The 45,646-nt window shown below is 60.6% G+C and carries 38 protein-coding genes and 1 pseudogene; 22 read left to right on the top strand and 17 right to left on the bottom strand.

Translation table 11 applies throughout. The features are described 5' to 3' along the window. The first annotated feature begins 470 nt into the window (after positions 1–470). A complete protein-coding gene (locus tag FGU65_RS14730; protein ID WP_301665263.1) occupies positions 471–1,937 on the top strand; it encodes an RNB domain-containing ribonuclease in 1,467 nt (488 codons plus the stop codon). Between the two features lie 43 nt (positions 1,938–1,980). Here FGU65_RS14730 and FGU65_RS14735 read toward each other — a convergent pair whose 3' ends face one another. After that, the gene (locus FGU65_RS14735) at positions 1,981–2,790 is read right to left on the bottom strand and encodes a mechanosensitive ion channel family protein (protein ID WP_301665264.1); all 810 of its coding nucleotides are present in this window, start codon (positions 2,788–2,790) and stop codon (positions 1,981–1,983) included. Positions 2,791–2,927: 137 nt separating this feature from the next. Here FGU65_RS14735 and FGU65_RS14740 point away from each other — a divergent pair, with 137 nt between their 5' ends. Together FGU65_RS14740 and FGU65_RS14745 are read left to right on the top strand one after the other, a co-directional pair. Further along, on the top strand, positions 2,928–3,881 hold the full coding sequence (locus FGU65_RS14740) for a cache domain-containing protein (protein WP_301665265.1): 954 nt from the start codon (positions 2,928–2,930) through the stop codon (positions 3,879–3,881). A gap of 84 nt (positions 3,882–3,965) precedes the next feature. Continuing rightward, the gene (locus tag FGU65_RS14745) at positions 3,966–5,123 is read left to right on the top strand and encodes a TIGR04083 family peptide-modifying radical SAM enzyme (RefSeq protein ID WP_301665266.1); all 1,158 of its coding nucleotides are present in this window, start codon (positions 3,966–3,968) and stop codon (positions 5,121–5,123) included. Here the strand turns inward: FGU65_RS14745 and FGU65_RS14750 are convergent. From FGU65_RS14750 to FGU65_RS14775, 6 genes are all read right to left on the bottom strand, one after another. After that, the gene (locus FGU65_RS14750; RefSeq protein ID WP_301665267.1) at positions 5,089–5,580 is read right to left on the bottom strand and encodes a GNAT family N-acetyltransferase; all 492 of its coding nucleotides are present in this window, start codon (positions 5,578–5,580) and stop codon (positions 5,089–5,091) included. The two genes, FGU65_RS14745 and FGU65_RS14750, sit on opposite strands and share 35 nt — an antisense overlap. A 422-nt stretch (positions 5,581–6,002) precedes the next feature. After that, positions 6,003–6,836: an SDR family NAD(P)-dependent oxidoreductase gene (locus FGU65_RS14755; protein ID WP_301665268.1), complete on the bottom strand. Its 834-nt coding sequence runs from the start codon at positions 6,834–6,836 to the stop codon at positions 6,003–6,005. Beyond that, complete coding sequence (locus FGU65_RS14760; RefSeq protein ID WP_301665269.1) at positions 6,833–7,903, bottom strand: M28 family metallopeptidase; 1,071 nt, start codon at positions 7,901–7,903, stop codon at positions 6,833–6,835. The genes FGU65_RS14755 and FGU65_RS14760 overlap by 4 nt, the downstream gene beginning before the upstream one ends. 77 nt (positions 7,904–7,980) lie before the next feature. Continuing rightward, positions 7,981–8,814 carry a hypothetical protein gene (locus FGU65_RS14765; RefSeq protein WP_301665270.1) on the bottom strand — a complete coding sequence of 278 codons (834 nt, stop codon included), beginning with the start codon at positions 8,812–8,814 and terminating at the stop codon, positions 7,981–7,983. A gap of 78 nt (positions 8,815–8,892) precedes the next feature. Then, a complete protein-coding gene (locus tag FGU65_RS14770) occupies positions 8,893–9,900 on the bottom strand; it encodes a M28 family metallopeptidase (RefSeq protein WP_301665271.1) in 1,008 nt (335 codons plus the stop codon). A gap of 117 nt (positions 9,901–10,017) precedes the next feature. After that, the gene (locus tag FGU65_RS14775; RefSeq protein WP_301665272.1) at positions 10,018–10,254 is read right to left on the bottom strand and encodes a hypothetical protein; all 237 of its coding nucleotides are present in this window, start codon (positions 10,252–10,254) and stop codon (positions 10,018–10,020) included. A 166-nt stretch (positions 10,255–10,420) separates the two neighbouring features. On the opposite strand from FGU65_RS14775, the gene FGU65_RS14780 reads away from it, so the two are divergent. Together FGU65_RS14780 and FGU65_RS14785 are read left to right on the top strand one after the other, a co-directional pair. Beyond that, entirely contained in the window at positions 10,421–11,716 is a 1,296-nt protein-coding gene (locus tag FGU65_RS14780) for a hypothetical protein (protein WP_301665273.1), read from the top strand. A 121-nt stretch (positions 11,717–11,837) separates the two neighbouring features. After that, positions 11,838–12,026: a hypothetical protein gene (locus FGU65_RS14785; protein WP_301665274.1), complete on the top strand. Its 189-nt coding sequence runs from the start codon at positions 11,838–11,840 to the stop codon at positions 12,024–12,026. Positions 12,027–12,192: 166 nt separating this feature from the next. Here the strand turns inward: FGU65_RS14785 and FGU65_RS14790 are convergent, their stop codons facing one another. Beyond that, positions 12,193–12,777, bottom strand: coding sequence for a hypothetical protein (locus FGU65_RS14790; protein WP_301665275.1), 585 nt, complete (start codon positions 12,775–12,777; stop codon positions 12,193–12,195). 191 nt (positions 12,778–12,968) lie between these two features. On the opposite strand from FGU65_RS14790, the gene FGU65_RS14795 reads away from it, so the two are divergent. Next, positions 12,969–13,649, top strand: a complete 681-nt coding sequence (locus FGU65_RS14795) for a M48 family metallopeptidase (protein WP_301665276.1) — start codon at positions 12,969–12,971, stop codon at positions 13,647–13,649. 2 nt (positions 13,650–13,651) lie between these two features. Here the strand turns inward: FGU65_RS14795 and FGU65_RS14800 are convergent, their stop codons facing one another. From FGU65_RS14800 to FGU65_RS14825, 6 genes are all read right to left on the bottom strand, one after another. Next, positions 13,652–14,113: a ribonuclease III domain-containing protein gene (locus FGU65_RS14800; RefSeq protein WP_301665277.1), complete on the bottom strand. Its 462-nt coding sequence runs from the start codon at positions 14,111–14,113 to the stop codon at positions 13,652–13,654. A 49-nt stretch (positions 14,114–14,162) separates the two neighbouring features. Next, positions 14,163–14,852, bottom strand: a complete 690-nt coding sequence (locus tag FGU65_RS14805; RefSeq protein WP_301665278.1) for a small multi-drug export protein — start codon at positions 14,850–14,852, stop codon at positions 14,163–14,165. A gap of 33 nt (positions 14,853–14,885) precedes the next feature. Further along, complete coding sequence (locus FGU65_RS14810; RefSeq protein WP_437344455.1) at positions 14,886–15,371, bottom strand: FAD synthase family protein; 486 nt, start codon at positions 15,369–15,371, stop codon at positions 14,886–14,888. Next, the gene (locus FGU65_RS14815) at positions 15,323–15,694 is read right to left on the bottom strand and encodes a Mov34/MPN/PAD-1 family protein (RefSeq protein WP_301665280.1); all 372 of its coding nucleotides are present in this window, start codon (positions 15,692–15,694) and stop codon (positions 15,323–15,325) included. The genes FGU65_RS14810 and FGU65_RS14815 overlap by 49 nt, the downstream gene beginning before the upstream one ends. A 108-nt stretch (positions 15,695–15,802) precedes the next feature. After that, positions 15,803–16,687, bottom strand: a complete 885-nt coding sequence (locus FGU65_RS14820; protein ID WP_301665281.1) for a fasciclin domain-containing protein — start codon at positions 16,685–16,687, stop codon at positions 15,803–15,805. Positions 16,688–16,836: 149 nt separating this feature from the next. Beyond that, the gene (locus FGU65_RS14825; RefSeq protein ID WP_301665282.1) at positions 16,837–18,261 is read right to left on the bottom strand and encodes a dihydropteroate synthase-like protein; all 1,425 of its coding nucleotides are present in this window, start codon (positions 18,259–18,261) and stop codon (positions 16,837–16,839) included. Between the two features lie 44 nt (positions 18,262–18,305). Between FGU65_RS14825 and FGU65_RS14830 the strand changes: the two genes are divergently transcribed. From FGU65_RS14830 to FGU65_RS14865, 8 genes are all read left to right on the top strand, one after another. Further along, the gene (locus FGU65_RS14830; protein ID WP_301665283.1) at positions 18,306–18,968 is read left to right on the top strand and encodes a CehA/McbA family metallohydrolase; all 663 of its coding nucleotides are present in this window, start codon (positions 18,306–18,308) and stop codon (positions 18,966–18,968) included. After that, the gene (gene truA / locus FGU65_RS14835; protein WP_301665284.1) at positions 18,965–19,768 is read left to right on the top strand and encodes a tRNA pseudouridine(38-40) synthase TruA; all 804 of its coding nucleotides are present in this window, start codon (positions 18,965–18,967) and stop codon (positions 19,766–19,768) included. Before FGU65_RS14830 ends, truA begins: the two co-directional genes overlap by 4 nt. Before the next feature lie 740 nt (positions 19,769–20,508). Continuing rightward, positions 20,509–21,477 (top strand): glycosyltransferase family 2 protein, encoded by a 969-nt coding sequence (locus FGU65_RS14840; protein WP_301665285.1) that lies wholly within the window; start codon positions 20,509–20,511, stop codon positions 21,475–21,477. A gap of 43 nt (positions 21,478–21,520) precedes the next feature. Then, on the top strand, positions 21,521–22,600 hold the full coding sequence (gene wecB / locus FGU65_RS14845) for a non-hydrolyzing UDP-N-acetylglucosamine 2-epimerase (RefSeq protein WP_301665286.1): 1,080 nt from the start codon (positions 21,521–21,523) through the stop codon (positions 22,598–22,600). Positions 22,601–22,622: 22 nt separating this feature from the next. Continuing rightward, positions 22,623–23,999: a nucleotide sugar dehydrogenase gene (locus tag FGU65_RS14850; RefSeq protein ID WP_301665287.1), complete on the top strand. Its 1,377-nt coding sequence runs from the start codon at positions 22,623–22,625 to the stop codon at positions 23,997–23,999. Next, positions 23,996–25,228, top strand: coding sequence for a glycosyltransferase family 4 protein (locus tag FGU65_RS14855; RefSeq protein WP_301665288.1), 1,233 nt, complete (start codon positions 23,996–23,998; stop codon positions 25,226–25,228). The genes FGU65_RS14850 and FGU65_RS14855 overlap by 4 nt, the downstream gene beginning before the upstream one ends. After that, positions 25,213–26,418 (top strand): prenyltransferase/squalene oxidase repeat-containing protein, encoded by a 1,206-nt coding sequence (locus FGU65_RS14860; protein ID WP_301665289.1) that lies wholly within the window; start codon positions 25,213–25,215, stop codon positions 26,416–26,418. Before FGU65_RS14855 ends, FGU65_RS14860 begins: the two co-directional genes overlap by 16 nt. Next, positions 26,399–28,552 carry a bi-domain-containing oxidoreductase gene (locus FGU65_RS14865; RefSeq protein WP_301665290.1) on the top strand — a complete coding sequence of 718 codons (2,154 nt, stop codon included), beginning with the start codon at positions 26,399–26,401 and terminating at the stop codon, positions 28,550–28,552. Before FGU65_RS14860 ends, FGU65_RS14865 begins: the two co-directional genes overlap by 20 nt. 664 nt (positions 28,553–29,216) lie before the next feature. Here FGU65_RS14865 and FGU65_RS14870 read toward each other — a convergent pair. Next, positions 29,217–30,305: an archaeosine biosynthesis radical SAM protein RaSEA gene (locus tag FGU65_RS14870; protein WP_301665291.1), complete on the bottom strand. Its 1,089-nt coding sequence runs from the start codon at positions 30,303–30,305 to the stop codon at positions 29,217–29,219. A gap of 838 nt (positions 30,306–31,143) precedes the next feature. On the opposite strand from FGU65_RS14870, the gene FGU65_RS14875 reads away from it, so the two are divergent. Then, positions 31,144–32,541 carry a phenylacetate--CoA ligase family protein gene (locus tag FGU65_RS14875; protein ID WP_301665292.1) on the top strand — a complete coding sequence of 466 codons (1,398 nt, stop codon included), beginning with the start codon at positions 31,144–31,146 and terminating at the stop codon, positions 32,539–32,541. A gap of 460 nt (positions 32,542–33,001) precedes the next feature. Here the strand turns inward: FGU65_RS14875 and FGU65_RS14880 are convergent, their stop codons facing one another. Together FGU65_RS14880 and FGU65_RS14885 are read right to left on the bottom strand one after the other, a co-directional pair. After that, positions 33,002–34,033 carry a GNAT family N-acetyltransferase gene (locus tag FGU65_RS14880; RefSeq protein ID WP_301665293.1) on the bottom strand — a complete coding sequence of 344 codons (1,032 nt, stop codon included), beginning with the start codon at positions 34,031–34,033 and terminating at the stop codon, positions 33,002–33,004. Between the two features lie 393 nt (positions 34,034–34,426). Beyond that, a complete protein-coding gene (locus FGU65_RS14885) occupies positions 34,427–35,443 on the bottom strand; it encodes a GNAT family N-acetyltransferase (protein ID WP_301665294.1) in 1,017 nt (338 codons plus the stop codon). 733 nt (positions 35,444–36,176) lie between these two features. On the opposite strand from FGU65_RS14885, the gene FGU65_RS14890 reads away from it, so the two are divergent. The 7 genes and pseudogenes from FGU65_RS14890 to FGU65_RS14920 all read left to right on the top strand — a co-directional run. After that, complete coding sequence (locus tag FGU65_RS14890; RefSeq protein WP_301665295.1) at positions 36,177–37,562, top strand: phenylacetate--CoA ligase family protein; 1,386 nt, start codon at positions 36,177–36,179, stop codon at positions 37,560–37,562. A gap of 9 nt (positions 37,563–37,571) precedes the next feature. Next, positions 37,572–38,648 (top strand): CapA family protein, encoded by a 1,077-nt coding sequence (locus FGU65_RS14895; RefSeq protein ID WP_301665296.1) that lies wholly within the window; start codon positions 37,572–37,574, stop codon positions 38,646–38,648. A 451-nt stretch (positions 38,649–39,099) separates the two neighbouring features. Continuing rightward, complete coding sequence (locus FGU65_RS14900) at positions 39,100–41,061, top strand: asparagine synthetase B family protein (protein WP_301665297.1); 1,962 nt, start codon at positions 39,100–39,102, stop codon at positions 41,059–41,061. Then, positions 41,058–42,242 carry a glycosyltransferase gene (locus tag FGU65_RS14905; RefSeq protein ID WP_301665298.1) on the top strand — a complete coding sequence of 395 codons (1,185 nt, stop codon included), beginning with the start codon at positions 41,058–41,060 and terminating at the stop codon, positions 42,240–42,242. The genes FGU65_RS14900 and FGU65_RS14905 overlap by 4 nt, the downstream gene beginning before the upstream one ends. Next, complete coding sequence (locus FGU65_RS14910; protein WP_301665299.1) at positions 42,239–43,372, top strand: glycosyltransferase family 4 protein; 1,134 nt, start codon at positions 42,239–42,241, stop codon at positions 43,370–43,372. Before FGU65_RS14905 ends, FGU65_RS14910 begins: the two co-directional genes overlap by 4 nt. Next, positions 43,372–45,213: a hypothetical protein gene (locus FGU65_RS14915; RefSeq protein WP_301665300.1), complete on the top strand. Its 1,842-nt coding sequence runs from the start codon at positions 43,372–43,374 to the stop codon at positions 45,211–45,213. Before FGU65_RS14910 ends, FGU65_RS14915 begins: the two co-directional genes overlap by 1 nt. Positions 45,214–45,282: 69 nt before the next feature. Then, positions 45,283–45,528: pseudogene (locus tag FGU65_RS14920) on the top strand (cation:proton antiporter domain-containing protein); the annotation flags it as partial. Positions 45,529–45,646 lie beyond the last annotated feature (118 nt).

A 45,646-nucleotide genomic window follows, 5' to 3' on the forward strand; every position in this document is an offset into this window, starting at 1 on the left:
AGGATCAAAACCGGAGTGTCATGGTTTGAAGCGAAAGCACAGATCCATCGAGAGGCGATAAAAACCTACATCAGAAATCCGAGGTATGCGCTGGGATAAAACGGGGAAAGGAAAGAGAATGGGGAGGGTTCTCCAACTGCGTAACTCCTAATGGTATTACCATCATCCCGGAGGTATCTCCTTGGGATTACTCAAATTACTGGTCGATCTTCTCTTCAATTCTCTTTCTCATCAGAGAATCTAAAACGCAGGATGTGACACTGCTCACCACGGCCATCATCAACCGAGCCGATTACTTTGTCACCCTTGACAAGCCCCTGATACGATCGGCAAAGAAGAGGACGGAAGTCGAATATGACCTGCACCTGATAAATCCCACGGAAGGGCTACAGATACTGCAAAAATAGCCCTGTCGGTTGCAACCCTTTTCCAGAGATATTTATACTCTGAAACAGAGCTCTCAACCAGAGATGAAAGACTCGCAGGATATCGACCTGAAGGCCATCGCGTGGGCGGCGATGGAGAATTACGGGTTCACCCCGGCGTTTCCGCCGTCGGTTCTCCGGGAAGTGAACGCTCTCGGGACAGCAGCCTTCACGGACGGCGGGGAGGGGGCATGCAATCTCCGGCATCTCCTCTGGTCGTCGATCGACAACCACGACTCACAGGACCTCGACCAGATGGAGGTCTGCGAGGAAGGGGGCGATGGGGAGATCCTGGTCAGGGTCGCCATCGCCGATGTCGACGCCTGTGTCCCGAAGGACTCGAAGACCGATCAGCACGCCGCGTATAACGGAACCTCGGTCTATACAGGTGTTACGACCTTCCCGATGCTGCCGCCCCGCCTCTCGGAGGGTATCTCCTCCCTGCTGCCGGGCAGCGACCACCGTGCCGTCGTCATCGAATACGCGGTCGCCCCAGACGGCAGCGTCCGGCACGGCGGGATATACCGCGCCGTCGTCGCCAACAAAGCGAAACTGGTCTACGAGGAGGTTGGCGATTGGCTGGAGGGCACAGGGCCGGCTCCCGAGGCCGTCCGGGACATCCCCGGCCTCGCCGAACAGATCCTCCTGCAGCACACGGCCGCGCTGCGCCTGAAGGTGCGCCGGACCGGACAGGGCGCCCTCGCCCTCGAGACGATCGAGGCCGAACCGCTCGTGGAGGACGGCCGGGTGACTGGCCTCGTCGTCCACCGGCAGAACCCGGCGCACTGCCTCATCGAGGAATTCATGGTTGCGGCCAACGGTGCCCTGGTGGCCTGCCTTCGTGAGTGCGATCGCCCCATGATCCAGCGGGTCGTCCGGACGCCGAAGAACTGGGAGGGGATCGTAACGGAGGCGGCAGAGCACGGTGAAGCACTGCCCGCAAAGCCTGATGCAGCGGCGCTGACCCGGTTCCTCATCCGGCAGAAACAGATCGACCCGGAGCGGTTTCCGGATCTCTCTCTGACGGTGGTGAAATTGATGGGGGCGGGCGAGTACGTCGCGTTCACGCCCGGCACCACCCCGATAGGCCACTTCGCCCTCGCCGTCAGCGACTACACCCACGGCACCGCCCCAAACCGGCGCTACGTCGACGTCGTCATCCAGCGTCTGGTGAAGTCGGTTCTCGACGGGGAGGCGTCCCCCTACACTCCCGAAGACCTCGAGGACCTCGCCGCCTGGCTGACCGGCCGGGAGAAGGCGTCCCAGAAGGTTGAACGGTTCGTCCGGAAGGCTGCGGCCGCGGTCCTGCTCCGGGACAGGATCGGTGAGACGTTCGAGGCGTTCGTCACCGGAGCCTCCGAGAAGGGAACGTATGTCCGGCTCATCGCCCCTGCTGCAGAAGGCAGGGTTATGCGGGGCGAGGCGGGTCTCCGGGTCGGGCAGAAGGTGCGGGTCCGTCTGCTGGACACGGATCCCTACAAGGGTTTCATCGACTTCGAACGTCTCCGGTAAAGCAGGCGCGAACGTCTGCTCTGCGTGGTAAAAAGAGAGGGGTTTAGTGCGTCCCGTCCAGGTGGACGTCCATCTGCGGGAAGGGGATTGCAATACCGGCATCCGCGAACGCGTTGACGATCTCGCGGTTCAGATCCCACTGCGCGCCCCAGAGATCCGCCGTTTTTGTCCACGCCCGTAGGGAGAGGTTCACCGAGGAGTCGGCCAGTTCGGTGACGACCACCACGGGTTCCGGTGAGGGAAGCACCCGCTCGTCGTTCTTCATCAGGTCGGTAGCGACCCTGATCGCCAGGGTAAGATCGCTGTCATAGGCGACCCCGACCTTGACCTCGAGACGGCGTGTGTCCATCCTGGTGGAGTTGATCACCGCACTCCCCCAGACCTGGGAGTTCGGGATGGTGATGTAGGTGTTGTCGGGCTTCAGCAGCTCGGTCGCCAGAATCCCGACCGAGGTGACGGTTCCGGAGATCCCGTTGACCTCGACATATTCCCCTTTGTCGAGGGGGCGGAAGGCCGCTACCCAGACCCCGGAGGCAAGGTTGGTGACGGTATCCTGGAGGCCAAAGCCGAGGATGAGCCCGATCACCGCCGAGAGCCCGAGCACGACTGACGAGACGTCGAACCCGAGCGTCGCAAGGACGATGAGGACAAGGATCACATACAGCAGGATCGAGAAGAAACGAACCAGCAATTCGATGATCAGAGCGGAGAGGCGTGACGTCCGGCCGAGCATCTCTGTGAAGGCGGATGCGATCACCTTCACCGCAATCAACCCGATAACTGCGATGATCACGGCAAGAACAACCTGCTCAAGCGTGATCCCGGAGAACGGAATGGTAGTAGTGCTGAACATGTCTGCTATCTCCATATGATACGATGAGGTGCGAGGTGAGTTAAATGAAACCCCTGATCGGGAAAATGAGGAGTGTACACGCCCTGCTCCGGAAAAACTTCGGCGTGTTTTTCTGTTTGTCCTTCCTACGAAATGGCATGAAGGGATGGTCTCTCATCGGTATGGTCTGCCTCCTGGTTTTCGCGGCCGGGTGCAACAGCCCTGGCGGGCAGGAGGTTGTGGAAGAGAGTTTGAACCTGGCGGACGTAGAGGGTCTGGTCAGGCAAGCCGCCGCATATGCAGATTCGGCCGGGCAGGAGGCGGCTCTTGCTGAGTTTATGAAGAAAGACGGCCGGTTTTCGCAGGGCGCTCTCTACGTCTACGCCTACGACTACAATGGCACGCTCCTTGCACACCCGTGCAGTCCCGGTTTCGTCGGGACGGATCAGGCGAACGGAACCGACGTCCGCGGCCTGCCGGTGAACCGGATCGGTGCCTATACCGCAGAGTCCGGCGGCGGGTTCATGACCTACCTCTACCCGGCACCGGAGGGTGGGGCGTTCGATGCGAAGGCGCCCGATGCCGCTGTGCCCAGGATCGGCTACGTCGCCCCCGCCGGCGAGACCTGGTGGATCGGCTCCGGGATCTACCTCTCCGACCTGGTAGGCGACAGATCTTCCTGTCCGGTGGCCGCGATGATCAACCTCGTCGAGCGCGGTGCCGCCTACGGGCGTGAACACGGGACAGAGGCGGCGTTCGCCGAGATCGGGGACCAGTCCGGGAAGTTTGTCGATGCGGACGGGCACTACATCTACGCCTACGACTACAACGGCACGCTTCTTGCCCATCCGTACCTGCCGGAGAAGGTCGGGACAAACCTGATCGCAAAGCAGGGGCCGTTCGGGATGGAGATGATCCGGGCGCTTGCCGAGACCGCAGAGTCAGGCGGCGGTTTCGTCGTCTTCGTCTGGCCGAACCCGGACCAGGAGGACCGGGAAGAGCTGAAGATCGGCTACGTCCTCCCTGTGGACGATACCTGGTGGGTCGGTTCGGGCGTTTACTTAAGCGAGATAACCGGGACGGACGCATCCCTCCCCTCTCCCACATCCTGATTTTTCGCGGAAACCCGCCGCTGCCGGAAATCACGGCTTTTTGAGAAAGTATTAATGGTTCCGGCATTGAAACCTCAATAATTCATGAAGAATCCCTTCCACATAATGCTCATCCCGACGTTGGGCTGCCCCTCAAACTGCAGCTACTGCTGGAGTTCCGAGGAGGGCTCGCCGATCATGAGTATCGATACCGTCCGTGACGTCGTCCGGTGGCTCAAGGACTTCCGGAATGACCGGGTGACGTTCACGTTCCACGGTGGGGAGCCGCTCCTTGCCGGGGCGGACTTTTACCGCCAGGCACTGCCGCTCATTGCCGGGGAACTTTCCCACCTGACGCCCGACTTCGCCCTCCAGACAAATCTCTGGCGGATGACGCCCGAGATTGCCGAAGTTCTGGCCGAGTATCACGTCCCCATTGGCTCCAGCATCGACGGCCCCCGCGAGATCAACGACCGGCAGCGGGGGGACGGCTATTTCGAAAAGACCATGCGGGGCTACGAGATCGCCCGGGCGCACGGGCTCTCGGTGCGGTTCATCTGCACCTTCACGAAAGAGTCGGTGGAGCACCGGGAAGCAATCGTCGAATTCTTCCGCAAAAACGGGTTCGTGCTCAAACTCCACCCCGCCCTGCCGTCGCTGCGGGACAGCAACCCCGAACGGTGGGCGCTTGCGCCCGAGAAGTACGGCGACCTGCTCGTCTATCTCCTGGACCAGGCCCTCGACCATATCGACGAGGTGGAGATCATGAACATCAACGACCTCGTCCGGTGCGTCTTCACCCGGCACGGTAACGTCTGCACCTTCGCCGACTGCATGGGAAGCACTTTCGCGGTCGGGCCTGACGGCAGTATCTACCCCTGCTACCGCTTCGTCGGGATGCCGGAGTACGTGATGGGCAACGTCGCCGACTGCCCGGGTCCCGAAGACCTCGCGGCCTCCGACGCAGGAAAGCTCATGCAAGGGTTCAAGGACTACGTCGATCAGGCCTGCGCCGACTGCCGCCACATCAGATACTGCCGGGGCGGCTGCCCCTACAACGCCATAGCCCCGACCGGCGGGAAGGTGGCGGGCGTCGATCCCCATTGCATTGCCTACAAACGGATCTTCGACGAGATCGGCGACCGGCTGGACGCGGAGATGTTCGCATCGCCGCCGATGGGGATGGGCGGATTTCCGGGACAACCAAAACGAGGCGCCCGTCCCGGGATCATGTCCCTGATGCAGCGGATCGTCGCCCGGTAAGGTTCTCGCCGTCCAGCCGGTAGATATGCCAATCGAGGCGCTCGCCGCCGCAGCGTTCGTAGAAGCGGATCGCCGGTTCGTTCCAGGTGAGGACCATCCACTCCATCCGGCCGCATCCCCGGTCGCCCGCAACCCGTCGGCAGTACTCGAAGAGTGCCTTCCCGACGCCCCTGCCGCGCTCTTCCTCCAGGACGAAGATGTCCTCCAGATACAGGGTCGGTCGGGCGAGAAATGTCGAGTAGGTGAAGAAGAACGTGATGTAGCCGACAGCTCTGCCGTCCACCCGCCCGAGATACGCTTCGTACTTCGGCGGCTCCGCGAGCGCGTCGACCCGCAGCCGCTCCCGTGCGGCGGCATCCGGCGGCAGAAGGTGTTCGTAGTCTGTAAGCCGCTCCACAAGATCGGCGAACTCGTGAAAATTCCCGGTATTGACCCTCTCGATGGTGATCTCCGTCACGGTCGAACCTCCATGCCCGGTAGTATCGCCGCCGCAAGGGAAAAATTGAGTGGATAGGGGCCTGTTCAGGGTTTCGGCGCTGTCTCCTGCGGCTTTTTCTCTCCTCCGGACCGGTATCCCAGATCTGGAGGCCGGCCATCTGCGTCATGATCACCCGCGTCCCTTCCGGCACCCGGATTGCGTCCGCGACATCTTCCGGGCGCCTCGCCCAGACGATCTGGTGTGCGAACTCACCGCCCGGAAGCAGCACCATAACGCTGTAGGTGTTCATGTCCTCTTCCTGGCCCCCGCCTCCTCCGGGTTGACCCGGTAGCAGGAGAGCGTGGCGGGTCCTGTCTCCTCTCGTTTCATCTGCTCCTGTACATTCGCCATATAGATTCCTCCATACGGTTTCCCGGCTCAGGCTCTCCCTCGTATAAATACTATCCCACCTGCCACTCCTCGATCCCGGTCAGCTCCATCCCGAGGTGCCAGAAGCGCTTCTGCACGCCGGCATCGCGGGCGAGTGCCGAGGGCATCGTCTCCTGCTTCTTCTCAAAGTACCGACCACTCACCTCCCCGGCCTCGGGAGCCGTCGCGACGTAGACCTCGACGGCCGCCCCCTGCTCGGGCGGGGCTCCACCGCTGTTCTCACCAGCATACGCCCGCAAGAGTTTGGTGTCGATCACCCCCGGGTGCAGGGAGTTTACGGTGACGCCCGTCCCCTCCAGCATCCCGGCAAGCCGCCGGGTGAAGGCGATGACTCCTACCTTCGAGACGGCGTAGGCGGTGTACGGGTCGTAGTTCTCCCCGGCGGGAAGGTTCTCCCAGTCGATCGCGTGCACGCTCCGGTGCGCGATGGACGCGACGTTCACAATCCGTGTGGATCTGCTCGCCTCCAGGAGCGGCAGGAGTTCGTGCGTCAGGAGAAACGGTGCCAGGAAGTTGACGGCGAGCGTCATCTCGATACCGCCGGGCGCGACCTCACGCTCGGGCTGAAACACCCCGGCGTTGTTGATCAGCACGTCGAGGCGGCCGTAGGTTTCGGTGACATCGGCCGCAAGGTCGCGGATATTCTGCCGGTCTGTGAGGTCGGCGATGAAGAGGTCGAGTTGGTCGGAACCGGTCGCCTCCCGTATCGAGTCTCGGACGGATCTGCCTTTCTCCCGGTTCCGACCGTGGATCAGCACGCGGTGGCCCTGCTCCGCCAGGATGCGGGCGGTCACCCTGCCGATGCCGTCCGTCGAGCCGGTGACCAGGATCGTCTCTGCAGTCATAGTCCCTGCATGTCCGGGCAGCCCGATGAACCTGTGGGTATGCCGCGGAGGGGAGGCCGGGTCAGCCTCTCGAGGTCTGCGATGAGGTGCGGAAAAACCGCGACAGCGGTGCGGCTTGCGGATACCTGCGCTTCATCGCCGGTCACCGTCCCGTTCAGGCAGGCGACCTCTGCCAGCACCGCCAGCCCGAGCTGTGCGCTCTTCCGCGCGTATGGGAACGAGACGTAATCGATGGTATCGTCCGGCGTGTGCATCGGCCATCCCGGTCGCGGTGCGTGCATCATCACCACCGGATAGCCCTGCTCCCGGAACGAGACGTGATCCGAGATGGGGACGCCGGACTCACTGACCAGGGTGACGTCAATGCCGTAGCGGGCAGGGTACTGCGCCATCGCCCGGGCGACCCCTGCCGCCCGTGCATCGGCAAGGACGGTTACGACCGACCGGTTCTCCGGGTCGTACGCCGTGGAGTCGTAGTTGAGGTAGAGCAGGATCTCGCGGTCATCTGCCGCCGCCCGGCGGGCGTAGTCGCGGCTGCCGTGCCTCCCGGCCTCCTCTGCGTTCCAGAGGGCGAACGCTATTGTCCGGTCGAATGTCTGGCTGCTCATGATCCGGGCGAGTTCGAGGACGATGGCGACCCCGGCAGCGTTGTCGGTCGCCCCCGGCGCGTTCTTCGGATCGGTGGCAGTGCTGTCGTAGTGGGCTCCGACGACCACGAAGGTATCGGCGTTCTGCCCGGAGCCCGGCAGTGTCGCGACGACGTTGCGACGGTCTCCGCCCTGGTACTCGACCTCAAGTTCCGGGATGGCACGGAGCCGGTCGTGGAGATATGCCGCCGCCTCGGTGTTGCCGTCCGTCCCGATCGCCCGCGTCCCGAACGCCTGGAGATCGGCGGTCGTGGCGTAGAGTTCGGACTCGCTGACCTCCGCGATCATCGCGGCAACCTCCGGGTCCCAGCCCGGTTGCCCGGTGTCGCTCGCGGATGCGGCGGCAGAGATCAGCAGGATGAGAACGATGGCTGCGCCGATCAGGCAGATCCTGGTCTGCAAGTGGTCGTGGGACGGCATCTGCGGTCACCCCCGAAGGTGCGGCGGTGGTATTTATGGATAGTCCTGGATGGGAGCACCGCAAAAAAAGAAGTTGGCTACCGGCGCAGCAGGACGCAGGCTGCGGCAAGCAGTGCGAGGAACGCGGTGACCGGCAGCAGCCCGGCGGCCGGGGTTGTCCCGGCCGGGGCAGGGCTCTCGGCCACCGTCGGTGCCGTGATGCCGGGGTCGGCGAGCGCAACCCCGATCGGCGGCGTCACCGTCACGATGAAGACGGAGACCGGCTGCGGCCCCGCCATTCCCGACGAGGACGGATTCGGTGCTTCACCGGAGACGAACGTCACCTCAACTGCAGAGCCGTCGTTTCTGCCGTTCCAGGTGAACGCATCGCCGGGCTCGAGCCGCTCGGACCAGACCCCCCGCCCTTCGGTCGTGAGGGTTACGTTCACCGCCGCCGCCGGGCAGACCGTCCCGGTTTCGCTCGTACAGGCGGGTTCAGCCGTGTAGGTGAGGGTGTAATCGCCGGCGAACGGCACCGGAGCCGCTGCCGGGTCGCCGGCGAGGTTCGTCAGGACGTACTCGCCCTGCGGTGTCTGCTTCAGGGTGCCGACGGCGATCCAGGTGCCGTCTTCGGCGCCGAGCGTGGTCACGGCGGCAGAAGTGCCGGTCTCAAAGAGAGCGATGCCTGCAGCTCCGCCCGGCACCGTCCCTTCGATCATGGTCGGTTCGATGGGATCGACGACCAGTTCCGGTGGGTCGGTCGTGAAGTTCAGGCCGAACTGTCCGGCGGCGCTGACAACCATCGTTCCTTCATTCTGTTTAACATCCTCGACCGGGCCGAGGAGCGATATCTCTGCAATGACTGCCGACGCCGGAACACCGGCGATGCAGCAGAGGAGCAGTCCGAGGAGGAGCAGTCTCTGGAATTTCACGGGAAATCACCCTGATGCAGGAGTGATCTCGCGGGAAGGCAATAATAGGTTGTGAAACGCCCCCGCAGGGCGTCTCCACTACTGCCGGACGCTCTCCGGTGTGCCCGTGCCGTTCTCCTGCACCCCGGCGACCTCGGCGATGACCGACATGCCGAGCTGTGCGTTCTTCCGGGTGAACGGAAGGGACATGTGGTCGACGGTGTCGTCGGGGGTATGACCGGAACCGTGTCCCTCCTGGTGCGTCATCACGGCCGGATACCCTGCTTCGCGGAACGGCACGTGATCCGAGATGCAGGTGTAGTTGTTCTCCGTCAGGGTGAGGTTGATCCCGTAGAGGGTGTTGTGGCGGTGCATGAGGTCGGCGACCGGTGCGGAGCGCTCGTCGTACATAATGTCCAGCATGGAGCGGCCTTCCGGGTCGAGACAGGCCGAGTCGTAGTTGAAATAGAACAGAATCTCGCGGTCATCTGCCGCCGCCTGGCGGGCGTAGTCGCGGCTGCCGCTCCTGTCGGTCTCCTCTGCGTTCCAGAGGGCGAACTGTACCGTCCGGTCGAATGTCTGGTTGCTCATGATCCGGGCGAGTTCGAGGACGATGGCGACCCCGGCAGCGTTGTCGGTCGCCCCCGGTGCGTTCTCCGGATCTGAAGAGGTGCTGTCGTAGTGGGCGCCGACGACCACGAAGGTATCGGCGCCCGGCCCGGAGCCCGGCAGGGTCGCGACGACGTTTCGAAGGTCGCCGCCCTGGTACTCGACCGCAAGTCCTGGGACGGCACGGAGCCGGTCGTGGAGATATGCCGCCGCCTCGGCGTTACCGTCCGTTCTGACCACCCGCGTTCCGAACGCCTGAAGATCGGCGGTCGTGGCGGAGAGTTCGGACTCGCTGACTTCCGTGATCATCCCGGCGATCCGGGGGTTAACCTCCTGTCCTGCGGATGACAGATTCGCCGCGCTGCCTTCCTCCTGCATGGAAGGACCGGCGGATGCCGTAAGGGTGAGTGAGACGAAGACGACAATGCATATCGCGATGCAGAGTCCTCCGCCCCCGAGCACTCCTGCTCGAATGTGGCGGGAATTGCTGGTATCCATGGAGGATCTCATTGCATTGGAGCGGGTATGATCGTATTTATGTGTTAGCCCGGGACGGGCGGCAGAAAAAGAGTGGGGTACGGAGATGAAATCCGACCCGCAAAGGAAACGATACAGCTATCCGGACAGGCTGAACCTGCCGAAATCGACGGCAGCCAGCTGGTTTTCACGTACGATAGGGTAGAACGAGGCTTCGGCGCCGGGTGATTCTTCCGGATGCCCGATTGTCGACCACGGTGTATCCGCTTCTCCGGATACATCGTGCGCTTCTGCTGCCACGCCGATCAGCAGGCCGGCCATGGCCACCCCCTGGATCAGGATAGCAATGGTTGTGGCAAGTGTCTGCAACTGCATTCGGTTGACCACCAGGCGGGACGAAGGCCTGCTTTGTACTTATATCTTGCCTCCCATGCCTCCCGAAGCATATGGTGTCGCTCTGCTATTCGGCTCGGTAATCCGGCGGAACCTTCAAATTCTCGGGGCCGGTATACCGCCCAGATCCCTGACGGTGGTGGTCGGCATGGAAAACAGGAATCTCCCACCCGGTTTTGCGGAAGCAGTTTCGTTTCCGCTGGTACAGGCACTCTTCGGCAGGCGTGCACGCCGCTTCTTCCGCGGTGCGTCTATCCCGGACGGCTATTTTCAGTATACGTCACGGCATGAACCGATGCCGCTCTCGCCCCTGGAACAGATGCTGGTGCTGACGGCAGCGGCCGGAAACACCGGATGGCACTACCTGATCATGCGCAGCGCCCGGTACGCCCCGGCGCTCTCGAACTATGCCTGCACTGCAGGGGGACGGACGAACCCCTCCGCAGCAGGCTTTCATACGAGTGAACTCTTCTATACCGACGACGACGGCGTCTATTTCCTGGAAACCCGCGATGCACCCGCGCTCGTCCGGCGGCCGGAAGACGGGTGTCCCGATCTTGAGGAACTCCTGGAGGCGCACCGCTCACGCATCCACAGGATTGTGGATGGCCGCCTGAACCTGCCGCCGGAGGTGCCGTATGTGGAGGGGCACAACACCTGGGTCGCCAACCGGCCGGGGAGCACCCTGATAATCCCGGTCGGCGACCTTGCCCAGCACGTCCTCGCGGTGCTCTGCTACTACCTCCAGAACGGGCAGTGCGTGTACGACGACGTTCACAACGAGCGTATCGCCGGGATGGAGCGGTATCGGCACCTCTGCGATGTGGACAGTCCGCTGCCGCTGACGTTCCTCGAGCAGGTCTCGCTCGCCGAGCTGACCGCCGAGCTCTCGACCGCCTGCTACGCGGGGATGCTGATGCTCCAGGCGATGGGGCTCGGGGGCTGGATGTTCGACGGCATCGATCCTGTCAGCGTTCTCGGTGCGAGCGGCAACCCCGATGTGGCGGGGCTCGGTTTTCGCTACGACACGGACGCGCGGTGGCCGCTCCCGAACCCGACCGGGCTTCCCGGAGTCTTCGAAGGCTTCACGCCGCCCCACTACCCCGATATGCGCTCCGCCCTGGACGCCCTCGTCAAGCGGAAGTTCGGTGCCGGAGGGCCGTTTCACCCCGCGACGCCGGGGCCGTACCGGGAGACCACGGCGGTGCGGGGGCGTGCGCAGGAGTACAGCGAGGAGTTTTGCGAATGCGTGGCACTGCAGGCTCAGCACATCTACGACCGGTTCGGCAAATTCCCGGGAACCGTGCCGAGCATTTTTGTCCTGACTTACCTGCAGGCCCAGCATATCGACCTGGAATTTTACGACCGGTTCTACCAGCCGGGAGCGTACCTGCAGACGCATGCACGTCATATGGAGAACTGGCACCCGGAGGGCGGCGGATAGGTCTTGGAAGGCATTTTTCCGGAACCCCCGCTCTTCTTTCCAGGAACAAATCCGATAGATATTTACGATGCGGCAGTGACCTCCTCTCACTGGCGAAAAGTGGAGGCGTATTTCTCCTGTGATGCTCTTTGATCGTTTAAAAGGCAGATTTACCGGGAAGTGCCCGGCGTGCGGGAATTTCCTTGAGACGACCGAAAAACTTGAAAAGGTGAGCCGGAGCGGGTATCGGCGCATCAGAACGCTGCACTGCTCCCGGTGCGGCTGGTCTGATCTGCAGGACTGCGGGTTCTGCAGGATGGACGAGCTTTAAGAGTAGGGCGGCGACTGTAACCGGGTGCAGGGGCTCTTCTCCGCCATCCGTTACCCGGAGCGGCCGCAGCATTCCCGAAGACATGTCGTGGAGGGCATGGAGGCACAAAAAACCTGCTAATCATCCTGCGAGAGCATGCTCCCGGGCGGTTTTCCACCGGCGCCGATCACTCCTTCAGCGCCGCCCGGATCCGTGCAGAGAGCCGTCGGTTCAGGGCTTCGTCCATCGTATCGACCCGGGCATCGAAGTACTCCACCCAGTCGGCGATGACGCCGAGCTTCTGCTCCTGCTTATTGAGGCGCTCGGTCAACCTGTCTATCACCTGTAGCAGCGATGCGACCTCGTCCTGCGTCGCTGCCCGTTCCTGTGCGAGATCGCCGGTGAGCCTGGCGATCTGCCGGTGCTGGTGAGCGATCGCATCCTGCATCATCCGGAACTCGACGACTATCTCCGGGGGAAGCTGAACGCCCGGCGGCATCGGTTCCACTGTTTCCTCCGCGCCGCCCGCGGGGGCTTGCGAGACCTTTCCGGCGCGGACTTCGGTCCGCACCTCGTCGGGGGCGAGTCCCTTTCCGGAGAGTTCTTTGAGGTTCTGAATTATCTTGACTGCTTTCTGGGGGAAGAGTTTTGCCTTCCCTATCATCCGGTACGAGAAGAGATCGTCGTACTCCCTGACGAGATGCCGGACCTCCTCGACCGACAGTCCGGTGAGATGGGCGATGTCGTCGATCTTCAGTTCTTTCTCTTTCATGCTTGCCACCCCGGCGGTATGCATCACTGCTCTGCACCCCAAACAGGGCTCGCAGAGACGGAGTAATCATTGATTCGGTCTCCGGAGATTATTATACCTGCGTAACTCATCTCCCGCCCGCCCGAATGAGAACCGGATCGTGACGGTTTTCCCTCTTCCCGCCGATAGGGTGATCGGGAGCGTGCGCAGACGTGAAGTGGATCGATGCGGACGGCACGGCGGTGCCGGTGACCGTCGTCCGTAAACCGGTGAAGACCGCCCGCCTGCAGGTCAGGCCTGACGGGACGATACGGATCGTCGCCCCGCGTTCGTTCCCTATCGATGCCTTTCTTGCGCGGAACACGGCGTGGATCACACAGCGGCGGCGCGACCTTGCCCGGCTTGCCGAAGCGGGCGATGGAAACGAAGACCGTCTCCTCCTCTGCGGGGAATACTATCGCCTCGTCGAGGGCAAGCCGTTCGGCGTCGACGAAGAGGAAGGCACCGTCACCGCTCCGTCGCTCACGGTTTTGAAGCGAAATCTTATCGCGATGCTGCGGCGTGAGATCGCCGCCGACGCGGCTCTGCACCCCGCACTCGCGGAGCGTGCGCCCCCGGAGGTGACGGTGCGGATGCAGCAGACGAAGTGGGGAAGCTGTTCGTCGCTCGGGAACCTGAACTTCAACCTGCGGGTGATCGCCCTGCCGGTGAGCCTGCGGGAATACATCGTCGTCCACGAACTCGCGCACCTGCGGGAGCATAACCACTCCCGGGCGTTCTGGGAGGTCGTGCACCGTCATTATCCCGATTACCGGAGCGCAGAGGCGGAGCTCCGGCGCTACTGGGTTCTTCTGGAGCGCAACCGGCTCTGGAAGGCGCTGCGGGAGGCGTGATCTTACGGAACGCACCCGACCGCCCGCAGGCTGCGCTCGACCTCTGCGGCCATCCCGGAGTCGAGGAAGACGGCTCCGGCGATCGCCTCCAGCGTCTCGGTGAGCGCATCGCTGTAGCGCCAGATCTCCTGTTTCGCCTCGCCCCTGCCGAACCGGATGAACTCCTGGAGGCGCATCGCCCGGCCAACCTCGTTGAGCGGGAGCAGGCTGACGAGTTTCATCTTCTCGGCGGTGATCTCGCCCTTTTTGCTGATACCCCGCGCCATAATCGACTGGATGACGATCACGGTGACGACTGCATCGCCGAGGGTGGCCAGTGCCTCCTGGTGCGCATCCTCATAAAGCCCCTGTTCGCGTGCGTAGGCCGGGCGTGTTAGCGCCCGCTCCAGGAGAGAGCGGTCGCGGAAGGTGTAGTCAAGCAGCCTCTCGAGGGCAGCGAGGTCGTCCTGGTTCTGCATCGGCATTCTCTTCTCGGTGTTTGTCCCGTCGCCCTATATTGGTTGCTGCCCGCAGTCACCGGCTCCGCTTCCGCCGGTAACTCCGGTACATCACCGCGATGGCGATGCCGATCAGGATGAAGACGAGCAGCGAGAGACCGAGGGTGACGTCGAGAAGGAATATCCCTCTGATGTAGTCGGCGCCGATGGCGATGCCGAAACTGCCGATAATCCCGCCGATGGTAATGCAGGCGAGCACCTCGGTCTTCCCCATCCCGAGCATCCTGCCGATGATCGATCCGGTGATGCTCCCGGATCCCTCGAAGGGGATGCTGACGAAGAGCACCAGGCCGAGGAAGTAGAGTTTCTCCAGCCACGGCCGCTCTGCAAGATAGGTCTGGCCGGCCTCCATGAACTGCCGTATCCAGGGTCCGACGATCGGGATCTTCAGGGCGAGCGGGAAGTTCCATGCCATGAAGAGGCCGCCGGCAAAGTCCAGGAACGCGAGGGTACACGCAATCAGCCACCAGGGGATGCCGAGCACGATGGCGAGCGGGATGACCGTCTCCCTGCCTGCCGGGGGGACGACGTAGGCGACCATCATCCCGAAGAGGATGAGAAATTCATTCAGGGGAAGCAGCAGAAAGGTGACGAGGACGAAGACTCCGCAGAGGCCGAACGGAATGCCGAGGGAGAGTGCCGGCGGGAAGGGAGCGGTGTCTTCACTATCTGCCTCTTTGCTCCACGGGAGTGTCTGTTGCTGCATGGCTCGTGTGTCTACCTGTCTGCAGCGCCGGGCTCAATCAGGATCGCTGCATGCCGTATCCGTCCGCATCGCGAGGATGCGCTCGACGATCCGTGAGGAACTGGCAAGCGGCTCGTGGTAGCCGGTGATCCTGACCACCCGGGCGTCGATGCCCCGCTCTGCGAGCGCCTGTCCGAGCTGCTCCTCGTTGAAGTGCTGGTTGAAACCGAGGGTGATGATGTCAGGGCGGATCTCCTCGATCGGGCGGAACATGTCGTGCGGGTCGCCGAGGCGGGCGTCGTCCACGGGTTTTAGGGCACGGATCATCCGGAGACGCTGCTCTTCCGGGACGATCGGTTGCGGTTTATGCCTGACATTGACGTCGCGTGCGACGATGACGTGCAGTTCGTCGCCGAGCCTGCGGGACTCCTCCAGGTAATGGATGTGACCCGGGTGGAGGATGTCGAAGGTTCCCGTCGCCACCACGCACTTCACGCGACCACCTCGAGGTGCATCGGAGCACCGTCTGCCGAGAAGCATTGCCAGTCGCCGTCTTCATACGGGTACCCGATGATGAGGTTGTATCTGCCGACCTTGGGGAAGAACCGGAGATCGGCCGGGGACGGTAAGAGTACTCCGTTCGGGTGGCTGTGCGCGCTGCCGACCTGGTGCGTGTCCAGCGGGAGCATATCGACGAAGAATGACGCGCTCTCCGAGCCGACGATCGTCCCCGGCACCAGGTCAAGGTCCCGGATAATGCCGTCCCGCTCCCGCAGAACCGCCACAAATTCATTCGGATGATGCTCTTTTCCGAGCTGCAGAAGCATGGAGAGGAGTTCGGCGCTGATCCCGTGAACTTTCATTCTGTTCAGGTACTTGGAACAGAGGAAAGATAAGTCCTCGTGTCCTGCCGATGCGGCGGCCGGAAAAAGAGAGGAGGATCGCGGTGCTGCCCGCCTGACGGGATTTTTTCAGGAGCGGTTCTGGAGTGTCGGCATCTCTATCTGGGTGCGGTTTGTGTCCGTGGTCTCGTTTTCGGTTATGGGTGCAGGTGTCTCCTCCGGCGGCATCAGCACCGCATCGATGGTGTGAACTATGCCGTTGTCGGCGTTGATCTCTGTTGTGCCGAGGGTGATGTTGTCGACCATCAGCGCGCCGCCCTCCCGGGTCACGGTGATGTTCGTCCCGAGAAGCGTTGGGAGAGTTGCGTTGCCGGACTCCGTCAGATTGGCGAGCTGCGGAACGGTGTAGAGCCCCTCAACGATGTGGTAGCGGATGATGGGGGTGAGGTTCTGCGTGTCGTTCAGAAGATCTGCCGCCGTCTCGTTCCCGAGATCCGCAAAAGCCTCGTCGTTCGGCGCAAAGACCGTGTACGGGCCGCTTGCGGTGAGGTTTGCGGTGAGGTTCGTCGCGTTCAGGGCCTGCGCAAAGACGGTCAGGTTCGCATCCGCTTCGATCGCCTCTATGACGGTGTCTGCCTGCGTGCCGGTCATGTTCCCGGCAACCGTATCCGAGACGATGATGCGGCCGGGCATTCTGGTGTCCTGGAGAGACTGGTTGATTCTGCAGCCGTAGGCATAGGTGCCCGGATCTGTGAAGGTATAGGTAAAGGACTCCCCGGTCTCAAGCGCCCCGGAGTCGAAGAGTCCGGTCATGCTGGTGACGGAATGGCTTACGCTGTCGTAGTTTGTCCAGGCAACCGTCGTTCCGGGCGCTACCGTCATCGTCGGCGGATAGTACGAACTGTTCCTGAGTTCGATCTTCACCCCCGTCTGCTCCTGTCCGCAGGCGCTCCCGATACAGAGGCAGAGGAGCAGAACGGCGCAAAGCCCCAGTGTTGCTTTTCTGATCTTCATCTATCATCATCTCCCTGGTTGAGAGGAATCGGCAACGGTTTCGCTGATCTGTGCGTGGATGTTGCCACGGCACAATGCAGGGAATATTATAAAAACATGTTGATATTTTGTTGGAATGCGCTGCTTTGCCAAAAATGTGCATTTCCTGCTCAGAAACGCCCGTCCTGCTCGAAGCTCCGGTTGAACCGGATCGCAAGTTCGGCCTTGTAGAGCTCTTTGCCGAGGTACGCGGCGTGATCCATCAGGGAGACCCGCCCCTCAGTGAGGAGGGCGTGAAAAACATCCTCCCATCGCCTGCCCCGGATCGCCCTGCCCTTATGCACGGCCACGATCCAGCCGTCCTCGATACCGATCCGGATGCATCCGAGCGGATCGTAGGTGACCTCTTCCGGCATCGGAGGTGCGGCGGCCTCGCTCGTATAGGTGAGGGGCGGCTCCCGCCGCCGCCGTTTTTCCTTGAGGATCAGGAGATCGAGCCCAAGATCCTTCGGGTAGGGGCGGCCGTGCAGCAGCGCCGCCATCTCGGTCGCCCGCCGCATCTCGGCGACCGAAGCGTGCGTCTTGTCCGAGTGTTCGCTGGTGAAGATGACCGCTGCGCCGACCTCGTAGGCCATGGCGGCAAGGAGGGCGTTTGCACCCGGTGAGTCGGCATCGAGGAGCTCGACCACATTGCCGGCGCCGAAGAAGAGCGGGTGGCCGGCAGGGGAGAAGGCGGCGAGCGATTCGACGAGCCCGGATCCCGCGGGCTGCAGGAGCGGGTCGGCAAGCAGGCAGCAGATGCCTGCATCAGAGGCCTGCCGGAGGTTCTCGGCAAGGCTTTTGTCGCGGGGGACGATCACCGCAGCGGCTCCTGCGTCCGCCACGGCGCTGCCGATCTCGGGGAGGTTGCCGTCATGCAGGCTCAGGACGATATCGGCACGGTCGAGCGCCGCTGCGATCAGCCGTGGCTCCTGGGTGTCGACGGCGAGCACCCCGTCACAATCGGCGGTCTCCGCGAAACAGCGGCGCACGTCCTCGGGCGAAGCGTCGAACCCGAACCCGAGATCGACGATGTCGGCGCCCGAAGCGAAGAACCGCTCGACCTCGGCCCGGATGTCCTCCCGCCGGTGCGCATCCATGATCTCGGCGAGCACTTTGATCCGTGACTCCCCGCCGATCTTCAGGCCGCGGATGAGAAAGTCGCACGCGGATTCTTCTTCGCGCTTTGCTATCTTTCGGTACGCCTCCTGCCGGCGTTCCACGGCCAGAAACTCGTCGGCTGGGATCGAGCGGGAGAGGTGCACGGTCTCGAGGACCGCGAGCACGAGGCCGAGATCCGCTGCGTGGCGCGGGCCGCGGTAGATCGGCACACCGGTCTCCTCTTCGACCGCTGCAAAGGATGCGGTGCACATGCCCGAGACGAGCACCATATCGTAGGCCCCTCCGGCCAGCAGGCGGCGCAGGTGATCCGCCGTGAGGAAAGACGCAATCTCGCCGGTGACGGCCACGTCGATCGCGTATCGGTCACGGAAGCGGTCTACAATCTCCGTGACGATTGGTGCCGTCGCCGATCCGGTGGGGAGTAGGATGCGCATACGCTCTCATTAATATCCGAAGCGAGAAAAATATCTCTGATCTCATGCTGAAGTGCGACCTGCACGTTCACACGAACTTTTCAAAGGACGGCGAGAGCAGTGTTGAGGAAATCCTCCGTCGTGCCGAGTCGGTCGGCCTCGATGCCGTGGCCATCACTGACCACGATACTGTGGAAGGGGCGCTGTATGCCCTGACGTGCGATACGCCGCTTGTGGTGATCCCGGGGATCGAGGTGTCCACCCGGCACGGGCATCTCCTTGCACTCGGGATAACCGAGCCTATCCCGGCCGGCCGGGATTTTCTCGAGACGGTTGCATACGCGCGTGCACGCGGAGCGCTGCTGATCCTCCCCCATCCCTACCACATGTGGCGGCACGGCGTCGGGCGGAAACTGAAGGTCGGCATCGCGTCGGTGGATGCGGTTGAGACATTTAACAGCAGGTACATCACCGGTTCTGCGAATCGGAAGGCGGCAAAAATTGCACGGAGATTCGATAAACCCTGCGTGGGGGGCAGCGATGCGCATAACGCCCGATACGTCGGTTTCGGCCATGCCCTGGTCTCGGCCGAACCGGATGCCGCAGCCATTCTGCAGGCGATCCGGGAGGGGAACACGATTGCGGCCGGGAGAATGACGCCACTCCACACCTATACCCGGCAATCCCTCAAAGGGGCTCTGCGGCGGATCAGGCGGCGGGTGCGGTGACGAGGCTGGCATTCCGCCTCGTCTACCTCGGCGGAGACTTTTACGGATCGCAGATGCAGCCCGAGCTGAGGACAGTGGAAGGGGAGGTCATCGAGTCGTGCCGCAGGCTCGGCCTCTTTGATGACTGGCGGGATGCAGGGTTTCGGATCGCCGGCAGGACGGATCGCGGGGTGCACGCTTGCGGGCAGGTCTGTGCCTTTACGACCGACCGGGAGGAGCGGGCGGTGCAGGCATTAAACCCCGTTCTTCCGCCGGACATCTGGTGCACGGCGTGGGCATCCGTACCCGATTCGTTCCATCCGCGGTATGATGCCCTGTCCCGGACGTACCGTTACTACTTCCCTGACCCGCCGGACGACGTTTCTGCCATGCAGGAGATGGCACGTCGGTTCATCGGCAGTCATAACTTCTCCTCGTTTGCGCGGGTAGGCGATAAGAATCCCGTCCGGACGGTGCTCGCTGCAGATATCCGGCGGGAGGGTCGGTTCTGCGTCTTCGAGGTCACGGCAAAGAGCTTCCTCTGGAATATGGTGCGGTGCATGGCAACTGCGCTTCTGCTCGCAGGCCGGGGTGCTGCTGATATCGATGAACTTGCCGGCCTCCTCGAAGAACCGACGGCGGAACGGTTCCCTGCTTCGCCCCCTGATGGGCTGATCCTCTGGGACGTCGCCTATGATGTCACATTTTTGCCGCTCTGCGTAGACGAAAAACACCAAAACCATCTCCGTATGCTTTACCGCCGGTATTCCCTGATGGAAGAGATCACCTGTGTTCTGTCCAAAGAGACTTCCGAGCGGTGATCTGCCCGACACCGGTTTGGCCTGTCGGTACGAACCCGGCACCGCGTCCCGGATATCCTGGTGGTTCTGCCGGGAAATACTGGTGGGGGAACATCAACCCTTGCCCCTCTGTGAAATGAAACGAGTTTTTCCCGGGGGAGGTGCGCCTGAGTGGAGATGTACGGCGCGGATGATCGGGAAAATTGGCGTTTTTGAGCTGGCGGTTTAAAAAGGATCGTGCTTGACGGGATGAATCACGCAAAGGAGGTGCGGCAGGGAAAATCTTCCATTTTGTCTGACAATTCCCTGTAGACTATTTATACTTTGTGTCCCTCTGAACGTTTTCACGAGTTCATCCCGGGAAAACCGGTTGGTGAGAGCAGTCTATCGGGCATTCCATTCCATCCCGTCTATTTTTTGATTATTAAGTATCTTTAAATATTATTGTATTATTATATGGGTGTGCCTGTTAATTAAATATGTCTTTAATTTATATGCTGTAAACTATTTTTGGTTAATAATAACCTATTAATATATGACTGAACAGTCCCGTTTCAGTACGTCAAGGGGGAAAGTGGATGTACGACACAGATCCAGGTCTGGGAACAGAACCTGCGCGTGCAGACGGCCTGTCAGGGCCGCAGCGCTCTGTTCCACGACCACAGTATACAGGTACGGGTAGCAGTATCGAGATTGACCGGCTGATCCGCATGGGGTACGCACTGAAAAGTCCGGTGGAAACGCCCCTTCTTCATTATCAGATGCAGGAATCGCTCAATCCCCTGCAGGCGCCCGTGATGCCCGGGTATCGGAGGAAAATAAGCGAGGAGATCGAGACGCCGACTCCGGGCTTCAGCGCACGGAAGAAGAGGACGCTCGTTGCCATACCCTGCTATAACGAGGAGGTTGCCATCGGTTCACTCGTTCTCATGGCTCGCCGCTACGTTGACGAGGTTCTCGTCGTGGATGACGGGTGTACTGACGAGACGGTCAATATCGCTCGTGAGGCGGGTGCGGTCGTTGTATCGCACGGTTCGCAGCAGGGAAAAGGGCGGGCGATAAAGACGTCGCTTGAGTACGCCTTTCAGGGCCGGTTTGATGTGCTCGTCTTCATGGACGGGGACGGCCAGCATAATCCGGAAGAGATCCCCTTCCTCCTCGAACCGATCATCGGCGACGATGCGGACCTGGTCATCGGATACCGGAAACTCGGCCAGATGCCGGTATACCGGCGGTTCGGGCGTGCGGTGCTCGACGTCGTCACCGGTGTCGGCAGCACCATCACCGACTCGCAGTGCGGGTTTCGGGTTCTGAACCGAAGATCCATCGAATCGATGCTCAAGCGGCTGAAAAAAGACGATTTCTCGACGGAATCCGAGATGCTTCAGGTGGCGCAGGAGACGAACCTGCGTGTCGGTGAACGGCCGATCGTATGCAAATACGGTGACTTCGACACCTCGACAAAGAACCCGTTCGCACACGGATTTGAGGTGTTGAACTCGTTATTCTGGCTCGGAATTGAGAAAAAGCCGCTTTTCTACTTCGGAGCGCCCGGTTTCGCGTCGCTGTTCCTTGGAATATTCCTCTGGACGCGATTTTTGCAGATCTTCAACGAAACCGGAGCATTGTCACTCGAATATGGTGTGATCATCTCGGTTCTCTTCGTTATCGGCGCCGTCACCCTTCTCATGGGGCTGATGCTGGATATCGTTGCGCGGGTGAGAGCATAATGTGCCTGCTGCTATCATGCGGGAATCCCGGAGAGTTGGCAAAATGATAGGAATTGTTCTTGGTACACGTCCTGAGATAATTAAAATGTCCCCGGTCATACGGGAATGCGCACGGAGAAATCTGGACTATTTTGTCCTGCACACCGGGCAGCACTACTCCTACGAGATGGACAGGCTCTTTTTTGAGGAACTGGATCTCCCGGAGCCGCATCATAATCTGGATGTCGGATCGGGCACGCATGCCGAACAGACCGCCCGGATCATGACAGGGGTCGAGAAGGTTCTGGCCAAAGAGGCACCGGATGTCATCCTGGTGCAGGGGGATACCAATACCGTTGTTGCAGGAGCGCTCGCTGCCTCCAAACTGCACACGCGGGTGGGTCATATCGAGGCCGGCCTGCGGAGTTTCAACCGGTGGATGCCGGAGGAGATTAACCGCATTCTCACGGATCATATGTCGGACTATCTCTTTGCCCCTACTGAGAAGGCTCGTGAGAATCTGTTGAAAGAAGGCATCGACGACAAAAAGATCTGCGTCACCGGCAACACCGTTGTGGATGCCATCTACCAGAACCTCGACATATCCCGCAAAAAAGTCAACGTTCTGAAAAATCTGGATCTAAAGCCGAAAGAATACTTCCTTGTTACAGCGCACCGGCAGGAGAACGTCGACAACAGAGCCCGGCTGAAAGATATCATCAGCGGCCTCGAATCGATACAGCAGGAGTTTTCGATGCCGGTCATCTTTCCGGTTCATCCCCGGACGGCGCGGCGTATCGATGAGTTCGGTATCGGGCATGACGGGATCCAGCTGACGAAGCCGTTCGGATTTCTGGAGTTCCTCCAGCTCGAAGCGCAGGCGCGGATCGTCCTGACCGACTCGGGCGGCGTGCAGGAGGAGGCCTGCGTTCTCGGTGTCCCCTGCGCGACCATGCGCTACGACACAGAAAGGCCCGAGACGATCGATGTCGGTTCGAACATCCTGGTCGGCACCGAGTCGGCGCGGATCCTTGAGGGTGTCCGGTCGGCGGCAACATGGGAAAACTGCTGGAAAAATCCATACGGAGATGGAATCGCCGGGAAGATGATCGTGCTGGTATGTGCCGCTGCACGGTCGGGCTGAGGCGGCTTTTAGGGGGGGAGCTATGAAAATTTGTGTGCTTGGACTTGGATATATCGGTCTGCCGACAGCCCTTCTGTTTGCAGCTGCAGGTGCGGACGTCGTGGGTGTCGATGTGAAGGAGAGTGTCGTGAACACCCTCAATCAGGGACGGGTCCCGTTTGAAGAGCCCGGGATGGATGATCTCTTCCTCCGGGCACGCGGTCGGTTCGTTGCAAAAACAGAGCCGGAAAAGGCCGACGTCTTTCTGATTGCCGTCCCGACACCGCTTGATCAGGGTACGAAGGTATCGGACCTCACCTTTGTCAAAAAGGCTGCGGGCATGATCGCGCCGCACCTTGACCCGGACAACCTCGTTATCCTCGAATCGACGGTGCCTCCCGGCACCAGCGAACGGGTGATCATCCCGCAGCTGGAGATCGGCGGGGTCATGGTGGGAGAATTTCTCTATGCACATTGCCCTGAGCGCGCCATTCCGGGAAGCACCCTGCGCGAGATGATCCACAACAGCAGGGTCGTCGGCGGCTACGACCGTGAATCGACGGAACAGACGGTTGCACTCTATCGCCGTTTTGTGGAAGGGCAGATCTACCAGACCGATACAAAGACCGCCGAGTTCGTCAAACTGATGGAGAACACCTGCCGGGACGTCAGCATCGCCCTCGCGAACGAGTTCGCGCAGCTCTCGGAGGAGTGCGGCATCAACGTCTGGGAGGCCATCGCTCTTGCGAACAAACATCCGCGGGTCTCGGTGTTAAGCCCGGGCCCTGGTGTCGGCGGGCACTGCATCGCCATTGATCCGTGGTTTTTGACCGAGAACTCCATCCGGTGCAAGATGATCTCGATGGCGCGGGAGGTCAACGACTCCATGCCCAACTACGTCCTTCATGTTGTTCGCGGACTGGTCAACGGTACCAGGAATGCGACCATCACCGTCTTCGGTGTAGCGTACAAGGGGAACGTCGACGACACCCGGGAGAGCCCTGCGATCAAGTTCATCAAACTGGCCGAGAACGAAGGGTATACCGTCCGGTGCTACGACCCGCACGTGAAAGAGTTTCACTATCCGCTCTACGACCTCGACGAGGCCGTTCGAAATAGTGACTGCATCGTGGTGCTCGCGGATCACGACTGTTTCAGGACGCTCGACCTCGCCGCCGCCGGCATGCGGACAAAGAACGTCGTCGATACCCGGAACATCCTGCCGCATGAAAAATGGAGCCGGGAAGGATTTGTCATCCGGGTGCTCGGGGACGGGGCCGGCGCACCGCTCGTCCAGCCCGATGCCGGTGTCCGGAAGGTCACGCTCGGTCCGGAGGTGTCGGTCCGGCCGCTCAATGCACCGGAGCTGGCTCCGACGCTGCCGCTTGTTCCTCACCAGGAGCGTGGCGATATCGTATGACGGCGGAGCGAGGCGCCAGGATGAAACGCGTGCTCATTGTCTCACAGCATTTCCCTCCCGAACGCTCCGGGAACGCATCACGTATCTACGATACCGCCCAGCACCTCGCAAAACTCGGGCTCGGGGTGACGGTCGTCGCGCCGCACCCGACGTTCCCGACCGGCACGTTCCCGCGTGTCTGGAAACCCTCGGAGAGAACGACCGTCGACGGCATCGAGGTGCTCCGCCTCTGGGGCTGGCAGCCGAACGTCCGCGACCCGGGTTTCGTTAGTAGAATGCTCTACTATCTCGTCTTTCCCCTGCACGTGCTTCTGCGGCTCATCTTCACGGCGGGGCGGTACGATGCCGTCATCACCTCCACGCCGCCGCTCTTCACCGGCATCCCCGGTTACGTGGCAAAGCGCCTCCTCGGCAGACGGTGGATCCTGGATATCCGTGACCTCTGGATCGATGCCTCGATCAGCCTCGGGTTCGTCAGGGAAGGGAGCCTGTATGAGCGGATGAGCCGGCGGTTCGAACAGATGTGCCTGGCGCATGCGGACCTGGTCGGGGTGACGACTACCGAACTCGGGCGGCGGATCGCGTCGCAGTACCGGGTTGCCGCACCCATGGAACTGATGCCGAACGGGGTCAACACCGAGTTCTTCTATCCGGTGAGCGCCGAGAAGAAGCGGCAGATCATCTATGCCGGGAATGTCGGGCACGCTCAGGATCTCGAGAAGGTCGCACTGGCCGTCAAGGCGATGAACGGGAAGTACAATCTCAAGTTCCTCATCGTCGGAGACGGGGATATCCGTGGGCAGCTCGAGCAGATGGTGCGGACGGAGGATATGACCGACTGGGTGCTGTTTCCGGGTGTGGTTCCCCGGGAAGAGATCCCGAAACTGCTCTCGGAGTCCCTCGTCGGGATTGCGCCGCTGAAGAAGATGGCGAACCTGGAGTATGCCGCCCCGACCAAGGCCTACGAGTACATGGCGTGCGGTATTCCCTTCGTGGGCTGCGGCGCCGGGGAGATCGCGCATCTTGCCCGTGATTCGGGTGCAGGGCTGATCGCCGACAACACCCCGGAGTCCATAGCGCTGGCGCTTGCCACGCTCATCGACGACCCTGCGATGATGGAGAGTATGGGGCAGAAGGGGAGGGAGTACGTCCAGAAGAAGTACGACCGCAGGACAGTCGCCCGGAAACTCAAGCAGCATATCGAGAGGATGGCATGGACGAGCGCGTGACGGCAATCATCCGGGAACTTCTCGATACGGTCGGGCAGAATCTGGTCGTCGACGGCGATGCCGCCTACATCCGCGACCCGGTCTTCGGGATAGTCCGGAACCGGGTGCACGCGGAGGTCTGCAAGGCGCTCCTGCGGACCGGTGATCTGCAGTTCGTCGAACCGATCCTCAGGACGCTCCTGCAGTCGCAGAACGGTGACGGTTCCTGGAACGAGATCCACGTGAACTATAACCAGCCGTCGGCGCTGATTACGTCGTTCGTCGGGGAGGCGCTCCTGGATGCATATCGGCTGTATCCGCACGCCGATGCCCTCGCAAAAGCGCGGGACTACGTCCTTGCGCAGGAACTGCGCCCCGGTTACTTTCTCAAGTCGGCGCTCTATACGGCCGATCACCTGAACGTCGACGCCTCATGCGGTGCGTTCCTGGCGCGGTACGCCGCGGCCTTCGAGGATGCGGCCTGCCGGGATGCCGCGATGCGTGCCGCGGCCAACATCGTCGATCACCAGTGGGAAAGCGGCGTTTATCCCTACGCCGTCGACCGGGGAACGTATCCGTATACATTCAATCTGCCGTGCGTCCACTACCAGGCGGTGACGATCTACTATCTCGCCAAGATCAACGACGTGCTGCAGGACGAGCGGGTCGCGGAGAGCCTCTCCCGGGCGGCGGCGTGGCTCGTCGATCAGCAGCGGCGCGACGGCCGGTTTGTCTGGTCGAAAAGCGGGCTGATGTTCGCCTACTACCTGAGCGGCGCGTACGGGTTTGCATACGCATCCCTCCGGTATCTCGGCCGCCGGGAGCAGGAATTTCGCGTACACGCCGACCTTTCACTGCAGGGTCTCAAACCGTGCCTCCGGGGGCTGGTGCTGCGCTGGGAGCCCGGAGCATGGAGCGGCTTCCCCGCGGCCGTCTCTACGGCCGCGAGAACCGCCGGACTTGGGGACTTTCCCGCGCAGCATCGGGCGTTCCGGTTCGGTTACGGTATGTACCGGCAGATCGCACGCAGGCGGTATGCCGATACGGTCGATTCGCGGACCTTCGACTTCCTGCGAGGAATGCTCCGGATCCGGACGTCCACAGTAGAGCCGTCGAAGAATTTCCCGGATCTGTTTATGACGTCGGAAGTGCTGGACTGCCTTTCCCAGTCGCTTGTATGGGAGAATGGACATGAAACAGGTATTGCTTGATCTTCAGTCGGGAGAGATACAGGTCGAGGAGGTCCCTGCCCCCCTGGCGCGGCGGGCCCTCGTCGTCGAGAATCGGTATTCGCTGATCAGCGCCGGGACAGAGACGGCGCTGATCAATCTTGCTAAGAAATCGCTCGTCGGAAAAGCGAAAGACCGGCCGGACGATGTCCGGAAAGTCCTCGCGAAGGTGACGACGGACGGTCCCTTCTCTGCGTACCAGCAGGCGATGAGCCGCCTCGCAAAGCCCGAACCCCTCGGCTACAGCTCTGCAGGGGTTGTCCGGGAGACCGGGGTCGACGACTTCGAGGTCGGCGACCGGGTCGCCTGCGGAGGAGCGGGGTATGCCGTCCACGCCGAGTATGTCGCGGTTCCGAAGAACCTCTGTGTCGCCGTGCCGGACGGTGTGAGCCTGCAGGAGGCTGCATTCACGACGGTGGGCGCGATCGCCATGCAGGGGGTGCGAAACGCCCAGGTCGGTCTCGGGGAGACCGTCGCGGTCATCGGCCTCGGGCTGATCGGCGTTCTCACCGTGCAGATCCTGAAAGCCGCGGGATGCCGGGTGATCGGCATCGATATCGATCCCGAGAAACTGGCGCTCGCCCGCGATCTCGGTGCCGATATGACCACGAACTACGACGGCGTTCTTGAGAAACTGCAGAGCCTCTCGCCGTTTGGGGCGGACGCCGTCATCATCACCGCCGCGACAAAATCGAACGCACCGATCGAGGCCGCCGGGCATCTCGTCCGCGACCGGGGACGTGTGGCCGTCGTCGGCAACGTCGGCATGAACGTCCCGCGTGATATCTTCTACGAAAAAGAGGCGGAGGTCGTCGTCTCCCGGTCGTACGGCCTCGGGCGCTACGACCGGAACTACGAAGAGCGGGGGATCGACTATCCGATCTACGTCCGCTGGACGGAACGCCGGAACATGGAGGCCTTCCTCGAGCTCGTGCGCGCAAAGAAGGTGACGCTCGACCGCCTGATTACCCACGAGTTCGATCTTGCCGATGCTCCGGGGGCGTACGGGATGATCGCCGGCGGCAGGGAGAAGTACCTCGGCGTTCTCCTGAAGTACAGTCCGAACGGGAACGGGAGCAGGCCTGCCGGCAGCGTGACGTTCATGGAGCCGGAGACCGGGACACGGGTGAAGAAGCCGGCGGCCGTGCAGAACCTCGGGTGCATCGGTGCGGGGGTGCATGCCTTAAGCTCCCTCTATCCCAACCTGCCGCAGCTGCCGGTGACCCTGCGGGGGCTGGCGACCGCGACCGGCCTGTCTGCTCACTCGGTTGCGAAGAAGTATGGGTTCGCCTACTGCACGACCGATTACCGGAAGATCCTCGAAGACCCCGAGACCCCGGCGGTGCTGATAGCAACCCGCAACGACATGCATGCACCGATGGTCGTCGAAGCGCTAGAGGCGGGAAAACGCGTCTTCGTCGAAAAACCCCTGGCCACGACGCCCGAAGAGCTCCGTATGGTCGCCGATGCCTGGAAGGCATCCGAGGGCGACGTGATGGTCGGGTTCAACCGCCGCCACTCACCGCTCTCCCGGAGGATGAAGGCCTTCTTCGCGAACCGGAGTTCTCCGATGGTCATTCATTACCGGGTGAATGCCGGGGAGATCCCGGCGGATCACTGGGTGCACGACGAAGAGCAGGGCGGCGGGATGCTCATCTCGGAATGCTGCCACTTCATCGACTATATGCAGTATATGACCGGTGCACGCCCGACGCTGGTGTTTGCACGCGGGATCGAGCCGACCGGCGTTGTCAGCAAGTACGACAACTTCCAGGCGATGTTTTCCTTCGCCGACGGGTCGATCGGAACAGTGACCTACACGACGCTCGGCGACCGTGCCTACTCCAAAGAGACGGTGGAGGTATTCTGCAGCGGGGCGGTCGGGAGGATCGTGGACTTCCGCGACCTGCGGTTGACGCGGGACGGGAAGGCCGAGACCGAGAAACGGTGGTTTTCGCAGGAGAAGGGATTTGTTGAGGAGCTCCACGCCTTCGCCAGGGGTGAAGGGTTCAACTTTACCGAAAGCGCCGCGACGACGCTGGCGACGTTCCGGGCGTGGGAGTCGATCGAGGCGGGCCGCCCGGTCGCCGTCGATACTGCTTCGCTCGGGTTGTAAGAGCATTCCTTTTTTCTGCGAAGATCCTCCCTGCGGGCACAGGCTGCGTTCGCAAGAGGGTATCTTGTGGAACTCATTTGGACGGCCCTGCACACAAGCGGCCTGTGGAGAGCATCTTCGTGGGGGTGGGGCCAGGGGAGGAGACGTGCCCATATACGCTACCGTACCCTATGGGTGCACCGAAATTCCTGTTGCTATCGGCGGAGTCCAGGCAATTAATGAGGTTCCATCTCTTGCTCCGGATGACCGCAATCCGGGATATTCGGGGGCACGGCTTTCCCCTGGGTATCGCCATGACTGCCCCCGCCCCTTGAGGGGGCGGGGTTGATGAGGTCTGTGGATCTTCACGGGAGACAGGGGAGGGGAAAAGGTCGTCCCCGGGACAAGCCCGGTCAGGGGAAGAACGCGGTATACGCGCAAATCCCCGTATCTAAGGGTAGCGTATATGGAGGGTTTCCCCCTCGCCTGGTAGCCCTCCCCGATGGGATAGCCCCCTCATACTCTCGATCCGCGTAGCGTACGGGTCAAAAACACAGTGCATCTTGCACAACAGTTTCGCCAAAGCTCCGTTGGCACGGATCCGCCTCTTCGTAATCACGAAAAGGCATCGAGGAAAAATGCTGAGGGCGGCGCTCTCCACCTCTCCTGAGATGTGGCTCGCCCTTCAGCGCTGGCTCTCTGCTGCAGACCCGAGTGTGGCAAGATGGTCGCGTATGCGTTCGGGGATCGTCCGCCCGTCGGTCTCCCGGTAGACGTCTGTCCATGCTTCGTGAGCACACGAGCAGTCGATGCCGGTAAAGACATCGGTATCAAACTGGACATTATACGCTTCGACGGCTTTGATGAGTTCCCGGTCGCATGCCCCGCAGTTTCGCGCCCAGTCGAGCGACTCGACCGAGTAGGTCCACGGGCTTACGTAGACGTGCATGCGCTCGCCGTACTGCTCTTTTGCTCGCTGCAGCAGATCGACAAGGCTCCAGAGCCACGGTGGGCGATAGAGGCCGTGCTTCCAGAGTTCGTGCACGACGGTGTTTCTCTCGACTGTGGTCACCTCGAGGTCGATGGAATCCACCCCCCGCGAGATGAGATATGCGAGCGTCTGCAGGATGTCGCTCACTGACTCCGATTCGGTCAGGAACGGCGGTTTGACCAGCAGGAGCGGTTTTGTGAGAATCCCGAGCCGCTGCATCCGTTCAAAGAAGATGTCGAAGTTGTTCGACGTAAAACCCTTGTTGATGCAGAGGTTCATCACCTCGGGGTTTGCGGATTCAAACCCGAAGGCCAGCTCGAGCTGCCGGCCGCATAAGAGTTTCTGCATCTTTCTGACCTGCGCCTCCGGAGAATAGTCTATCCTGGATTCGACTACGACTTTTTTGATATTGCTGTACCCATCGATATACCTGCAGATCTCTTTTACCGCGTCAAGCGGCATCTCCCGTTCGTTGAAGACGTTCCCGTCGTTGTAGATGGAGATTACCGGGTAATCGCCAAGGTCGACGGCGTCCATGACGTACTCAAACTGGGCGATATAGTCCTGTGCAGAGACCTCTCTGCCGTGCGACGTTGCGCAGTAAAACCCGCACATCGTGCATCCGCCGGTCTTCTCGACCCATTCGCACCCCGTCGAGCGGAGAAAGATGATCAGGCGTTTGATCGGTTCGTCGTTCAGGTGGCCGGTCCGTTCCTCCCACCCGATGGGAACCCTGAAATCGACAGTCCCTGGTTGTTTCCCGTTTTGCCTGCGTAAATTCATGGCAAGCGTCTGAATCTCCTGTAAAACGGTACCGGCGAGCGAGACGTCTGCGGAAATTTGGGCTCCGCTACAGCTATCGGCAACACTACTTTGAAGAATCTCGTTTCCCCCCCATATCCGTGATCGTCATGCATCCGTTGCAGAAGCGCTCCGGTCACAGGCGTCGTTCCTTCTTGTCAGAACATGTCCATGGACTACGTATTGGTATTTATATGTATCCCTCGCAACATGTCATTCTCATGAGGCTGAAACAGGTTCAACTCTTTATAAATCACGATCGACCCTGGTGTCTGCCGCTGACCTGCCGTTTACGATGGTGAACTGCTGCACTGCAGAATGATACTCGCAGATCCGGTGATGGTTTGAGTCCTCCTCTTCACATACGAATTGTTTTTTCACCGGGGAGAGAGCGGCGGCCCTGAGGCAATCTTTTTATACGATGTATCTGGTAGATAGAACGAAAGCGTCGAAATGCAGCTCTTCGCCTGGGGACACTCCCCTTTTGGAAGAGAAGCGGACTTACGTGCAGCATTAGTTGCATACTCTATCTGGAGATTGCAGGGATGTTTCGGACCGTCAGCTGGAAGAGAACCCACACTGGCTCTCCGGCTGGAATAGTGTAATCAGGGAGGGGGAATGATCGACAGCGGCAAGCGGCGAGAGGAACGGAGGAGACCTGGCCTGACATATGGTACCTGTGACATTCCGGAGGAGAGAGCCTTCCGATCGCCGGTTGTTTCTCTCCTGCAGAGACTGCGCCTCACCGCCCGGGATAATGACGGGGGCAGCGGTTCTTCTCCCGTCTGTACGACCCGTCTGTCAGGGAGGCTGATGTCGTATGACCCATCTACTTGAGCGTTTCTCGGCAGCAAATCCCCTGACGCTCAAGGCGCTCAGTCTTCTCCCGTCATACCGGGTTTTCCGCGACACATATACTCTTCTCCAGCGTTCGCAGCGGTGGAGCCGCGAGGATCTGGAGGCGTATCAGCGGGCTGAGCTGGCGCGCCTGCTTGAGCATGCGTACGAGCACGTGCCCTACTACCGGCGCGTCTTCGACGAGCGGAGCCTGAAACCGGCGGATATTCACGATTTTACGGATCTGCGGCTGCTTCCGTTTCTGACGAAGGAGATCGTGCAGAACAATCTCGAGGACCTGCGGGCGACCAACTTCCCGGAGAGTGCTTTTGAATATGTCCGGACATCCGGTTCGACCGGGGCGCCGATGGGGTTTTATTACGAAAAGGGCGTCTCGCGGGCGAAGGAATGGGCGTTCATGAAGGCGCAGTGGGACCGGGTCGGCTACCGGTTCATCGATAAATGCGTCGTCCTGCGGGGGCACGTCGTTGATTCTGCCCGGAGCGGGGTATTCTGGAAGAAAGCGATGTTCGGCCGCTGGCTGATCATGTCCTCGCACCAGATGACCGAGGAGAACCTGCCGGCGTACATTCGCCGGATCCGGAAATTCGCCCCGAAGTACATCCACGCCTATCCCTCGATGATCGTCACCCTTGCCCGGTGCCTCCGGCAGTACCGAAACAGGCCGTTTCCGTCGCTCAAGGCCATTCTCTGCGGTTCGGAGAACCTCTATCCCTGGCAGCGGGAGCTGATTGAGGAGGTCTTCGGCTGCCGTGTCTACAGCTGGTACGGCAACAGCGAACAGACCGTGCTCGCCGGTGAATGTGAGATGAGTTCCTGCTACCATATCTTCCCGGAGTACGGGATCGTCGAACTGCTCGGAAAGGACGATCAGCCGGTTATGGAGCCGGGGCAGATGGGGGAGGTGGTCGCGACCAGCCTTACCAACTACATCTGCCCGCTCATCCGCTACCGGACGATGGACATTGCCGTCCTGTCACGCCGGAGCTGCACCTGCGGGAGAGCCTACCCGCTGCTTGAGAAGGTGGAAGGGCGGCTGCAGGAGTTTATCGTCACCCGGAAAGGGCAGCTGGTCTCGGTCACCCCGATAAACTACGAATCCGATGCATTTGAGAACATCAGGCAGTTCCAGATGTACCAGGAGGAGATGGGCGAGCTGATCCTGAAGATCGTGAGAAAACCCGGGTATACGGAGAGCGACACCGAACGCCTGCAGCAGGAGCTCGAGTGGCAGCTCGGCGATGAGGTTCGGGTTGCCATCTGTTTCGTCGACAGCATCCCGAGAACCAGGAGCGGCAAGTACCGGTATCTCATCCAGAAGCTGCCGATCGAAGTGCGCGACCTGCACGGCGGAGCATAAATCCCACTTTTGGGATTGTGCATCGAAGGTTCCCATCCAGATCTCTCCTCCTGCCCCATACGTACAGGGATGGGCTTATTATTGGTTTCTCCCCGGAGAACGCCGTCGCTGCTGTCTCCGAAGCGATTGCCGGGCTAAGAGGATAAAGTGGGTGGCGTTACCAGTCAGCGCCGGGCGCCTGCTCCCGTCCGGCCGGTATATCGACTGCGGTGCCCTGGACAAGGGGCTATCGCAATGACCGCCCTCTTCCCGGGAGGCGGGCAAAGGTGGGTGCTTTGAAGGGCGAAGGGGGGATGGATGAACAGAAGATTGCCCCTCGACACTCATTGGCTGATGAGAGAATCGTCCTGACGGAATACAGTGCTGATAGAATCTCAGTTGACCGTTGGATACCTGGAAACGCGGGGGCGTTGAGGCAGAGAATTGCTTGAAGAGCAAAATTGGTGTGACCCCGGCCGAATCACTCAACGTAGGCGATGACCCTGCGCTTCAGCCAGTTTCTGTTGATGAGGTTGCTGTATGTCCATTCGGCGAGTGCCCCCAGCGTGTTTTTCCGGTAGAGCTCGAGGTATACGGAGATGCCGAAGCCGAACTTCGATTTGAAGTAGTTGAGGTTCCGGGTATTCGCACCGATGTTCTCGAACCGGGTGAACCCGTCCTCCTTCCCCTTCTGCATCAGGAGCCACTGGAGGTATGCGTTGCCGTTGTTCGCGTTTTCTATCCGCGGCGTGCCCATCCAGAGCAGAAACCGTTTGTACTCCTGTGTGGTGACGGTGCCGACGAGCGCCCCGTTTCTGTCGTACAGGGAATAGATGCCGAGATGGTGCGGGTATGCCTGGAAGAGGTCTTCGAAGTAGCGTTTACTGATCATGGGGATGTTCATCGACGGCTGGCTGAACCGCTCGGAGAGTGCCTGGTAGACGGAAGAGATGTCGGTCTCCCGGACAAGTTCCATCCCTGCTGCAGAAGCCTTCTTGAGGGTGTTTCGCAGTTTGTAGTGGAAGCTGTTCCAGATCTCCGGAGACGGGCGTGTCAGGTCGATGGTATATGTATAGTGTACCTTTGCGCTGTAGCGGTTCCAGATGAAGTGGCGGATATCAAGGAACTCCGGGGTCTGGGTTACCGAGAGGTAACTCGGAGAAAACTGTTCGAGTTCTGCGGTGATATCTCCCGAAACCGTCTCGAGGAACGATTCCTTTTTGCTCTGTTTTAAGAGGTCGTACTCCTTTCCCATGACGAACCCCAGGTAGGGAATGACCGCCTGCAGCGGTGGAGGAGAAAAGGCCGTTTTCAGGCCGTGCACGTTCTTGCAGAAGAGTGGAAAGACACTGATCAGCTCTTCGCCTTTGTAGATGCCGTACGGAAGAAAGCGGTATCCCGTGTGCTCCTCGGTGATCCGCAGGAAGTCCCATTTGTGAAAGAGAAGGCCGGAACGGCTCTCGTCAATGAATGCGTCCCATACATCTTTGTCGCGTAGAATCTCAATGGTCATTCTGTCATCAATCTCCCCTGTTCAACCGTCGACCTGCCGACGAACCTAACCCGGTTTTTTCTGTATATATACTTTTCTGTCGCGGCGGCTCCGGTCGGCCGCCGCGGAGTGCCTGCTGAAGGTTTGACCGGTGGCTGGAATCCCACTGTCCGTGATGCCTTTTTAAACGCTCCTGTATCGTTTTTTGTCTGGCTGCATCGCTTCCCGGGCAGTACAGGCTCCTCCCATCGGCTCCATCCCGCCGTAGCAGTTGCAGAGATCGGAGGTGCCCCAGAATAGATGTGAGCATATTTCGGAGAATCCGACCGGATCTGTGTCGGCCGCCTGCATGAGGAGTGCGGTTGTTGTTCAGGACACTGCCCGGATATCGTGGTAGGGGGCGTTTCCGTGGACTTACAGCCTTCCGGTCCGCATCATCATCTTTTTGAAGAGATTTGTGTACGCCCATTCACCGGCTCTTCCGAGAGCATCTTTCCTGGAGATCTCAAAGTAGACCTCGAGATCAGGATTGAACTTTGACTTGAAGAAGATCAGATCCTTGTTGTTTGCGCCCATGTTCTCGAGCAATGGATAGCCTTCTGCTTTTGCCTTCTGGATGAGCAGCCACTGGAGGTACTCGTTGCCTGCCTGCGTCGTATCGAGCCGCGGCGTTCCGATCCAGAGCAGGAACCGCTTGTACTCCTGCGTCGTGACGAACCCGGCCACCTCGTTGTCCCTGTCATAGAGGTAGTAGAGCCCTATCCGGTCGGGGTAGGCATGCATGAGATCGGTGAGGTAGTTGCGGTCGATGACGGGAATGTCGAGCGACGGGTCTTTGTACCGTTCGGAGAGGAGCGTGTAAAATGCCGAGAGATCGTCGCTCTTCTCGAGCCGCATGCCGGCTTTTCCAGCTTTCTTCAACTTGCTACGGAGTTTGTAGTGCAGGCCACCCCAGAGATCGTCGAGGGATTTTTCGAGGTCGATGGTATAGGAGTAGTGGACGGCGGTGGAAAACCCGTCCCAGATATACTGCCTGAGATCGTGAAAGCCCGGGACGAGCGTGACTGAGAGGTAGTTTGGAGAGAGACTGGCGATCTCCTGCATCATCTCGTCGCAGACGTGTTTGAGGACCGTCTCCTTCTTGCTCTGCTTCATCTCCGCAAACTCCCTGCTCATGATGCATCCGAGGTGTGGGATGACGGTCAGAGGCGGCGGGGAGACGACCATATGGAGCCCGTGCCGTTTTTTATAAAACAGGGGATAGAGGCAGACGAGTTCCTCCCCTTTGTACACGGCATAGGGGAGGAGCGTATATCCCGTATGCTTCTCCGTAATTGTGAGATAGTCCCATTTGTGAAATAAAAGCCCGGAGGAGCTCTCGTCGATGAAACTATCCCATCTGTCACTGTCGTTTAAGAGCTGTACCGTCATGCACTCACCGTATCCGGGAATTGTTTGTATGGTCGTTCGACGGGTATTCACCACATCCCACAATATATACTTTTCCGCGAATGGCGACGCGTACTGCGGCCCTGAGAAGGAGATGGGGAGGGAGCCGCATCCCGCTCCCGGTGCAATCACCCCGACGGTTCCCGGGACCGGGGAGCGGCGGCATACACCCTATCAACCGCCTGTGCGAAAAGTATCGGTGTTTATGAGAGCACTACCCCGTTTTGCAGCCCCTGCGGTGAAGATCGGTTCTCATCGGCTGCCTGGGGCGGTTCTCTATCTCCCCGGTTTCCCGGGAAAATCCGGGGAGATCCGGCAGACACGACCGGAAACGGGACGTGTTGCATGATGAAATATCCGAATCCTGGAGAAATTTTTAAATACTGGTATGGATGAGGTAGGGGCATGGTTACGCTCCGCCTGTTAGCCATGGATGACGTCTCTTTCCACTCCTGGACGTATTGCAATCCAAGCAGCGACGTCTGGGTTTTCTTCCGGGAAAAACGTTTACTGCCGGAATTTTTGCGGCATTTCTGTTATATATGGAGAGACGATCGGAAGGTGGTGTCCTCTTCGGAGCATTTTTTCTGAAGGGCCGGGCGTGCCGTGCATGATGATATCGTCCGAACCTCGTATGGGCGATGCATTCCAGCAGCGGAAATATTAAATGGGAGGAGACAAACTCACGGTAGCCGGAGACGACCGGGGGATCGGCATGAATCGAATCTGGGAGCGCATGTATAACCACGAATCGGTCACTGCCAAGGCTCTCGGCATGCTTCCCGTCCTGAGAACCTTTCGCGACACGTATGCTCTCCTCCAGCGCTCGCAGCGGTGGAGCCGCGAGGAGCTGGAGGCGTACCAGCGGGCTGAGCTGGCGCGCCTGCTTGAGCATGCGTACGAGCACGTGCCCTACTACCGGCGCGTCTTCGACGAGCGGAGCCTGAACCCGGCGGACATCCACGATTTTGCAGATCTGCGGCTGCTTCCGTTTCTGACGAAGGAGATCGTGCAGAACAATCTCGCGGACCTGCGGGCGACCAGCTTCCCGGAGGATGCCTTTGAGTATGTGACGACGGGCGGCTCGACCGGGATACCGGTCGGATTCTATTACGAGAAGGGCGTCTCGCGTGCAAAGGAATGGGCGTTCATGAAGGCGCAGTGGGACCGGGTCGGCTACCGGTTCATCGATAAATGCGTCGTCCTGCGGGGTAACGTCGTTCCTTCTGCAGAAGAGGGCATCTTCTGGAAGAAGACCCTCTTTCGCCGCTGGCTGATCATGTCGTCGTATCACATGACCGAGGAGAACATGCCCGCATACATCCGCCAGATCCGGAAATTCACCCCGAAATACATTCAGGCGTATCCGTCGATCATCATTATTCTTGCAAAATATATGGAAAGGCACGGTATCGAGCCGTTTCCGTCGCTCAAGGCCGTTCTCTGCGGTTCGGAGAACCTCTATCCCTGGCAGCGGGAGCTGATTGAGGAGGTCTTCGGCTGCCGCGTCTACAGCTGGTACGGCAACAGCGAACAGACCGTGCTCGCCGGTGAATGTGAGATGAGTTCCTGCTACCACATATTCCCCGAGTACGGGATCGTTGAACTGCTCGGAAAGGACGATCAGCCGGTTATGGAGCCGGGGCAGATGGGGGAGGTGGTCGCGACCAGCCTTACCAACTACATCTGCCCGCTCATCCGCTACCGGACGATGGACCTGGCGACGCGGGCAGCCCTGCCGTGCCCCTGCGGGAGAGCGTATCCGCTGCTTGAGAAGGTGGAAGGGCGGCTGCAGGAGTTCATCGTCACAAAGAACGATCGAATGATTCCTATGACCGCCGTCAACATGCACTCGGCGGTATTCGACAATGTCATGCAGTTTCAGTTTTTCCAGGAGAGAGAAGGTGAGGTCATCTTGAAGATCGTACGGAAATCCAGTTACACCGACTCAGATACCGAGTCTATCCGCAGGGAATCGCAGAAGAAACTCGGTGAAGACGTACGGGTCACGATTCATTTCGTTGAATCCATCCCGCGCACCGAACGGGGCAAGTATCGTTTCCTGATTCAGCGTCTCCCGATTGAAAACTGCGATCTGTGAGGTGATATGATGGATACGGTGCGACTGGTAGCGGCAGGCGATGTCTGGCTGCAGACGAAGTACGGCCGCCATCCCTTTGCGCAGGTCCGGAAGATCCTCGCCGATAAGGATATCCTCTTCGCAAATCTCGAGACGGCGCTCTCGATGGAGGGTGAGCGGGCAGAAAAACATCATGTCATCGCCGCACCTCCCGAGAATGCGGCATACCTGAAAGAGGCGGGTTTCGATATCGTCAGCGTGGCGAACAATCATACGCTTGATATGGGCGCGACAGGGTTTGCGAACACCCTGGACGCCCTTGCGGCGAGGGGGATAGCTTCCACCGGCGGCTCGACGCCGCGGCACCCGTCGGCGCACGCGGTTCTGGAACGCAGCGGTATACAGATCGGGTTTCTCGGATACACTATCGGGCGGTCCGTCCCGCCGCCTGGGACGGTGGTGAACCGGCTGGTCGAAGAGAAGATCGTTGCCGATATCAGAGCGCTCCGAGAATCGTGCGACCATGTTGCGGTCTCGCTGCATTGGGGCGTCGAACTGGTCTATTACCCCTCGCCATGGCAGATCCGGCTCGCCCACCGCCTCGTCGATGCCGGTGCGACGCTCATTCTTGGGCATCACCCCCATACTATCCAGGCGGTGGAGCGGTATCGCGGCGGCCTCATCGCCTACTCCCTCGGGATGCTGCAGTTCGACCCGAACTGGCCGCATGGTATCTCGCACGACTCGTTCGTCCTCTCGATCGATATCGGGGGCGACGGCGTTGCCAGCGTTCGGGCGATACCCATCATCGTTGACGACGACTTCGTGCCGTCGCCGGCAGGCCCCGACGATGCTCAAAGGATCCTTCGGTTCGTCTCGGATGTATCGGGGCCGGTGAACGAGGGGCGGATCTCAAGCCGCTGGTGGTTCGAGCAGATCGCAGAGCCGTACATGACGATGAACCTTGAGAGTTACCAGCTCCGTATCCGGCAGCACGGGGTTCTGCCGCTTCTGGAGTGCGGGGTGTGGCTCGCAACGCCGTTCTGCATGCGGTGTTACGCGGGTCTGCTCCGGAAGAGGCTGCGCAGGGCGAATGGGGCACAATAGATCCGCACGTTTCCTCTTCTTTGCATCACATATCGCGATTTTTGTCCGGTGAGCGCATATGCCGGAACTTGCCTGCGGTATATAAATCTGTTGGTGCTCCGGAACGATGTCTGGTCGTTCGGCTCATCCTTCGATATCGCCACCGTTCCACTGAGAAAACGTGGCGAATCGGGATGTTCGGGAGGGTAGAGGGAACGTATATATATGGGTTTTGCTATTACAACCGTGAGCGCGCGCCACCGGGTATCACGGCGGAACGTCAGAAACACGCTTCGGGTATAGCCCGATATCGGCTCTCTCATACAGTCACGTTCCCGGACACTATCCGGGAGAGGGTGGATACAGGGGCGGAGCGTCGCTGATTCCGTCCGGCGCATATGTCTGCCGGAAAATGCGAACCCTGCGTGCAGATTCCATTGAAACAGAGAGAACGAACGGAGGACGGATCATCATGCCGGGAATTGTTGCGGTTCTGGAGAGAGGACCTGATGGGCTTTCGGGAGAGATTGCCGGGCGTATCGCGGACCGGATGTACGAGTCGTCACGCCTCCGGCGCCATATCGTTGACCCGGGGAACGGTTTCGCTCTGGTTATCCTCCACAATGAGAAGGACTTCTTCGGGTGCCTGCATTCCGACGACTGGCTGGTTGCGTGGTACGGCCGCCCGCTCTACAATGGCCGCCCGCTCACCCCCGAGATCTTCGGAGAATGCGAGGCATATCTTGGCAGGGATCCGGATGCGTTCTTTGCGAACTGGTACGGCCACTTCCAGGCGGTGATCTATGCGAAGAAGCGGCACGAACTCTATGCTGCCTCCGATAAGATCAGCACCCAGCAGCTCTATTACACCGAGGGGAAGGACTTTGTCGCCCTCGCTCCCGAGACCCTCTCCCTGCGTGCCCTTGCGGCGTTCGGGTGGCGGCCGGCCATCCGGGACGGGGCGATCTACGAGTACCTGGCCAGCGGCCATCTCTGGGGGGACGGGACGTTCTGGGATACTGTGTTCCGCCTCGGACCAGGCCAGTATCTTCACGCCCGTCCGGGCGGGCTCTCCCACCGGTTCTACTGGCAGCCGGTCTATCGCCCCTCCGATGAAGACGAGGGATCCCTGCGGGAACGGCTTTTCAAGGCAATAGAAAAGGATATCTCCTCGCTCCCGCCAGGGCGGGCTCTCCTGACGCTGAGCGGCGGGGCGGACTCGCGGAGCCTTCTCGGGTTCCTGGATGCGATGGAGATGCCGTTCGGTGTTGTCAGCTATAACTTCGGGGACGCCTACACCGCAAGCGATGCCCACGTGGGGGAGTACTATGCCGATAAAATCGGTGCAGACCACTTCTTTTACGATGCCGACCTGAGCGACATCGATCGGCTCATCGACGATATCCGCCGGGTGATTGCCGCTACCGGCGGCGAATGCGACACCGTAGTCGGCCAGGACGCGTTCCTCGGCACCCGGTTTTACCGCACCCTCGCCGGGGACTATGACTTCCTGCTCCGCGGCGATGAAATCTGGGGCGGACATATGCACGTCACCAACAGTGACATGGCGTTTCTGGATACCTACCTCTACACACTCGAAGAGTTCAGGCAGCCGGCGAAGATCCTTTCCCCGGAGGCCTTCCGGCAGGGTGTCCGGTACCTGAAGGCGCAGATGCAGGAGTACTCCCGGGAGTATCCGGCCGCCGTCCGGAACGCGGACGATCTCCGGGATTATCTCTACTGGCGGCACCGGGAGACCCGGCTTCTGCAGACGATGGCCTACATCCGCCGTGTCTACATCCCGCATATCGCACCGTTCCTGCTGGACCATACCGTTGCGAGCACCCTGGTTACGCCGAGCCGGCTGCGGACTGACAAACAGCTCTTCAGAGAGATGAACCGGGTGGGTTTTCCGGCTCTCTTTCAGGATCCGAGCGCCCCGAACCCGTTCATGACGGAGAGCACCCGGTTCGACCGGATCTACCGTGACCCGAACGTACTGGCACTCATCCGCGATGCACTGATCGAAAACCCCCCTGCGGCCTTCCGCGATCTCCTTGACCCGGAGAGAACAGAGGCCTGGGTTGCGTCGGTCACTGCGGGTGAAGCGACTGCCATCCGGGCGCAGAACCGGTTGTACAATCTTCTGCTCACCGTCCGGGATATCGTAAGCCGGAGCCCTTCTCTCTCGGCGCATCTGGAGTACCTGCTTGTGCGGTCCGGGCTTGTCAAGTACCCGTTTCTCGACTCCAAGTATCTCTTCCGGCTGCTGGTGCTCGCCCTTGCGCTCCGGGAGCACGAAGCTGTTGCCGCTACGGGGGCGGCGGCGTCTTCGGGTGCAGAGACCCCCTCTGCAGTGCACGACTTCCCCGGTCGGCATGCCCTGACAGGCACCGGAAAAAGCCTCATCAGCGCGGAGGCACAGCGGCAATGAGGGTTCTCCAGGTGACCAACTTCTACAAACCGATCTGGGAGGCGGGCGGGCCAGCCCGGTCGACCTACGAGATGGCCCGGCACCTCCGTGCACGGGGTCACGACCTGACGGTCTACACGACCAACTGGGCGTACCAGGACTACCACCTGGCGACCAACACCCCGGTCGATGTCGAGGGTGTCCGGGTCTATTACTTCGAGAACCTCCGGAAGTATGCGCCGCATCTGCTTCCGCCGACGCCCTACTACTCGCCGGTCGTAGCAAGAAAGGAGGTCTCCTCTTATGACATCATCCACATGAACGAGTACCGGGCTCTCCTGACCGCCGGTGTCTGCCGGTATGCCCGCAGGTATCACGTCCCATACGTGCTGCAGGCCAGAGGATCGCTCCCGAAGATCATGCACGTGCAGCGGCTCAAGGGATTCTTCGACCGGTTCTGGGGGAGCAGGATGCTCCGCGATGCCGCCCGGGTCATTGCCCTCAACCCACGGGAGGTCGAACAGTACGGGATGATGGGGGTCGAGCAGGAGCGGATCGTGACCATTCCGAACGGCGTCGATCTGACGCTCTTTTCGGACCTCCCAAAACCCGGGGCGTTCCGGGAGGCGTTCGGGATCCCGGAGGACGAGCGGATCATCCTCTTCCTCGGACGTATCAACCGGATAAAGGGAACGGATCTCCTCGTCGATGCGTTTGCAGAGATCCTGCAGCAGGGTTACCGGGCGCGTCTCGTCATCGTCGGGCCCGACGCCGGCCTGCTTTCCACGCTCAAGCAGCAGATCGCCGGGCTCGGCATCGACGGGCATATCCTCTTCACCGGCCCGCTCTACGAAGCACGAGACAAACTCAGCGCCTATGTCGATGCCGACATATACGTCCTCCCGTCGGTCTATGAGACGTTCCCGAACTCGGTGCTGGAGGCGAATGCCTGTGGGACACCGGCAATTCTCACCGACCGCTGCGGGATAGCGGAGATGATCGATGGGAGAGGGGGTATCGTCGTCCGCTATGATCGCCGAGAGCTCCGCGACGCGATCGTCGGGCTGCTCGACGACGACGCGGCGCGGCAGCGGTACGGGAAGGACGGAAAAGAGATGGTCTTTAGCGAGTTCGGCTGGGACAGCGTTGTCCAGCGGGTAGAAAGCCTCTACAGGGAGGTCATTGAGGAGCAGTCGGCATGAAGCGATCCGGCATCGGCATCATCACCTTCCCCCTCTCCACGAGCGGAACCACGCCGCTATCGCATCTCGTCGCCGTCATGGATGCCCTCTCGGACGACCTGTACCTCATTACGGGCAACGAAGGCTACAAAGCCTTCCGGGACGACTCGCGGGTGACGGTCTTCGGGGTTTCACACGAGTATACCGAGAGCGTTCTGCAGAAGATCGCACGCTATGTTCACGCCCAGGTCATGATGTCCCGCGCCGTGCTGAAGGTGGGGAGGGACGCCGGCACCTGGGTCTTCTTCATCGGGGGCGAGGGTCTGGTCCTGCCCATGCTGGCGGCGAAGGTTGTCGGTGCACGCACCGCCATCGGGCTTGCCGGCGTCCCGTCACGCGATCCTGCTGCAGGAGACGAGAACCTGGCCGGTTCCCTGACGCTTCTTTCGTCGATCAACTTCCGGCTTGCAGATGCCATCATCGTCTACTCGGAGAGGATCATCGCCGACCGGGGTCTTGAGGAATACGCTCCGAAGATAGCCGTGGCCCACGAGCACTACCTTGACTTCGACCTCTTCTGTGATGCAAAACCGTTTGAGGAGCGGCAGACCCTCGTCGGCTATGTCGGGCGGCTGAGCGAGGTGAAGGGGATCTTCAACCTCATTGAGGCGATTCCCGGGGTGCTCAAGGAGCGTGACGATGTTACGTTTGTGATCGTCGGGGAAGGCCCCCAGCGCGGACGGGTTGAGGAGTATCTCGCCGGGTACGACCTCGCAGGCCGCGTCCGGCTTCCCGGCTGGGTGCCCCACGCCGACCTGCCCGGGGTGCTCGGCGACCTGAAGCTGCTGGTCGTCCCCTCGTACTCGGAAGGGCTGCCGAACGTCGTGCTCGAGGCGATGGCCTGCGGAACGCCGGTCCTCGCTACTCCCGTCGGTTCGGTTCCCGATATCATCAGGGACGGCGAAACCGGGTTTCTGCTGCAGGACAACACGCCCGGGCGGATCGCAGATGCGATCCTCGCCTGCCTCGCCCGCCCCGACCTTGCAGAGGTGGCGGCACGCGGCCGGGACGCGGTCAGGGGAGCATTCACTTTTGCGGAAGCGGTCAGAAAGTATCGTGCAGCGCTGGCAGCAGCGGAGGGGAAGCACTGATGGTTTCGATACCCACCGGCTACCGGCTTGCAAAGATCTTTGCGCTCGGGCAGATGGCCTGCATCTTCGTTCTGCTGATCACCCTGGTTCAGGCGGGCTCTGCGACGGGATACGAACTCTCGATCTACGACGCCTACCCCTGGTACTTCTGGGCGGCGCTCATCGCAAGCGTTCTGCTCGGCGTTCTGCTCATCCTCTGGTCAGGCACCCGGGCGCAGGAGATGACCTGGTACTGGCTGCTCGGGCTCGTCCCCATCCTGCTCTCCTATACGATCTTTCTCGGGCTCCCGCTCATCCGCGGCTACGTCCTTTACGGGCGGGGAAACAACGACATTCTCTCGCATATCGGCTGGAGCCGGACGATCGTGGAGACCGGGCAGCTGGCGTCGAACGACTTTTACCCGGTCGTCCATATTCTCATCTCGGTGCTCGACTACATCGGCCTGTCGCTGGAGCAGGCGGCGGGTTTCCTCGCGATCTTTTTCTCTCTTGTCTTCATCATCTTCATGCTCTTTCTTGCCAGAGCCGTCTCGCCGTGCAAGGGTCCTCTCTTCTTTATTCTGGCGTTCTCCATCCCGCTGCTCCTGTCATACTTTCACCTCTCCGTCCACCCGTCGATCCTCTCGGTCTTCATGATCCCGCTGCTGCTCGGGTGCTACCACCTGAAGGGATCGGCGGAGCCGGTGCCGGTGCTGGAATTCACGTTTCTTGCTCTGGTGCTGACCCTTCTGACCGTTTTCTTCCATCCCGTCACCGCACTCATCGCCCTGGTGATCTTCGCGGTCTTCGGGATCACCAACCTTCTGGTACGGAGGATTGGAGGCCGGGACGCACTCGCGTCCGAGCCCGGCGTGCGGTACTTCGCTCTGGTCATCATCCTCGGTCTCTTCACCTGGTTAAACCCTTTCGAGGGGCTGGACTGGAAGATGAGAGCGGTGCTGGAGGGGCTCGTCGGGGAGAGCACGGGGATAGCCTCCTACTACGGGGGGCTTGCGGAGCAGGCAAACCTCTCGCTCGCCGGGGTCGCACAGATAGCACTCAACCAGTACGGCCAGGTGCTTGTCTACTTCATCGCCGCATATATAGCGCTGGTCCTGGTGGCAGGTCTGATCATCAAAGGGAAAGCCCGGCGGTATGAAGTCTACTATGCGGTTCAGGTTCTTGCTGCCGGTCTCTTCTCTGTCGTGATGGTCATCGGCTACTTCATTGAGTTCGAACCCGTCAGGGTCGTGCGCTATGCTGCCGTGGTGATCCCGGTTCTCTGCGGCTACGTCTTCTACCACAAGTTCCGGGTGATCCGCCGCCCGAATACACAGGTACTCTTCCTTGGTCTGATCTTCTTCTTCATTGCAGCTGCGAGCATCTTCGGTGTCTTCAACGTCTACTTCAGCCCGACGATCGTGAAAGCCAACGCCCAGCTCACCCAGGCGGAGCTCGACGGCGTTGTCTGGTACTTCGACCGCGCCGACCTCGCAACGCCGCTCCTGGCGACCGACCTGCCCCTTGGCAGGTACGAGATGTATCATTTCGGTTACGGAACACCGGAGCACTTCAACCGTCCGCAGCTCGATCTCTATCTCCCGTCACACTTCGGGTACGACACGAACGAGACGCTTCGCGCGTCGCTGGATGCCCGGCGGGCCGTCTACCTGATCACGACGGAGACGAACCGGCAGACGCATCTCGTGTATCCGGAGACGGTACGGCCGCAGGTGCACCAGTACACGGATCCAGACTTCGTCCGGCTCTCCGACGACCCGACCGTCGATAAATCCTACACGAACGGCGAGTTTATGGCCTGGTATCTCTATGTGGCTCCCGCGGAGCCGGATGCCGCCTGAAGGGTGCGCAAGAATCTTCTTTTTCCTGGTGTACACAGGACTTTTAAGAGCATACATCCATATGGATGCATGGAGAGTATCGCAACCTCAATCGAGTTTCAGATGAGTCTGCTCCTCTTCCTTGCACTTGCCGGCTACCTCCTGGCATCCAGGATCAACCAGTCGGCGGTCATCGGAGCCATTCTCGTCGGACTCCTCGTCGGCCCGAGCATGCTCGGGCTGATCACCTACACCGACTTCGTCCGGAGTCTGGCGCATCTCGGAGCGATCATCCTCCTCTTCGTCATCGGATTCGAGTTCAATATCAAGAGGATTTCGAAAAACCGCCCTCTTCTCAAAAGTACTTTATAGTCCCGGATCGACCTGATCTCCATGAGCACGTTTACCAACTTCATAATTCGGCACGAATATGCCTCTCTTGCCGCCCTGGGTG

It is taken from the genome of Methanoculleus frigidifontis (assembly GCF_030464345.1).
GTDB lineage: Archaea > Halobacteriota > Methanomicrobia > Methanomicrobiales > Methanoculleaceae > Methanoculleus_A > Methanoculleus_A frigidifontis.

Bases quoted from the DNA above. Each gene is read 5' to 3' on its own strand.
- FGU65_RS14730 (WP_301665263.1), top strand. From the start codon at position 471: ATGAAAGACTCGCAGGATATCGACCTGAAGGCCATCGCGTGGGCGGCG.
- FGU65_RS14735 (WP_301665264.1), bottom strand. From the start codon at position 2,790: ATGTTCAGCACTACTACCATTCCGTTCTCCGGGATCACGCTTGAGCAG.
- FGU65_RS14740 (WP_301665265.1), top strand. From the start codon at position 2,928: ATGAAGGGATGGTCTCTCATCGGTATGGTCTGCCTCCTGGTTTTCGCG.
- FGU65_RS14745 (WP_301665266.1), top strand. From the start codon at position 3,966: ATGAAGAATCCCTTCCACATAATGCTCATCCCGACGTTGGGCTGCCCC.
- FGU65_RS14755 (WP_301665268.1), bottom strand. From the start codon at position 6,836: ATGACTGCAGAGACGATCCTGGTCACCGGCTCGACGGACGGCATCGGC.
- FGU65_RS14760 (WP_301665269.1), bottom strand. From the start codon at position 7,903: ATGCCGTCCCACGACCACTTGCAGACCAGGATCTGCCTGATCGGCGCA.
- FGU65_RS14770 (WP_301665271.1), bottom strand. From the start codon at position 9,900: ATGGATACCAGCAATTCCCGCCACATTCGAGCAGGAGTGCTCGGGGGC.
- FGU65_RS14775 (WP_301665272.1), bottom strand. From the start codon at position 10,254: ATGCAGTTGCAGACACTTGCCACAACCATTGCTATCCTGATCCAGGGG.
- FGU65_RS14780 (WP_301665273.1), top strand. From the start codon at position 10,421: ATGGAAAACAGGAATCTCCCACCCGGTTTTGCGGAAGCAGTTTCGTTT.
- FGU65_RS14785 (WP_301665274.1), top strand. From the start codon at position 11,838: ATGCTCTTTGATCGTTTAAAAGGCAGATTTACCGGGAAGTGCCCGGCG.
- FGU65_RS14790 (WP_301665275.1), bottom strand. From the start codon at position 12,777: ATGAAAGAGAAAGAACTGAAGATCGACGACATCGCCCATCTCACCGGA.
- FGU65_RS14800 (WP_301665277.1), bottom strand. From the start codon at position 14,113: ATGCCGATGCAGAACCAGGACGACCTCGCTGCCCTCGAGAGGCTGCTT.
- FGU65_RS14805 (WP_301665278.1), bottom strand. From the start codon at position 14,852: ATGCAGCAACAGACACTCCCGTGGAGCAAAGAGGCAGATAGTGAAGAC.
- FGU65_RS14810 (WP_437344455.1), bottom strand. From the start codon at position 15,371: ATGCTTCTCGGCAGACGGTGCTCCGATGCACCTCGAGGTGGTCGCGTG.
- FGU65_RS14815 (WP_301665280.1), bottom strand. From the start codon at position 15,694: ATGAAAGTTCACGGGATCAGCGCCGAACTCCTCTCCATGCTTCTGCAG.
- FGU65_RS14820 (WP_301665281.1), bottom strand. From the start codon at position 16,687: ATGAAGATCAGAAAAGCAACACTGGGGCTTTGCGCCGTTCTGCTCCTC.
- FGU65_RS14825 (WP_301665282.1), bottom strand. From the start codon at position 18,261: ATGCGCATCCTACTCCCCACCGGATCGGCGACGGCACCAATCGTCACG.
- FGU65_RS14830 (WP_301665283.1), top strand. From the start codon at position 18,306: ATGCTGAAGTGCGACCTGCACGTTCACACGAACTTTTCAAAGGACGGC.
- FGU65_RS14840 (WP_301665285.1), top strand. From the start codon at position 20,509: ATGCAGGAATCGCTCAATCCCCTGCAGGCGCCCGTGATGCCCGGGTAT.
- wecB (WP_301665286.1), top strand. From the start codon at position 21,521: ATGATAGGAATTGTTCTTGGTACACGTCCTGAGATAATTAAAATGTCC.
- FGU65_RS14850 (WP_301665287.1), top strand. From the start codon at position 22,623: ATGAAAATTTGTGTGCTTGGACTTGGATATATCGGTCTGCCGACAGCC.
- FGU65_RS14855 (WP_301665288.1), top strand. From the start codon at position 23,996: ATGACGGCGGAGCGAGGCGCCAGGATGAAACGCGTGCTCATTGTCTCA.
- FGU65_RS14860 (WP_301665289.1), top strand. From the start codon at position 25,213: ATGGACGAGCGCGTGACGGCAATCATCCGGGAACTTCTCGATACGGTC.
- FGU65_RS14865 (WP_301665290.1), top strand. From the start codon at position 26,399: ATGAAACAGGTATTGCTTGATCTTCAGTCGGGAGAGATACAGGTCGAG.
- FGU65_RS14870 (WP_301665291.1), bottom strand. From the start codon at position 30,305: ATGAATTTACGCAGGCAAAACGGGAAACAACCAGGGACTGTCGATTTC.
- FGU65_RS14875 (WP_301665292.1), top strand. From the start codon at position 31,144: ATGACCCATCTACTTGAGCGTTTCTCGGCAGCAAATCCCCTGACGCTC.
- FGU65_RS14880 (WP_301665293.1), bottom strand. From the start codon at position 34,033: ATGACCATTGAGATTCTACGCGACAAAGATGTATGGGACGCATTCATT.
- FGU65_RS14885 (WP_301665294.1), bottom strand. From the start codon at position 35,443: ATGACGGTACAGCTCTTAAACGACAGTGACAGATGGGATAGTTTCATC.
- FGU65_RS14890 (WP_301665295.1), top strand. From the start codon at position 36,177: ATGAATCGAATCTGGGAGCGCATGTATAACCACGAATCGGTCACTGCC.
- FGU65_RS14895 (WP_301665296.1), top strand. From the start codon at position 37,572: ATGGATACGGTGCGACTGGTAGCGGCAGGCGATGTCTGGCTGCAGACG.
- FGU65_RS14900 (WP_301665297.1), top strand. From the start codon at position 39,100: ATGCCGGGAATTGTTGCGGTTCTGGAGAGAGGACCTGATGGGCTTTCG.
- FGU65_RS14905 (WP_301665298.1), top strand. From the start codon at position 41,058: ATGAGGGTTCTCCAGGTGACCAACTTCTACAAACCGATCTGGGAGGCG.
- FGU65_RS14910 (WP_301665299.1), top strand. From the start codon at position 42,239: ATGAAGCGATCCGGCATCGGCATCATCACCTTCCCCCTCTCCACGAGC.
- FGU65_RS14915 (WP_301665300.1), top strand. From the start codon at position 43,372: ATGGTTTCGATACCCACCGGCTACCGGCTTGCAAAGATCTTTGCGCTC.